This window comes from Nonomuraea sp. C10 (assembly GCF_008017515.1).
Taxonomy (GTDB): domain Bacteria; phylum Actinomycetota; class Actinomycetes; order Streptosporangiales; family Streptosporangiaceae; genus Nonomuraea; species Nonomuraea ferruginea.
Genome location: NZ_VPFF01000001.1, coordinates 3,790,611 through 3,845,137, shown reverse-complemented (window position 1 = coordinate 3,845,137; position 54,527 = coordinate 3,790,611). Strand labels below are relative to the sequence as shown.

At 73.5% G+C, this 54,527-nt stretch carries 56 protein-coding genes and 1 pseudogene (2 of these 57 cut by a window edge); 27 read left to right on the top strand and 30 right to left on the bottom strand.

The annotated features are described in order from the left end of the window. From FR742_RS17635 to FR742_RS17625, 3 genes are all read right to left on the bottom strand, one after another. On the bottom strand, positions 1 to 1,052 hold the 5' portion of the coding sequence (locus FR742_RS17635) for an RNA polymerase sigma factor (protein ID WP_148031954.1). The gene continues 271 nt to the left of window position 1, outside the view; the window shows 1,052 of its 1,323 coding nt (coding positions 1-1,052); the start codon lies at positions 1,050 to 1,052; the stop codon falls past the left edge of the window. A 179-nt stretch (positions 1,053 to 1,231) separates the two neighbouring features. Next, a complete protein-coding gene (locus tag FR742_RS17630; protein ID WP_148031953.1) occupies positions 1,232 to 1,525 on the bottom strand; it encodes a hypothetical protein in 294 nt (97 codons plus the stop codon). 43 nt (positions 1,526 to 1,568) lie between these two features. Next, positions 1,569 to 2,714, bottom strand: coding sequence for an AMP-binding protein (locus FR742_RS17625; protein ID WP_148031952.1), 1,146 nt, complete (start codon positions 2,712 to 2,714; stop codon positions 1,569 to 1,571). A gap of 81 nt (positions 2,715 to 2,795) precedes the next feature. On the opposite strand from FR742_RS17625, the gene FR742_RS17620 reads away from it, so the two are divergent. Together FR742_RS17620 and menD are read left to right on the top strand one after the other, a co-directional pair. After that, complete coding sequence (locus FR742_RS17620) at positions 2,796 to 3,689, top strand: o-succinylbenzoate synthase (RefSeq protein ID WP_261808863.1); 894 nt, start codon at positions 2,796 to 2,798, stop codon at positions 3,687 to 3,689. Continuing rightward, positions 3,686 to 5,344: a 2-succinyl-5-enolpyruvyl-6-hydroxy-3-cyclohexene-1-carboxylic-acid synthase gene (gene menD, locus FR742_RS17615; protein ID WP_148031950.1), complete on the top strand. Its 1,659-nt coding sequence runs from the start codon at positions 3,686 to 3,688 to the stop codon at positions 5,342 to 5,344. Before FR742_RS17620 ends, menD begins: the two co-directional genes overlap by 4 nt. Before the next feature lie 10 nt (positions 5,345 to 5,354). Here menD and FR742_RS17610 read toward each other — a convergent pair whose 3' ends face one another. After that, on the bottom strand, positions 5,355 to 5,687 hold the full coding sequence (locus FR742_RS17610) for an STAS domain-containing protein (RefSeq protein WP_187281190.1): 333 nt from the start codon (positions 5,685 to 5,687) through the stop codon (positions 5,355 to 5,357). Between the two features lie 218 nt (positions 5,688 to 5,905). Further along, positions 5,906 to 6,646, bottom strand: a complete 741-nt coding sequence (locus tag FR742_RS17605) for a GntR family transcriptional regulator (protein WP_148031948.1) — start codon at positions 6,644 to 6,646, stop codon at positions 5,906 to 5,908. A 128-nt stretch (positions 6,647 to 6,774) separates the two neighbouring features. Between FR742_RS17605 and FR742_RS17600 the strand changes: the two genes are divergently transcribed. Next, positions 6,775 to 7,554, top strand: coding sequence for an inositol monophosphatase family protein (locus FR742_RS17600; RefSeq protein ID WP_148031947.1), 780 nt, complete (start codon positions 6,775 to 6,777; stop codon positions 7,552 to 7,554). A gap of 17 nt (positions 7,555 to 7,571) precedes the next feature. Here the strand turns inward: FR742_RS17600 and FR742_RS17595 are convergent, their stop codons facing one another. Both FR742_RS17595 and FR742_RS17590 read right to left on the bottom strand, forming a co-directional pair. Next, entirely contained in the window at positions 7,572 to 8,261 is a 690-nt protein-coding gene (locus tag FR742_RS17595) for an HAD family hydrolase (RefSeq protein WP_148031946.1), read from the bottom strand. A gap of 12 nt (positions 8,262 to 8,273) precedes the next feature. Further along, positions 8,274 to 8,924, bottom strand: coding sequence for a GntR family transcriptional regulator (locus FR742_RS17590; protein WP_261808588.1), 651 nt, complete (start codon positions 8,922 to 8,924; stop codon positions 8,274 to 8,276). Positions 8,925 to 8,985: 61 nt separating this feature from the next. Here FR742_RS17590 and FR742_RS17585 point away from each other — a divergent pair, with 61 nt between their 5' ends. Together FR742_RS17585 and FR742_RS17580 are read left to right on the top strand one after the other, a co-directional pair. Next, entirely contained in the window at positions 8,986 to 10,173 is a 1,188-nt protein-coding gene (locus FR742_RS17585; protein ID WP_148031945.1) for a CaiB/BaiF CoA-transferase family protein, read from the top strand. Then, positions 10,170 to 10,985 (top strand): CoA ester lyase, encoded by an 816-nt coding sequence (locus FR742_RS17580; protein ID WP_148031944.1) that lies wholly within the window; start codon positions 10,170 to 10,172, stop codon positions 10,983 to 10,985. The genes FR742_RS17585 and FR742_RS17580 overlap by 4 nt, the downstream gene beginning before the upstream one ends. A gap of 12 nt (positions 10,986 to 10,997) precedes the next feature. On the opposite strand, the gene FR742_RS17575 is transcribed toward FR742_RS17580, so the two are convergent. Further along, a complete protein-coding gene (locus FR742_RS17575) occupies positions 10,998 to 11,639 on the bottom strand; it encodes a TetR/AcrR family transcriptional regulator (protein ID WP_261808587.1) in 642 nt (213 codons plus the stop codon). 117 nt (positions 11,640 to 11,756) lie between these two features. Here FR742_RS17575 and FR742_RS17570 point away from each other — a divergent pair, with 117 nt between their 5' ends. The 3 genes from FR742_RS17570 to FR742_RS17560 are packed head-to-tail and all read left to right on the top strand — an operon-like array spanning position 11,757 to position 14,520. Then, a complete protein-coding gene (locus FR742_RS17570) occupies positions 11,757 to 12,731 on the top strand; it encodes a sugar ABC transporter substrate-binding protein (RefSeq protein ID WP_148031943.1) in 975 nt (324 codons plus the stop codon). Continuing rightward, complete coding sequence (locus tag FR742_RS17565) at positions 12,728 to 13,768, top strand: ABC transporter permease (protein WP_148031942.1); 1,041 nt, start codon at positions 12,728 to 12,730, stop codon at positions 13,766 to 13,768. The genes FR742_RS17570 and FR742_RS17565 overlap by 4 nt, the downstream gene beginning before the upstream one ends. Beyond that, positions 13,765 to 14,520, top strand: coding sequence for an ATP-binding cassette domain-containing protein (locus FR742_RS17560; RefSeq protein ID WP_187281189.1), 756 nt, complete (start codon positions 13,765 to 13,767; stop codon positions 14,518 to 14,520). The genes FR742_RS17565 and FR742_RS17560 overlap by 4 nt, the downstream gene beginning before the upstream one ends. A gap of 3 nt (positions 14,521 to 14,523) precedes the next feature. Here the strand turns inward: FR742_RS17560 and FR742_RS17555 are convergent, their stop codons facing one another. Next, positions 14,524 to 15,654: an epoxide hydrolase family protein gene (locus tag FR742_RS17555; RefSeq protein ID WP_148031941.1), complete on the bottom strand. Its 1,131-nt coding sequence runs from the start codon at positions 15,652 to 15,654 to the stop codon at positions 14,524 to 14,526. An 84-nt stretch (positions 15,655 to 15,738) separates the two neighbouring features. Here FR742_RS17555 and FR742_RS17550 point away from each other — a divergent pair, with 84 nt between their 5' ends. Then, positions 15,739 to 16,353: a YigZ family protein gene (locus tag FR742_RS17550; protein ID WP_219544422.1), complete on the top strand. Its 615-nt coding sequence runs from the start codon at positions 15,739 to 15,741 to the stop codon at positions 16,351 to 16,353. Positions 16,354 to 16,362: 9 nt separating this feature from the next. On the opposite strand, the gene FR742_RS17545 is transcribed toward FR742_RS17550, so the two are convergent. Then, positions 16,363 to 17,592: an isochorismate synthase MenF gene (locus FR742_RS17545; protein ID WP_148031939.1), complete on the bottom strand. Its 1,230-nt coding sequence runs from the start codon at positions 17,590 to 17,592 to the stop codon at positions 16,363 to 16,365. Between the two features lie 160 nt (positions 17,593 to 17,752). Between FR742_RS17545 and FR742_RS17540 the strand changes: the two genes are divergently transcribed. Beyond that, the gene (locus FR742_RS17540) at positions 17,753 to 18,580 is read left to right on the top strand and encodes a GDSL-type esterase/lipase family protein (RefSeq protein ID WP_148031938.1); all 828 of its coding nucleotides are present in this window, start codon (positions 17,753 to 17,755) and stop codon (positions 18,578 to 18,580) included. 8 nt (positions 18,581 to 18,588) lie between these two features. Here FR742_RS17540 and FR742_RS17535 read toward each other — a convergent pair whose 3' ends face one another. After that, the gene (locus FR742_RS17535; RefSeq protein WP_148031937.1) at positions 18,589 to 19,305 is read right to left on the bottom strand and encodes an HNH endonuclease family protein; all 717 of its coding nucleotides are present in this window, start codon (positions 19,303 to 19,305) and stop codon (positions 18,589 to 18,591) included. A gap of 75 nt (positions 19,306 to 19,380) precedes the next feature. On the opposite strand from FR742_RS17535, the gene FR742_RS17530 reads away from it, so the two are divergent. Continuing rightward, positions 19,381 to 19,776, top strand: coding sequence for a CrcB family protein (locus FR742_RS17530; RefSeq protein WP_261808586.1), 396 nt, complete (start codon positions 19,381 to 19,383; stop codon positions 19,774 to 19,776). Next, a complete protein-coding gene (gene crcB, locus FR742_RS17525; protein WP_148031935.1) occupies positions 19,773 to 20,132 on the top strand; it encodes a fluoride efflux transporter CrcB in 360 nt (119 codons plus the stop codon). The genes FR742_RS17530 and crcB overlap by 4 nt, the downstream gene beginning before the upstream one ends. Positions 20,133 to 20,149: 17 nt before the next feature. On the opposite strand, the gene FR742_RS17520 is transcribed toward crcB, so the two are convergent. Continuing rightward, positions 20,150 to 23,011 carry a CHAT domain-containing protein gene (locus FR742_RS17520; RefSeq protein ID WP_187281188.1) on the bottom strand — a complete coding sequence of 954 codons (2,862 nt, stop codon included), beginning with the start codon at positions 23,009 to 23,011 and terminating at the stop codon, positions 20,150 to 20,152. A gap of 107 nt (positions 23,012 to 23,118) precedes the next feature. Between FR742_RS17520 and FR742_RS17515 the strand changes: the two genes are divergently transcribed. The 4 genes from FR742_RS17515 to FR742_RS17500 all read left to right on the top strand — a co-directional run bounded on the left by FR742_RS17515 (position 23,119) and on the right by FR742_RS17500 (position 26,763). Further along, positions 23,119 to 24,396: a S8/S53 family peptidase gene (locus FR742_RS17515; RefSeq protein ID WP_148031933.1), complete on the top strand. Its 1,278-nt coding sequence runs from the start codon at positions 23,119 to 23,121 to the stop codon at positions 24,394 to 24,396. Positions 24,397 to 24,726: 330 nt separating this feature from the next. After that, positions 24,727 to 25,386, top strand: a complete 660-nt coding sequence (locus FR742_RS17510) for an RNA polymerase sigma factor (RefSeq protein ID WP_148031932.1) — start codon at positions 24,727 to 24,729, stop codon at positions 25,384 to 25,386. Further along, positions 25,325 to 25,789 carry a hypothetical protein gene (locus FR742_RS17505; protein ID WP_148031931.1) on the top strand — a complete coding sequence of 155 codons (465 nt, stop codon included), beginning with the start codon at positions 25,325 to 25,327 and terminating at the stop codon, positions 25,787 to 25,789. Before FR742_RS17510 ends, FR742_RS17505 begins: the two co-directional genes overlap by 62 nt. A gap of 65 nt (positions 25,790 to 25,854) precedes the next feature. Further along, positions 25,855 to 26,763 (top strand): S1C family serine protease, encoded by a 909-nt coding sequence (locus tag FR742_RS17500; RefSeq protein ID WP_222708965.1) that lies wholly within the window; start codon positions 25,855 to 25,857, stop codon positions 26,761 to 26,763. Here FR742_RS17500 and FR742_RS17495 read toward each other — a convergent pair. Then, complete coding sequence (locus tag FR742_RS17495; RefSeq protein ID WP_148031929.1) at positions 26,723 to 28,009, bottom strand: glycosyltransferase family 4 protein; 1,287 nt, start codon at positions 28,007 to 28,009, stop codon at positions 26,723 to 26,725. The two genes, FR742_RS17500 and FR742_RS17495, sit on opposite strands and share 41 nt — an antisense overlap. A gap of 511 nt (positions 28,010 to 28,520) precedes the next feature. Beyond that, on the bottom strand, positions 28,521 to 29,543 hold the full coding sequence (locus FR742_RS17490; protein ID WP_148031928.1) for an Rv2578c family radical SAM protein: 1,023 nt from the start codon (positions 29,541 to 29,543) through the stop codon (positions 28,521 to 28,523). 133 nt (positions 29,544 to 29,676) lie between these two features. Between FR742_RS17490 and FR742_RS17485 the strand changes: the two genes are divergently transcribed. Beyond that, the gene (locus FR742_RS17485; RefSeq protein ID WP_148031927.1) at positions 29,677 to 29,943 is read left to right on the top strand and encodes a DUF3040 domain-containing protein; all 267 of its coding nucleotides are present in this window, start codon (positions 29,677 to 29,679) and stop codon (positions 29,941 to 29,943) included. Positions 29,944 to 29,982: 39 nt separating this feature from the next. Here the strand turns inward: FR742_RS17485 and FR742_RS17480 are convergent, their stop codons facing one another. The 5 genes from FR742_RS17480 to FR742_RS17460 all read right to left on the bottom strand — a co-directional run bounded on the left by FR742_RS17480 (position 29,983) and on the right by FR742_RS17460 (position 35,437). Next, positions 29,983 to 31,569, bottom strand: a complete 1,587-nt coding sequence (locus FR742_RS17480; protein ID WP_261808585.1) for a penicillin-binding transpeptidase domain-containing protein — start codon at positions 31,567 to 31,569, stop codon at positions 29,983 to 29,985. 75 nt (positions 31,570 to 31,644) lie between these two features. Beyond that, the gene (locus tag FR742_RS17475) at positions 31,645 to 32,346 is read right to left on the bottom strand and encodes a 1-acyl-sn-glycerol-3-phosphate acyltransferase (RefSeq protein ID WP_261808584.1); all 702 of its coding nucleotides are present in this window, start codon (positions 32,344 to 32,346) and stop codon (positions 31,645 to 31,647) included. Positions 32,347 to 32,559: 213 nt separating this feature from the next. Next, on the bottom strand, positions 32,560 to 33,156 hold the full coding sequence (locus tag FR742_RS17470) for a CoA pyrophosphatase (protein WP_148031925.1): 597 nt from the start codon (positions 33,154 to 33,156) through the stop codon (positions 32,560 to 32,562). Between the two features lie 12 nt (positions 33,157 to 33,168). Further along, on the bottom strand, positions 33,169 to 33,426 hold the full coding sequence (locus tag FR742_RS17465) for a hypothetical protein (protein WP_148031924.1): 258 nt from the start codon (positions 33,424 to 33,426) through the stop codon (positions 33,169 to 33,171). 31 nt (positions 33,427 to 33,457) lie between these two features. Then, complete coding sequence (locus FR742_RS17460) at positions 33,458 to 35,437, bottom strand: AAA family ATPase (protein WP_148031923.1); 1,980 nt, start codon at positions 35,435 to 35,437, stop codon at positions 33,458 to 33,460. A gap of 65 nt (positions 35,438 to 35,502) precedes the next feature. On the opposite strand from FR742_RS17460, the gene FR742_RS17455 reads away from it, so the two are divergent. Beyond that, positions 35,503 to 36,102 (top strand): TetR family transcriptional regulator, encoded by a 600-nt coding sequence (locus FR742_RS17455; protein ID WP_148031922.1) that lies wholly within the window; start codon positions 35,503 to 35,505, stop codon positions 36,100 to 36,102. A gap of 12 nt (positions 36,103 to 36,114) precedes the next feature. On the opposite strand, the gene FR742_RS17450 is transcribed toward FR742_RS17455, so the two are convergent. Beyond that, entirely contained in the window at positions 36,115 to 36,492 is a 378-nt protein-coding gene (locus FR742_RS17450; RefSeq protein ID WP_187281187.1) for a DUF4440 domain-containing protein, read from the bottom strand. Continuing rightward, entirely contained in the window at positions 36,474 to 37,355 is an 882-nt protein-coding gene (locus FR742_RS17445) for an SDR family oxidoreductase (protein ID WP_148031920.1), read from the bottom strand. The genes FR742_RS17450 and FR742_RS17445 overlap by 19 nt, the downstream gene beginning before the upstream one ends. 71 nt (positions 37,356 to 37,426) lie before the next feature. Here FR742_RS17445 and FR742_RS17440 point away from each other — a divergent pair, with 71 nt between their 5' ends. Beyond that, a complete protein-coding gene (locus tag FR742_RS17440; RefSeq protein ID WP_148031919.1) occupies positions 37,427 to 38,359 on the top strand; it encodes an AraC family transcriptional regulator in 933 nt (310 codons plus the stop codon). Here FR742_RS17440 and FR742_RS17435 read toward each other — a convergent pair. The 4 genes from FR742_RS17435 to FR742_RS17420 all read right to left on the bottom strand — a co-directional run bounded on the left by FR742_RS17435 (position 38,343) and on the right by FR742_RS17420 (position 42,595). Next, positions 38,343 to 39,440, bottom strand: coding sequence for a sorbosone dehydrogenase family protein (locus tag FR742_RS17435; RefSeq protein ID WP_148031918.1), 1,098 nt, complete (start codon positions 39,438 to 39,440; stop codon positions 38,343 to 38,345). The two genes, FR742_RS17440 and FR742_RS17435, sit on opposite strands and share 17 nt — an antisense overlap. A gap of 99 nt (positions 39,441 to 39,539) precedes the next feature. Continuing rightward, positions 39,540 to 40,334: an SDR family NAD(P)-dependent oxidoreductase gene (locus FR742_RS17430; RefSeq protein WP_148034628.1), complete on the bottom strand. Its 795-nt coding sequence runs from the start codon at positions 40,332 to 40,334 to the stop codon at positions 39,540 to 39,542. Positions 40,335 to 40,414: 80 nt separating this feature from the next. Next, positions 40,415 to 41,386 (bottom strand): tyrosine-type recombinase/integrase, encoded by a 972-nt coding sequence (locus tag FR742_RS17425; RefSeq protein WP_148031917.1) that lies wholly within the window; start codon positions 41,384 to 41,386, stop codon positions 40,415 to 40,417. 30 nt (positions 41,387 to 41,416) lie between these two features. Next, the gene (locus tag FR742_RS17420; protein ID WP_148031916.1) at positions 41,417 to 42,595 is read right to left on the bottom strand and encodes a cysteine desulfurase-like protein; all 1,179 of its coding nucleotides are present in this window, start codon (positions 42,593 to 42,595) and stop codon (positions 41,417 to 41,419) included. Between the two features lie 104 nt (positions 42,596 to 42,699). On the opposite strand from FR742_RS17420, the gene FR742_RS17415 reads away from it, so the two are divergent. After that, complete coding sequence (locus FR742_RS17415) at positions 42,700 to 44,130, top strand: wax ester/triacylglycerol synthase family O-acyltransferase (protein WP_148031915.1); 1,431 nt, start codon at positions 42,700 to 42,702, stop codon at positions 44,128 to 44,130. A gap of 37 nt (positions 44,131 to 44,167) precedes the next feature. On the opposite strand, the pseudogene FR742_RS17410 reads toward FR742_RS17415, so the two are convergent. Together FR742_RS17410 and FR742_RS17405 are read right to left on the bottom strand one after the other, a co-directional pair. After that, positions 44,168 to 45,106: pseudogene (locus FR742_RS17410) on the bottom strand (RNA polymerase sigma factor); the annotation flags it as partial. Positions 45,107 to 45,265: 159 nt separating this feature from the next. After that, a complete protein-coding gene (locus FR742_RS17405) occupies positions 45,266 to 46,015 on the bottom strand; it encodes a protein phosphatase 2C domain-containing protein (RefSeq protein ID WP_148031913.1) in 750 nt (249 codons plus the stop codon). Positions 46,016 to 46,172: 157 nt separating this feature from the next. Here FR742_RS17405 and FR742_RS17400 point away from each other — a divergent pair, with 157 nt between their 5' ends. After that, positions 46,173 to 46,934: a class I SAM-dependent methyltransferase gene (locus tag FR742_RS17400; RefSeq protein ID WP_261808583.1), complete on the top strand. Its 762-nt coding sequence runs from the start codon at positions 46,173 to 46,175 to the stop codon at positions 46,932 to 46,934. 45 nt (positions 46,935 to 46,979) lie between these two features. Further along, complete coding sequence (gene add, locus FR742_RS17395) at positions 46,980 to 47,927, top strand: adenosine deaminase (protein ID WP_148031911.1); 948 nt, start codon at positions 46,980 to 46,982, stop codon at positions 47,925 to 47,927. Between the two features lie 741 nt (positions 47,928 to 48,668). On the opposite strand, the gene FR742_RS17390 is transcribed toward add, so the two are convergent. Continuing rightward, positions 48,669 to 49,790, bottom strand: a complete 1,122-nt coding sequence (locus FR742_RS17390; RefSeq protein ID WP_148034627.1) for a winged helix DNA-binding domain-containing protein — start codon at positions 49,788 to 49,790, stop codon at positions 48,669 to 48,671. 84 nt (positions 49,791 to 49,874) lie between these two features. Here FR742_RS17390 and FR742_RS17385 point away from each other — a divergent pair, with 84 nt between their 5' ends. Genes FR742_RS17385 through FR742_RS17365 form a run of 5 tightly spaced genes read left to right on the top strand, consistent with a single transcriptional unit; the run spans position 49,875 to position 53,406 of the window. Beyond that, the gene (locus FR742_RS17385) at positions 49,875 to 50,432 is read left to right on the top strand and encodes a DUF6624 domain-containing protein (RefSeq protein WP_222708964.1); all 558 of its coding nucleotides are present in this window, start codon (positions 49,875 to 49,877) and stop codon (positions 50,430 to 50,432) included. A gap of 39 nt (positions 50,433 to 50,471) precedes the next feature. Then, on the top strand, positions 50,472 to 50,825 hold the full coding sequence (locus FR742_RS17380) for a YciI family protein (RefSeq protein ID WP_148031910.1): 354 nt from the start codon (positions 50,472 to 50,474) through the stop codon (positions 50,823 to 50,825). Next, a complete protein-coding gene (locus FR742_RS17375; protein WP_261808582.1) occupies positions 50,822 to 52,060 on the top strand; it encodes an RNA polymerase sigma factor in 1,239 nt (412 codons plus the stop codon). The genes FR742_RS17380 and FR742_RS17375 overlap by 4 nt, the downstream gene beginning before the upstream one ends. A gap of 43 nt (positions 52,061 to 52,103) precedes the next feature. Then, a complete protein-coding gene (locus FR742_RS17370) occupies positions 52,104 to 52,691 on the top strand; it encodes a helix-turn-helix domain-containing protein (RefSeq protein WP_187281186.1) in 588 nt (195 codons plus the stop codon). Between the two features lies 1 nt (position 52,692). Beyond that, a complete protein-coding gene (locus tag FR742_RS17365; RefSeq protein WP_148031909.1) occupies positions 52,693 to 53,406 on the top strand; it encodes an SRPBCC domain-containing protein in 714 nt (237 codons plus the stop codon). Here the strand turns inward: FR742_RS17365 and FR742_RS17360 are convergent. Together FR742_RS17360 and FR742_RS17355 are read right to left on the bottom strand one after the other, a co-directional pair. Further along, positions 53,397 to 54,053 (bottom strand): class I SAM-dependent methyltransferase, encoded by a 657-nt coding sequence (locus tag FR742_RS17360; protein ID WP_148031908.1) that lies wholly within the window; start codon positions 54,051 to 54,053, stop codon positions 53,397 to 53,399. The two genes, FR742_RS17365 and FR742_RS17360, sit on opposite strands and share 10 nt — an antisense overlap. A gap of 59 nt (positions 54,054 to 54,112) precedes the next feature. After that, positions 54,113 to 54,527, bottom strand: partial view of an ROK family transcriptional regulator gene (locus FR742_RS17355; RefSeq protein WP_222708963.1) — the end only. It continues 608 nt past the right edge of the window; 415 of the gene's 1,023 nt are visible here — the last part of the coding sequence; its start codon lies beyond the right edge, outside the window — the gene reads right to left on this strand; it ends in the stop codon at positions 54,113 to 54,115.

Genomic DNA, 54,527 nt, shown 5'->3' with positions numbered 1-54,527 from the left:
ATCAGGTCGCCGATCGTGGTCTCGCCGTCCTCGCCGATCGTCGCGTTGAGCGAGATCGGCTGGCGGCTGGTCCGCATCAGCTCCTCGATCTGGTCGGGCGTCCTGTCCAACTCCACCGCCAGCTCCTCCGGCGTGGGCTCGCGGCCCATCCGCTGGTGCATCTCACGCTCGACGCGCGACAGCTTGGAGAGCATCTCCAGCACGTGCACCGGCAGCCGGATGGTGCGGGCCGAGTCGGCGAAGCCGCGCTGGATCGCCTGGCGGATCCACCACATGGCGTAGGTGGAGAACTTGAAGCCCTTGGTGTAGTCGAACTTCTCCACGGCCCTGATCAGGCCGAGGTTGCCCTCCTGGACGACGTCCAGCAGCGACATGCCGCGGTCGGTGTACTTCTTGGCCACCGAGACCACCAGCCGGAGGTTGGCCTCCAGCATGTGGTCCTTGGCCGCCTTGCCGTCCTCCGCCACGAGGAGCAGCTCCTCGCGGTCCTCGGGGGACAGGTCCGGCTCGCTCTCCAGCTTGTGCTCCGCGTACAGGCCGGCCTCGATCCGGCGGGCCAGGTCGACCTCCTCGGCGGCGGTGAGCAGGGTGCGGCGGCCGATGGACTTCAGGTAGGTGTGCACCGAGTCGCCCATGGCGGACTGGTGGTCGTCGAGGTCGAGCGCCTCGGTCTCCAGCTCGGCCTCCTCCGGCTCCAGCGCGGCGTCGTCGGGACCCTCCGCGTCGATCTCCGTCTTCACCTCGGCGGCCTTTGCCTCCGGGGCCTTGGAGTCGGTAGTCTTTGAGCGCGAAGCCTTCCTGGTGGAGCGCTTGGCCTCAGGCTTGTTCGCAGGCCGTCCTGCGGCCTTCTTCGGGGTGGCCGGCTCGTTCTCGGCGGCCAGGTTCACCCCTGACTCGGTGAGCTCGCGCAAGATCGAGCGGCCCTCGGCCGGGGTGATGCCGGCCTGGGCGAAAGCGTCGCGCAGCTCCGCGAGAGAGAGGCGGCCCTGGGCTCGCCCTCGGTCAATCAGTTGCTCGAGGGTGGCGGCTGGGGCCACAGCGGTTCGGGGCATGAGGACACCTCCTCCATAACGGAGTGGAAGCGAAATGTAGGCGGGTGTGGTGGCGCGGCCCCGGCTCCGGCCGCTCTACTCACCAGTATCAATAACGCCATGCGGCGCGATTTGTTCCCGTGACGCGAAAAAGGGCGGGCCGCCCGGCCGGCGGCGCGCCCTCATGGGTCCTGATCGCGCTATTCGCCGATCTCGAACTCCCCGACCTCCGGCATGGGCATCGGCTGGGCGTCTTCCAGGCGCTCGTCGGTCCAGTATTGGAGGACGTCCTCCGGGTCGGGGTTGACCCCGGTGGACACCACGATGTCGGTCGGCTCGGAAGGGGGCGGGCTGACCTGCTCGACGACGGCCCTGGTCGACTGCCTGACCTGGTCGAGCCTGCCCGCCGAGGCGGCCGCCGCGACCCAGACGCCGCCGGCGACGACGACGCCCACCACTGCCGCGGACGCCCACGTCTTGCGGGACTGGTTCATCAAGGCTCCCTCCTTCTCCCCACTATGACGCATCCGCACTTCATCAGGTTCCGGACTTCAGCCGCAACAGATCAGGTTTGCCGTTGGGCAGCAGCGGAAGCCGGGGCAACACGCGCAGGTCGCGCGGCGCGGCGTACGGCGGCAGCCGGTCGTCGCAGTAGGCGCGCAACTGCTCGAGTGTGGGCGGATTCACAGGGTCGGCGGGCACCACGGCGGCCACGACCACCTCGCCCCACTCGGGATCCGGCCTGCCGACCACCGCCACGTCCGCGATCGCGGGATGGCCGCCCAGCACGGTGGCCACGGCGCCCGCCACCACCTTCTCGCCGCCGGTGTTGATGACGTCGTCGGCCCGGCCCAGCACCCGCAGCCGGCCGCCGGACAGCTCGCCCAGGTCGGAGGTGACGAACCAGCCGCCGTCGAACGGGCCGGGCTCGCCGGAGCGGTAGCCGGAGAACAGCACGGGCCCCGACACCAGGATGCGCCCGTCCTCGCCGATCTTCAGATCTACATTGTAAAGGGGACGGCCGTCGTACACGCAGCCGCCGCTCGTCTCGCTCATCCCGTACGTGGTCACGATCGAGGCGCCGAGATCGCGGGCCTCGTCGAGCAGGCCGGGACGCGGCGCCGCGCCCCCCAGCAGGATGGTGCGGAACCCGGACAGGTCGGCTCCTAGCTCGACCAGCCGGTGCAGCTGGGTGGGCACCAGCGACACGTGGTCGGCGCCCGCGCCGAGCACGGCCCGCGGGTCGAAGCGCTCGTGCATGATCGGCTCGCTCCCGGCGAGCAGCGAACGCACCAGCACCTGCAGCCCCGACACGTGCGAAGCGGGCAGGCAGCACAGCCACCGCTCGCCCTTGGCCGCCCCCAGCCGCCGCAGGGAGGACGCCGCCGAGGCGCGCAGCGCCGTCGCCGACAGCATGACGCCCTTGGGCGTGCCCGTGCTGCCGCTGGTCGCGATGACCACCGCCACGTCAGGCGGCACCCCGTGCCCGCCGTCGCGCGGCTCGCCGTCGACGTGCGTGGGCCGCAGCGCGGCGATGGCGGCGCCGGCCTGCCCGGGTGTGAGCGGCAGCACCGCGGGGCCCTCGCCTGACAGCGCGTCGCGGACCGCCGCGTACAGCTCGGGGCCTGCGGGCCGTACGACCGCGTTCAGCGGACGGTCCGGATGCGACGGGTTTCTCCACATGCTCGTAAGGTTAGTGACGTCAGAACGGGCAAGGCGGCAGGGAGGGTCGTGACGCGTTCCCCCGTGGTGTTCCGGATTCCGATGCGCACCAGGTTCCGTGGTCAGACCGTCAGGGAAGGGGTCCTGTTGCGAGGGCCCGCCGGATGGGGCGAGTTCTCGCCGTTCCCCGAGTACGGGCCGCGCGAGTGCGCCCGCTGGCTGGCCTGCGCGCGCGAGGCCGCGTTCGAGGGCTGGCCCGAGCCGGTGCGCGACACGGTCCCGGTCAACACCACCGTGCCCGCCGTCGGCCCCGAGCAGGCGCACGCGATGGTGCGGCGCTCCGGATGCGGCACGGCCAAGGTCAAGGTGGCCGAGCCGGGCCAGCGCTTCGCCGACGACCTGGCCAGGGTGGAGGCGGTGCGCGACGCGCTCGGCCCGTCCGGCAGGCTCCGCGTGGACGTCAACGCCGCCTGGGACGTCTCCCAGGCGGTGCGCCGGCTCAAGGAGCTGAACCGGTTCGACCTGGAGTACGCCGAGCAGCCCTGCGCCACCCTGGACGAGCTCGCCGCCGTGCGGCGGGCCTGCGACGTGCCGATCGCGGCCGACGAGTCCATCCGCCGCGCCGAGGACCCGCTCCGGGTCAGGGCGGCGGGGGCGGCCGACATCGCGGTGGTGAAGGTCCAGCCGCTGGGCGGGGTGCGTGCGGCGCTGCGCGTGGTGGAGGCGTGCGGGCTGCCCGCCGTCGTGTCGAGCGCCGTGGAGACGTCCGTGGGGCTGGCCGCCGGCCTGGCGCTGGCCGCCGCGCTGCCCGAGCTGCCGTACGCGTGCGGGCTCGGCACGATGTCCCTGCTGGAGGGCGACGTGGTGGCCGATTCGCTGGTCCCGGAGGGCGGCGTGCTCACCGTGCGCCGTCCGGACGTGGACCCCGGGCGGCTGTCGGCATTCGAGATCGATTCTCCGCCGTGGCTGCGGCGGATGCAGGAGGCGTCACTGTGAACCCCGCCACCGCGCTGGCCACGGTCCTGGTCGACGAGCTGGTGCGCTGCGGCCTCACCGACGTCGTGATCGCGCCGGGCTCCCGGTCGGCGCCGCTGGCGCTGGCCGCGCACGCCGAGTCGAGGCTGCGCCTGCACGTCCGCGTCGACGAGCGGTCGGCGTCCTTCCTGGCGCTCGGCCTGGCCAAGCGGACCGACCGGCCGGTGGCGGTGATCTGCTCGTCGGGCACGGCCGCGGCCAACTTCCACCCGGCGGTGATCGAGGCCGCCGAGTCCGGCGTGCCGCTGCTCGTGCTGACCGCCGACCGGCCGCCGGAGCTGCGCGGCACCGGCGCCAACCAGACGATCGACCAGCTCAAGCTGTACGGCACCGCCACGCGCTGGTTCGCCGAGCTGGGCGTGCCCGAGGACCGGCCCGGCCAGGTGGCCTACTGGCGGTCGCTGGCCTGCCGCGCCTACCAGCGCGCGCTCGGCCCCGGCGACCCCGGCCCGGTCCACCTCAACCTGCCGTTCAGGGAGCCGCTGCTGCCCGACGGCGACACCTCCTGGTGCGAGCCGCTCGGCGGCGACGCGAACGGCCCGTGGGTGCGGGTCCGCGTCGCGCCGCCGCCGGTCGCCCTGCACCTCCCGCCGACCAGGCGCGGGGTCCTGGTGGTCGGCGACGGCGCGCCCAACGTGCGCCGGTACGTCGCCGCGGCGGGGATGGCCGGCTGGCCGGTGCTGTCGGAGCCGCAGGGCGGCGGCCGCTACGGCGACCACGCCGTGTCCACCTACCACTTCCTGCTCGGCATGCCGGAGTTCGCCGACGCCCACCCGCCGGACGTGGTGGTCACGCTGGGCAGGCCGGGCCTGTCGCGCCCGCTGCTGTCGTGGCTGACGCGCGCCCCGGAGCACATCGTGGTCGCCCCCGACCTCGACCGCTGGCCCGACCCGACCCGCTCGGCCACCCAGGTGGCCCAGGCGGTGGAGATCCCGGTGGCCTCCGGCGACGACGCCTGGCTGCACGCCTGGCGGCGGGCCGACCAGGCGGCCAGGGCGGCGATGGACGAGGTGCTCGACTCCTCCGGGCTGAGCGAGCCGAGGCTGGCCCGCGACCTGGTCGACGCGCTGCCGAACGGGGCGCTGCTGTTCTGCGGGTCGTCGATGCCGATCCGCGACCTGGACCAGGCGATGCGGCCGCGGCGCGGCATCAGGGTGATGGCCAGCCGGGGCGCGTCCGGCATCGACGGGCTGGTGTCGACGGCGATGGGGGCGGCGCTCGGCCACAACGGGCCCTCCTACGGCCTCATCGGCGACCTGTCGTTTCTGCACGACCAGAACGGCCTGGTGCTCGGCCCCCGCGAGCCGCGCCCGGACCTGTGCCTGGTGGTGGTCAACAACGACGGGGGAGGCATCTTCTCGATGCTGCCGCAGGCTGCCGTGCGCGACCCGTTCGAGCGCGTCTTCGGCACCCCGCACGGGGTGGACCTCGGCTACGTCACGGCCGCGACCCGCACCCCTCACACCCTCGTGGAGGACGTCTCCGAGCTGCCGAAGGCGCTGCGGGGGGAGGGGCCGCGGGTGGTGGAGGTGCGCACGGACCGCGAGTCGAACGCGCTCGTCCACGCGCGGCTGAAGGACGCCGCGCAGGAGGCGGTGCGCGCCGCGCTCGCCTGAGCGCGCGCCGTCAGTTCCGCTCCGCGCCGGCGGTGCCGAAGAGCTCGTCCAGACCGGTGACGCGCATGAGCCCGGACGTCCTGGGCGACACGCCCGTCAGCGTGAGCCCGGCCTCGCACTGGCGTGCGCGCCGCTGGACGGCGACGAGCACGCCCAGGCCCGCCGCGTCGATGAAGGCCAGCCCGCCCAGGTCCAGGACGATCTCCGCGGGGCGCGCGATCGTGTCCAGCAGCTCCAGCACGTGGGCGCGGAGCAGCTCCCTGGAGGCGATGTCCAGCTCCCCGCCGACCGATACGGTCACGACGTCGTCGCGCACGCTCGTCGTCAGGTGGAATGCGTGCATGGGACCCCTCGCGGTGAACGTCGTCGCGCGACGCCAGGGGGGTCCCGCCGCCGTCCCGGGGGACTCGCCGGTGTGAGGGGCCGGCGGGCTGCGGGCCGGACGGCGCATGTGCGTCGCCGTACGCTGTCACGCTGGATGCTAGCGGGGGGTCGGCGTGTTTCGCCGGAAGAACCCGATTCCCTGCGGGTAATCGGCATAGATCCCGAAACCGTACGAGGTCAGCGCTCTATGAGCGTGACCTCCAGCGAATAGTGGGAGGCGCGGTAGACGTGGGAGCCGTGCTCGACGGCGCGGCCCTGGTCGTCGTAGGTGGTGCGGACCATGGTCAGCAGCGGGGCGCCGCGCCGCTCCGCGAGCAGCCGCGCCTCGGCCTGGCTGGCGGCCCGCGCGCCGATGCGCTGGTTGGCCACCCGCATCCGCACGCCCGCCCCGCGCAGCAGCTCGTACAGGCCCCGGCTCTGCAGGCCTTCGGGGGTCAGCGGGGCGAGCCCGATCGGGAGCCAGTTGTGCAGCAGCGCCAGCGGCTCACCGGCGGCGAACCGCAGCCGCTCCAGGTAGAGCACCTCGGTGGCCGGCTCGACGCCGAGGATGCCGGCGACCTCCTCCTCGACCAGGCGGGGCTCCAGCCGCAGCACCTGGGTGGCCGGCTCCTGACCGGAGCGGCGCAGGTCGTCGTAGAGGCTGGTCAGCTCCACCGACCGCTTGACCTGGCCGTGGACCACCTGGGTGCCGACGCCGCGCTTGCGGACGAGCAGCCCTTTGTCCACGAGATACTGGATCGCCTGGCGGATCGTGGGCCGCGACAGGCCGAGCTTGTCGGCCAGCAGGATCTCGTTGTCCAGCCGGGAGCCGGGGGCCAGGTCACCCCGCCGGATGGCCTCGGCGATCTGCTCGGCCACCTGGAAGTAGAGCGGCACGGGGCTGGATCGATCCAGGTCGATCGCCAGGTTCGCGGTCATGCTGATCAGGTTATCCGAGGTAAGAATGTCCTGACAAATATCTCTTCCCCTGAGTGCGAGGGCGGTTCGGGCCGGGTGACCCCGACCTGCCATGGTTGTCGGTGATGACTGTTTCTCTTGGGGGGATCATGGACACGACCACACTGCTGGAGACCGCCGCCGAGGCCGCCAGGGCCGTGGGGCCGCGGCTGCGGGAGGCGTTCCGTTCGAGGCCCGAGGTGGCCGTGAAGCGCGACTTCCACGACCCGGTGACCGAGCACGACAAGGCGGCCGAGGAGACCATCCGGGGCGTGATCGAGGGCCGTTTCCCCGGCAGCGCGATCGTGGGGGAGGAGGGCGGCACGACCGGCTCCGGCGAGCTGGTCTGGTATGTCGACCCCATCGACGGCACCGCCAACTTCGCGGCCGGCCTGCCGTTCTTCTGCGTGTCGATCGCCGCCGCCGTCGGGGGCGAGCTGGTGGCCGGAGTGGTGTACGACCCCGTACGCGAGGACGAGTTCACCGCCACGACCGATGGCGCCTGGTGCAACGGGGCGCCGATCCGCAGCGCGGGCGCGGCGCGCGACCGCGAGGCGATGCTGCTGTGCAGCTACCCCTCGCCGCTGGACCTGGAGGTCGACGGCGAGGAGGGGCTGCGCCGCTACGGGCGGCTGGTGGACGCCTTCGCGGCCGTGCGCAGGCCCGGCAGCGCCGCGCTCAACCTGGCCCACGTCGCGGCCGGCTGGGCGGACGCGGTCTACGGCACCCGCGCCCAGCCGTGGGACGTGGCGGCGGGCGCCCTCCTGGTCCACCGGGCAGGCGGCGTCTACCTGGGCGACCCCCTGGCCCCCGGCGACTACCTCGCGCACGTGGGCGGCTTCGACCTCGCCTCGTCCGCCCTCGCGGAGGTGGCCGTGGAGAAGCGGTAGGCGCATCGTGCCCGGTGTCAGGGGGCGTGCACCAGGGGCGGGAGGTCGGCCAGGGTCGTGATGCGGGGGAAGCCGTCGGGGGGCGGGGAGACGCCGAGGCGGTCGAGCCAGACCGAGCGCATGCCCGTCACCGCCGGCCCCGTCACGTCCTTGGCGATGTCGTCGCCGACCAGCAGGACCTCCTCGGGCGGCAGCCCGAGCGCGGCGGCGGCCGCCGTGTAGCAGGCCGCCGCCGGCTTGTAGCAGCCGCCCAGCACCTCGCCTGTCAGCACCGGGCCGGCCAGCCCGTCCAGGCCGATCGCGCGCACCTTCTCCTCCTGGATCTCCTGGGCGCCGTTGGTCAGCACCCCGAGCCGGAACCCGCCGAGCGCAGCCAGCGCCCGCGCCGCGTCGGGGAAGGCCACCCAGCCGCGCCGGTAGTGCTCGGCGAACCCGGCGAAGGCCGCGTCGAGGTCGGCGGGCATCTCGATGGCGAGCTCGGCGCAGAGCGCGCGGACGCGGCGCCGCCGCTGCTCCTGCCAGGAGCACTCACCCGCGTGCCAGGCCGCCAGGTGGGGCTCCTCCAGCGCCGCCCAGAGCGCGGGCGCGTCGCCGAGCCTGGGGTGGCCGGGAGCCCGCTCCGCCACCCAGGCGCCGATCGCCGTGTCGGCCGCGGCGCGGTGGTCGAGGAGGGTGCCGTCCAGGTCGAACAGAATGCCGTTGATCACGTTTCCATCCTGTCAGGCGTTCCTGCGGTACTCGCCGGCCTCGCGGACATGGCCGGCCATGACGCGCTCGGCCGCCTCGCCGTCGCCCCGCTCCAGCGCCGCCAGCACGCCGGCGTGCGCGTCGAGGTGCCGCCGCGCCTGTCCGGGGTCGAGCCACTGGGAGGCGGCGGCCGGGACGGGGAAGCTGTTGCGCACCGCCCTGGCCTGCTGGCCGAGGAACGCCGGGCCGCCGATGTCGGTGATGCGCAGGTGGAAGTCCCTGCTCCGCTCGCCCAGCCGGTCGTGGCGGCCCGCCTCCGCGTCACGGGCCATCGACGCGTGCAGATCACGCAGCGAGGCCAGCTCGCCCGCGGTGATCCGGGCCGCCGCCAGCCGCGCGCCCAGGCCCTCGACCACCGCGCGCAGCCCGTAGAACTCCTCCAGAGCGTCGTCGCCCAGCTCGACCACCGTCGCGCCGTGGTGCGCCTCGTAGCTGATCAGGCGGTCCTTCTCCAGCCTGCGCAGCGCCTCCCGTACCGGAGTGACGGAGACGCCGAGCCGGCGGGCGACCGCGCCGGCGCGCAGCGCGGTGCCGCCGGGGATGCGGGCGGTGCGGATCTCCTCCAGCAGCACGCTGTAGACGTAGTCGGCCTTGCTCATCGGCGGCCGATGGTCGGCGGTCATGGGTCAAGTGTCTCTTGAATCCCGGTTGACCTATGACATATTCCTTATAAGTTACATAACCATGACAAGCCTCGCGGGTCTGCGGGTCATCGACGCCGCCACGCTGTTCGCCGGGCCCACCGCCGCGATGATGCTGGGCGACTTCGGCGCCGACGTGATCAAGATCGAGCATCCGAGGCGCGGCGACCCGGCGCGCGGTCACGGGGCCGCGGCCGACGGGGTGGGGCTGTGGTGGAAGACGCTCTCGCGCAACAAGCGCGCCGCCGCCGTCGACCTGTCGCGGGCCGAGGGGCAGGAGATCCTGCGCCGCCTCGCCGACGGCTGCGACGTGCTCGTGGAGAACTTCAGGCCCGGCACGCTGGAGCGGTGGGGGCTCGGGCCCGAGGTGCTGCTGGAGCGCAACCCCCGGCTGATCGTGGCGCGGATGACCGGGTTCGGGCAGTTCGGGCCGATGGCCGCGCGGCCCGGGTTCGGCACCCTGGCCGAGGCCATGAGCGGGTTCGCGGCGATGACCGGGGAGCCCGACGGGCCGCCGACGCTGCCGCCGCTCGCGCTCGCCGACGGCATCGCGGGCCTCGCCATGGCGTACGCGATCATGGTGGCGTTGCGTGCCCGTGAGCACACCGGGCGCGGCCAGGTCGTCGACCTGGCCATCATCGAGCCCATCCTCGCCCTGCTCGGCCCGCAGATGACCGCCTACAAGGCGCTCGGCGTGGTGCCGAGGCGCACCGGCAACCGGTCCTCCAGCAACGCGCCGCGCAACACCTACCGCACCCGAGATGGCCGCTGGCTGGCCATCTCCACCAGCGCCCAGCCGATCGCCGAGCGGGTGATGACCCTGGTCGGGCGGCCTGACCTGGTCGAGCAGCCCTGGTTCGCCAGCGGCGCCGGGCGCGTCGCGCACGTCGAGGAGCTGGACGAGGCCGTCGCCTCCTGGATCGCCGCCCGCGACGCCGCCGAGGTCGTCGCCCGCTTCGAGGAGGCGCAGGCCGCGGTCGCGCCCGTCTACGACGTCGCCGACATCGCCGAGGACCCGCAGTACGCGGCCCTGGACACGTTCGTCGAGGTGCCCGACGAGGAGCTGGGCTCGGTGACCGTGCAGAACGTGCTGTTCCGGCTGTCCGCCACGCCGGGCGAGGTGCGCTGGCCGGGCCGCGGTCTCGGGCGCGACACCGACGCCGTGCTCGGCGAGCTCGCGTACCCGGCCGGGGAGATCGCCCGGCTGCGCGAGGCCGGGGTGATCGCGTGAGGATCCCCGTCACCTGGCTGTACGTGCCGGGCGACCGGCCCGAGCGGTTCGCCAAGGCGGCCGACTCCGGCGCCGACGTGGTCATCATCGACCTGGAGGACGCGGTCGCGCCCGCCCGCAAGGACGAGGCCCGCGCGAACGCGGCCGGCTACCTGCGCTCCCGCCCTCCTGGAGGGCCGCCGGTGCACGTGCGGGTCAACGACCTGACCACCCAGCGCGGGCTGGACGACCTGGACGAGCTGGGCCGGTCGGCCGACGCCGTGCGGCTGCCCAAGGTGGAGTCGGCGACCGCGCTCGACCTGGTGGAGCGGCTGGGCGTGCGGGCGTACGCGCTGCTGGAGTCGGCGGCCGGGATCCTGGAGGCGCGGGCCGTCGCCGCCCACCCGTGCGTCGACGGCATCGCGCTCGGCGAGCAGGACCTGGCGGCCGAGCTGGCCATCACGGGCGGGCCGGCGCTGGACCACCTCCGGCTGCGGGCGGTGCTGGCCGCCGCCGCGGCGGGGTTGCCGCCGGTGCCCATGGCGGTCTATCCGGACGTACGGGACGAGGCCGGGCTGGCCGCGTCGTGCGCGGAGGGGCGGGCGCTCGGCATGTTCGGGCGTACGGCCATCCACCCGCGGCAGATCCCGGTGATCAGGGCCGCCTTCCGGCCGACGCCGGAGGAGACGGCGCGGGCCGCCGAGATCGTGCAGGCGGCCGACGCCGCGGGCGCGGGCGCTTTCGCCCTGCCGGACGGCCGCTTCGTCGACGCGCCGATCGTGGCCCGCGCCCGCCGGACCCTAATCCTCTCCACCCAGCTCGCCGACTCCTGACGGCCCGGGACGTCAGGAGTCGGGGATCCAGCGTCGTCCGAGCTCCTCGTCGTCGGGGGCGGGGCCGGGGAGCGCGCGGCGGGCCGGGGGGAGACGGAGCGAGTCGATGACGAGCGCCAGGTAGCGGTGGCGGAGCTCGGCGGTGCGCCGCTCGTCGCCGAGCTTGACCGAGGCGAGCTGCTCGAACAGGAGCGCGATGTCGGCGGGCGTCACGTCGGGCCGGAGCACCCCGGCCTCGACGGCCCGCCGGTGCGCCTCCACCGCCAGCCGGGAGGCCCGCGCCGAGTCGGCGAAGAGCTCCTCCGTCGGCTGGAACGTCCCCGCGAGCCTGATCGTCAGCGAGCTGCTGTCGGCGTCCACGATGCCGCGCAGGTACGCCGCGAACACCTCCCACGGGTCGCCCTCGTCGTCGTCCACCGCCCGCTGCGCCACCTCGATGTACCGCTTGAGCCCGTCGCCGCAGAGCTTCTGCAGCAGCGCCTCCTTGCTGGGGTAACGCCGGTAGAGAGCGCTGATGCCGACGCCGGCGCGCTCGGCCACGGCGGCGATGGGGGCGTTGGGGTCGGCGGTGAAGACGGCGCGGGCGGCCGCGAGGATCAGCTCGTCGTTCCTCGCGGCCTGGGCCTTGCGGCCGCTCATGGGTGCGGTGGTCATGCCTCCGAGCTTATCGGAACGTAGAATTCCGTTCTAGCTCAGTTAGTCCGCATGTCTATACATAGAGTTGATATTGGGGTAGAACCGGGGGCGAGCCCAACGCTCTGGAGGTGTTCCATGAGACGAACCCCTGTCGTGCTGGCCCTGGTGAGCGCTCTGGCGCTGACCGCCTGCTCCGCGCCGGCCGAGCAGAATACGCAGAACGAACCCGGCTCGGCGCTCCCCGCCGGCGGTGGCGGCACCTACGCGGTGATCACCCATGGCGCCCCCGGAGACTCCTTCTGGGACGTGGTCAAGAACGGAGCCGAGGCCGCCGGGCAGGAGTACGGCGTGACCGTCACGTACCAGGGCGACGGTGACCCCGCCAAGCAGTCGCAGCTCATCGACCAGGCGGTGTCCGGCAAGGCGGACGGCATCGTGGTGTCCATGGCCAACCCCGACGCGCTGCGCGAGGCCGTGGGCAAGGCGGTGGCCGCGAAGATCCCGGTGGTGACGATCAACTCGGGGGCGGACTCGTCCAAGGAGTTCGGCGCGGTCACGCACGTCGGCCAGTCGGAGGACGTGGCCGGGCGAGGCGCGGGCGAGCAGCTCAAGGGCGCCGGGGTGACCAAGTTGCTGTGCGTGATCCACGAGGCCGGCAACATCGGGCTCGACCAGCGCTGCAAGGGCGCCGAGGAGACGCTCGGCGGCACGGTCGAGCGGCTCCAGGTGGACGTGAGCAACCTGGCCGACGTCACCTCGAAGGTCACCGCCAAGCTCCAGTCGGACCAGGCGGTCAACGGCGTGCTCGCGCTCAACCCGGCCGTCGCGGTGGCCGCCAGGGACGCGATCAAGGACTCGGGCTCGCAGGCCAAGCTCGCCACCTTCGACCTGTCGGCCGACGTGGTCGCCGCCATCCAGGCCGACGAGATCATGTTCGCCGTGGACCAGCAGCAGTACCTGCAGGGCTACCTCCCGATCACCTTCCTCCACCTGTACAAGAACAACCTGAACACCGTGGGCGGCGGCCTGCCGGTGAACACCGGGCCCGGGTTCGTCACCAAGGAGAACGCCGAGCAGGTGGCCAAGCTCGCGGAGGCGGGCACGCGATGACGGCCACCGCGGGCCGCGCGGACGAGCGCGTCGCCGAGGTCGGGCCGCTGCGCCGCCTGCTGATCCGGCCAGAGCTGGGCGCGGTCGTCGGGGCGGTCGTGGTGTTCGCGTTCTTCGCGAGCCAGTCGGCGGTGTTCCGGTCCCTGCCCGGCATCGCCAACTGGCTCGACCCGGCGGCCACGCTCGGCATCATGGCGGTGGCGATCGCGCTGCTGATGATCGGCGGCGAGTTCGACCTGTCGGCGGGCGTGATGACCGGCACGACCGGGCTCATCCTGGTCACGCTCGCCACGCGCTACGGCATGAACGTCTGGGCGGCCATGCTCGTCGGCCTGGTCGTGGCGCTGGCCGTCGGCCTGTTCAACGGGCTGATCGTGACCAGGACCAGGCTGCCGAGCTTCATCGTGACGCTCGGCACGTTCCTCATGCTGCAGGGCGTGAACCTGGGCGTCACCAAGGCGCTCACCGGCACCGTGCAGGTCAGCGGCCTGCGCACGGCCTGGGGGTTCGACAGCGCGCACATGGTCTTCGCGGGCACGATCCAGATCGGCGGCGCCTCGTTCCGGGTGGCGATCCTGTGGTGGCTGCTGGTCACCGCGGTCGCCACCTGGGTGCTCATGCGCTCCCGGCAGGGCAACTGGATCTTCGCGGTGGGCGGTGGCGAGCAGGCCGCCCGCGCGGTCGGGGTGCCGGCCGCCCGTACGAAGATCGCGCTGTTCATGACGACGGCGTTCGCGGCCTGGCTGGTCGGCTCGATCCTGGCGCTGCGCTACACGTCCGTGCAGGCCAACGTCGGCATCGGGCAGGAGTTCATCTACATCATCGCGGCGGTGATCGGCGGCTGCCTGCTCACGGGCGGGTACGGGTCCGCGATCGGGGCGGCGATAGGGGCCGTGATCTTCGGCATGGCCGACAAGGGCATCGTCTTCCTGGGCTGGGACGCCGACTGGTTCATGTTCTTCCTGGGCGCGATGCTGCTGCTCGCCACGCTCGCCAACCGCCTGGTCCGCCGCTACGCCGAGGAGGTGAAGCATTGATCCTCCAGACGAAGGGCATCGGCAAGTCGTTCGGCTCGGTGCTGGCGCTGCGCGAGGTGTCGATGTCGGTGGAGGCCGGCCACGTCACCTGCGTGCTCGGCGACAACGGCGCCGGCAAGTCCACGCTCATCAAGATCCTCGCCGGGGTCCACCAGCACGACGCCGGGTCGCTGCTGGTGGACGGCGCCGAGACCCGGTTCGGCAGCCCCCGCGACGCGCTCGACCGCGGCATCGCCACCGTCTACCAGGACCTGGCGATGATCCCGCTGATGTCGGTGTGGCGGAACTTCTTCCTCGGCTCCGAGCCCCGCAAGGGCCTGGGCTTCGACGTGGCCAAGGCCAGGCGGGTGGCGCGGGACGAGCTGCGGGCGATGGGGATCGACGTCCGGGACGTGGACCAGCCGGTCGGCACCCTGTCCGGCGGCGAGCGGCAGTCGGTGGCGATCGCGCGCGCCGTGTACTTCGGCGCGCGCGTGCTCATCCTCGACGAGCCGACCTCCGCCCTCGGCGTGAAGCAGGCCGGGGTGGTGCTGCGCTACATCGCCAGGGCCCGTGACCGCGGGCTGGGGGTGGTGTTCATCACCCACAACCCGCACCACGCCTACCCCGTGGGGGACCGGTTCCTCCTGCTCAACCGGGGGACGAGCCTGGGGGAGTTCGCCAAGGCGGACATCACCAGGGAGAAGCTGACCTCGCTGATGGCCGGGGAGGCGGAGCTGAAGGAACTGGCCCACGAACTCGAACGCGACTGAAATCTACATCGTAAAGGCGCCCGGCCGGCGCAACGTGGCGAAGAACTCCCGCACGTCGGCGACGAAGACGTCCGGCCGCTCCAGAGCGGCGAAGGTGCCGCCGCGGTCGTGCTCGACCCACCCGACGATGGCGTTGTCGCGCTCGGCGAAGCGGCGGATCGGCCGCAGGATGTCCTTCGGGAAGACGGAGACGGAGGTCGGCACGGTGGCCGGCTTGAGCTCCCACTCCACGGAGGTGTCCTGCTCGGTGTCGGGCGTCTCGACGAACGAGCGGGCGGCCGAGCCGGCGGTGTTGGTCAGCCAGTAGAGCGTCGTGGTGGTGAGCAGGTGGCCGGGGTCGATCCCGCCGTCGCTCCACTCGTGGTAGACGCCGGCGAACCAGGCGAGCAGGGCGACGGGGGAGTCGGCCATGCCGTAGGCGAAGGTCTGCGGCCTGGCCGACTGGATGAGCTTGTAACCGTACTGCTCGCTCATGTAGCGCTCGCGGAAGGCGAGCCGCTCCCGCTCGGCGGCGGTGAGGTCGTCCAGCTCGCCGGGGGCGCCGATCGGGAAGCAGATGATGCCGTTGCCGTGCATGCCGACGACCCGTTCGGGGGCCAGGACGCCGGTCTCGCGGGAGATCCAGGTGCCCCAGTCGCCGCCCTGGACGCCGAAGCGCTCGTAGCCGAGGCGGGTCATGAGTTCCAGCCAGGCGCGGGCGACGCGGGTGGAGCCCCAGCCCAGCTCGGTGGTGGGCCCGGACAGGCCGTAGCCGGGCAGGGACGGGATGACGAGGTGGAAGTCGCGGCTGAGCGGCTCGATGACGTCGAGGTACTCGAACGGTGAGCTGGGCCAGCCGTGGGTGACGAGCAGCGGGAGCGCGCCGGGGTCGGCGCTTCGCACGTGGAGGAAGTGGATCCGCTGGCCGTCGATCTCGGTGACGAACTGGTCGTGGCGGTTGAGCTCCGCGCAGGCGGCCGCCCAGTCGTGGTGGCGCCAGCGGGTGACGAGGTCCTTCAGGTGGGCGAGCGGGACGCCGAGGCGCCAGCCCTGCCCGGGCACCTCGTCGGGCCAGCGCACCCGGTCGAGGCGGGCGTGCAGGTCGTCGAGGTCGGCCTGCGGGGTTTCCAGACGGTACGGGCGGATGTCGGTCAAGCGTGAGCCTCCAGTCAATCCAGTACGCTGTACCGTACACCATACGGTTCAAGGATGGCAACCGCGGGCCCTAGCCTGGGAGGCGTGTCCTCGTACCTCACCCTGAAAAGCCCCATCGAGCACGAGACCGAGGCCAGGCGCTCGCGCTTCATCTGCGCGATCGCCCCGGCCGGGACGACGGCGCGGGCGGCGGAGTTCATCGCCGAGCGGCGGCGGCTGCATCCGTCGGCCACCCACAACTGCACGGCGTACGTGGTCGGGCAGGAGCGCAAGGGAGACGACGACGGCGAGCCCGGCGGCACGGCCGGCACACCGATGGTGCAGGCGCTGGTGGGACGCGGGTTCGACCGCGTGGTCGCGGTGGTCACGCGCTATTTCGGCGGCACGCTGCTGGGCGCGGGCGGGCTGGTGCGCGCGTACGGGTCGGCGGTGACCGAGACGCTCGACCGGGCCGAGCCGGTGCGGATGGTGCCGGCCAGGCTGATGCTGGTGTCGGTGGCGCACGACCAGGCGGGCCGGGTGGAGAACGACCTGCGGGCCTCACGTCATCCGGTGCGCGAGGTGACCTACGGGCAGGCGGTGGAGTTCGCGGTGGCCGTGGGCGAGGACGAGGTGGCGGGGTTCACCGACTGGCTGGCGACGCTGACGGCGGGGCGGGCGCGCGTGACGCCCGGCGAGCCGGTGCACCTGCCGGGCTGAGCGGCGAGGTCAGCCTTCGAGGGCGTACTGCATGACGCGGAACTTGGCCTGGGCCTCGGCCAGCTCGGCCGCCGGGTCGGAGTCGCCCATGATGCCGCCGCCGGCGAACAGGCGGGCGCGGCGGCCCTCGACGATGCCGGAGCGCAGCGCGATGCCCCACTCGCCGTCGCCGTGGGCGTCGATCCAGCCGACAGGGCCCGCGTAACCGGCCCGGTCCATGCCCTCCAGCTCGCGGATGACCTCGATGGCCGTGGCGGTCGGGGTGCCGCCGACGGCCGCCGTCGGGTGCATGGCGGCCACCACGTCCAGCACGGAGGCGCCGTCGGCCAGCCGGCCCGTCACGTGGCTGGCCAGGTGTTGCACGTTGGGCAGGACGAGCAGCTCCGGCTCGTCGGGCGTGCGCAGCGAGGAGCAGAGCGGAGCGAGCGCCTGGCGGACCGAGGAGATCGCGCATTCGTGCTCGTGGCGGTCCTTGGTGGAGGCGAGCAGCGCCTCGCCGCGGGCCAGGTCGTCGGCCGGGCCGGTGCCGCGCGGCGTGGTGCCGGCCAGCACCAGGGACTCGATCTCCTGGCCGGTGCGCCGGATCAGCAGCTCGGGGGTGGCGCCGACCAGCCCGGCCACCGAGAACGCGTAGCACTCGGGGTAGCGGCGGGCCAGGCGCAGCAGCAGGAGCCGGATGTCGATCGGCTGCTCGGCGGTGGCCAGCAGGTCGCGGGCGAGCACGACCTTCTCCAGCTCGCCCTGGCGGATGCGGCGGGCGGCGCGGGCCACCACGTGCTCCCACTCGGGGGCGGTGAGGCTGCCGTCGCCGTAGCTGATCCGGCCCGGGTCGGCGAGCGGGGTGAACGTCTCCAGGTGCTGGTCGCCGATCGTGGTCAGCCAGGCCCGCCCGTCCTTGCGGGCCAGCACCGCCTGGGGGACGACCAGGGTGGAGCCGGGAGAGTTCTCGTCAAAGGTGAAGGTGCCGAAGGCGACCGGGCCGCTGCCGGGGGAGCGCACCGAGTCGTCGACGAGCGCGCCGTCGAAGACGGTCGCCAGCCACTCGCGCGCCCAGGCGAACCGGCCGGGACCCGGCGGGACGTCGGCGCGCGCCGCCTCACCCCAGCCGACGAGCCCTTCGCCGTGCCTGATCCACGCGTAGGGCGCCGTCATGGGCAGGCTGACGATCAGGTTACCGGGGTCGCGTACAGGGGTCGTGCGAACCGGTAGCGGGCGGGTTGTTCCGAGCGCGACACTCACTTGAGACACTCTATGCGGGAACTGAACGTGTTCGACTTGGACCCCCGTGAACGGCCGGTTACGGTCCCTTCGTCAAGCGCCGATAGCGAGTTGGTCCTGACATGGCAGGCGTGACCCCCAGGTGATGGACGCGTGGTGATCATCTGCCTACCGTGAGTGCATGATCATCAAGGTGGTGCCGGTGCTGGCGGTGGCGGGGGTGCTGGCGGCGTCGGGTGTGGCTCGTGCGACGACGCCCGGGGAGCCCGTGCCGCGGGTGATGGCGGCGCTCGGCGACTCGATCTCGTCCGGTTACAACAGTTGCGGGTTCTTCATCTCATGCCGGTCCCGGTCCTGGTCGTCCGGCCGGAACGCCGCCGTGGACAGCCACTACGGGCGGCTGGCGGCGCTCGGCCCGGGTCTCGCGCCGAAGAACTACGCGGTGCCCGGCTCCACCAGCGCCGACCTCCTTGGGCAGGTGCGCAAGGCGGTGGCGGCGCGGGCCGACTACGTGACCGTGCTGATCGGGGCGCAGGACGCGTGCACCGCCTCGGAGCGGCAGATGACGCCGGTGGCGGTCTACCGTCAGCGGCTGGAGCAGGCGCTCAACGAGCTGCGGGCGGGCGTGCCGGGGGTGCGGGTGCTGATCGCGAGCATCCCCGACGTGCACCGGCTGTGGCGGGTGGCCAAGGACCAGGCCGTGGCGCGCGGGGTGTGGCGGGTCGGGCGGATCTGCCCGTCGATGCTGGCCAGGCCCACCTCCACCGCGAAGGCCGACGTGCTGCGGCGGACCCACGTGCGCGAACGGGTCATCGACTACAACCGGGAGGCCGCCGAGGTGTGCGCCGCGCGCCTGTGGTGCCGCACCGACCGGGGCGCGGTGTTCTCCTACCCGTTCACGCTCAAGCAGGTGAGCCGGTGGGACTACTTCCACCCCAACGTGGCCGGTCAGAAGGTGCTGGCCGAGCTCACCTTCGGCAACGGCTTCACCTGGGCCGACCCCCGATAACGGCCCCCTCAACGACACTGGGCGAGCATCGCCTTCTTGTCGGCGCGGGTGACGGGCACGGCGTACTTGACGGCCACCTGGGCGAAGCGCGTCACGTAAGCGCAGCGCACGCGGCGCTGCGGCGGCAGCCAGCTCGCCGGTCCTGAGGCGTCCTTCTGCTCGTTGGCGGTGCCCTTGACCGGCAGCAGGTTGAGCGGGTCGTTGGCGAAGTCGACGCGCTTGCCTCCGCCCCACCGTGAGGCGCCCATCCGCCAGGCGTAGGCGAGCGGCACCACGTGGTCGACCTGGACCGCGCCCGCGTCCCTCTTGGACCAGCCGATACGCTGGCCGGTGTACGGGTCGTCCAGGTCCATGGCGATCACCTCGCAGGTGGACCCCTCGCGGTAGCGGACGTTGCGGCCGTCGCGGGCCAGCAGGTCGTCGCGGGTGCGGCAGCCGTTGCGCGCGTAGGGCACGCCGGTGGCGGTGTCGGCCCAGTTCTCGCCGTAGCGCCCGCGGTGGTAGCCGGTGCTGGGGCCGCGGCCCTTGACCTTCAGCCTGGCGATGATGGCGCGGGCGCGGTCCTTGTCCTGGTGGGAGGTGATGGGCGCGAGGCCGGGTAGAGTTCCGCTGGTGTTGCCGAGCGGGCTGGCCGCGGTGGCGGGGGCCGTGGTGTCCGTGCCGTTGGCGAGGGCGACGACGATGACCGCTCCGGCGAAGATGGCGACGGCGTCCTTGAGACTCAAACAGGGCTCCGTGGTGCTGCGTCGGACTTCTCTGGAGAGGTTCCCACGCCGGCGCGTTCCGACACGGTGAGGAGTGTGAGGCTGTTGGGCAAGGAGTATGTCGCTGCGATCGCGGCGGGCGGCGCGACCGGGGCGCTGGCGCGCCTCGCCGTCGAAGAGCTGCTGCCCGCGGCGCCGGGCGGGTTCCCGTGGGCGACGTTCGGAGTGAACGCGGCCGGGTGCGCGCTGATCGGGGTGCTCATGGTGGTGGTCTCGGAGGGACGGGTCGCGCATCGGCTGGCGCGGCCGTTCCTCGGGACCGGGGTGCTGGGCGGGTTCACCACGTTCTCCACGTACGCGGTGCAGGCGCACGGCCTGCTGGCGGCCGGGACGACGGCGGTGGCGGCGGCCTATCTTGCGGGGACGATGGTGGCCGCCGTGGCGGCGACCTGGGCGGGCATGAGGATCACGCGGGCGCTGGTGCGGCGATGACGGCTCTGCTGGTGGTGCTCGGCGCCGCCGTGGGCGCGCCGCTGCGCTACGCGGTCGATCAGGCGGTACGGGCGAGGCAGGGCTCGATGTTCCCCTGGGGGACCTTGCTGGTCAACGTGGCCGGGTCGGCGCTGCTGGGGTTCCTGGCGGCGCTGCCGGTGGGTCCCGGCTGGACGGCGCTGCTGGGCACCGGGTTCTGCGGGGCGCTGACCACGTACTCGACGCTGGGCTACGAGACCGTGCGGCTGGCCGAGCGGGGTGCGGGGCGGCACGCGGTGGCCAACGCGGTGGCGAGCGTGGCCCTGGGGCTGGCGGCGGCGGCGGGCGGCGTGCTGCTCGCCCGCACCCTGGGCTGAGCGGCGCGCCGGGCGGGTCAGCAGGCGCCGAGGGCGACGAAGGACCAGCCGGTGGCGGTGGCGACCGGGTCGGTGGCCGCCGCGCGGCGGGCCTCGCACAGCGCGGCCGGCAGGCAGGCGCCCCGCGAGAGCCGGCGGTGCAGCTCCACCATGAGCGGCACCGCGGCGTTGTCGTTGACCAGGACCACGCTGGCGACGATGCCGGTCGTGCCGAGCTGGATGAGGGAGCTGGCCAGGCCGAGCAGCTCGTCGGCGCCGGTGGGCGCGGTCAGCCCGGAGTCGCAGCTCGACAGCACCACCTGGCGGGGCGCGCGCCGCAGCCGCTCCAGGTCGTAGACGGTCAGCGGCCCGTCGTCCACCCTCAGGGCGGAGAAGAGCGGGCTGTCGGCGCGGAAGGTGCCGTGCGCGGCCACGTGGGCCAGCCGGGCGCCGTCCATCGCGCGCAGGATCCCGGCCACGGTGGCCGTTCCGTCGCCGAGCACGACCCGGCCGGGGTACTCGGGGGCGATGTGGCGTATCTCGGCGCCGTCTGAGCGCAGGCCGGGACCGCGTACCAGCACCACCCGGCCGGTGGAGGGCGAGCCGGCGCGGCGGGCGCGCAGCCAGGTGCCCGCCGAGGGGGCGACGCTCACCGTGCGCTCGCGCAGGGCCGGCAGCAGGGCCCAGGGCACCGCGTGCAGCCGACCCGGCGGGACGATCACCACCTCGCCGTCGCCGAGGTGGTGCGCGGCGTCGCCGAGCAGCGCCTCCTGCAGCGCGCGGCCGCTCTTCTCCACCTGGGCGAGCAGGGCGGCCGGGCTGAGCGTGGATCGGCCGTGCGCCAGCCTGGACAGGCCGAAGCGGGCGAGGTCGATGTGGCGCGCGGCCTCCTCGGTGTCCCCCGCGGGGAAGCGGCGCACCGTGCCGGAGCCGCAGACCAGCACGTGCAGCCGGCCGTCCACGTCGACCAGCTCCAGCAGACGGTCCGCGCCCAGCTCGGCGAGCAACGCCGGCACGTCGCAGCCGGTCGTGGCGTCCGCGTCCTGGCCGGGGGCGTGCAGGGCGCGGGAGCGCGCGGCGCGCTCCAGCCGCAGCTGCTCGGCCGCGAGGTGCGCGGTGGGCAGCCCTTGGGCGCGGGCCTGCGCCAGCCGGTCGGTGACGGCGCGGATCGCGGCCAGGTCGGCCTGCAGGCGCTCGTCGTCGGGCGGTCGTACGGAGGGGACGGCGAGCGCGGTGGCCCGCCAGCGTTCGCTCCAGGCCAGCAGCAGGCGGGGACGGTCCAGCCGCAGGGCGTGGCGCTGGCCGAGCGCGGCCAGCTCGGCGCCGTGGGCGCTGGCCTGGGCGCGCAGCTCGCTGGAGCCGAGCGTGGCCCGGTGCTGGTCGAGCACGTCCAGGCCGCGTCTGCAGGCCCGCATCAGCCGGGCCGGGTCGTGCTCGGCCTCGGCGCGCAGCGCCTCGGCCAGCCAGGCGACGGCCCGCGACAGCGCCGGGCCGTGGCGGCGCCCGCGCGCGGCGGCGGCCAGATGCGTGCGCGCCACGGCGGTGCGCCCTAACGCGAGCGCCAGCCGCCCGGCGATCAGATGAGCCAGCGGCACATCGGGCGAGGACAACGCGGCCAGCTCACGAGCGCACCGCGCGGCCTCCCGCAACAACTCCACCCCGTCCCCCCCGCCTCCGCGTCGCGGGTCTGTGACGGCTGGGTGGTGATCGGTCGCGCGGTGGGTGTCCGCGCTCGCTGGGTGGTGATCTGCCGTGCGGTGCGGGTCCGCGCCGGCCGCGCGTTGCAGCTCTGTGTCAGCTACGCGTTGCGGGTTCGTGCCGGCTCCGCGTCGCGGCTCCGCGTCGGCCGCGTGGTGCCGCTCCGTACTGGCGGCTGACCGTCGGGGGTCGGCGGTGGGGGGTGTCGCGGCTACCTGGGCGCGTAGTTTGACCAGGCGGGCGTGTGCGCGCCACCAGCGGCGGCGTTGGTGGTCGAAGAGGTCCGCGGCGCGGGTGGCGTGGCGCAGCGCGGCGTCGCTCTGTCCGGCGGCCAGCGCGCAGCCCGCGGCGGCCAGCTCCAGTTCGGCCTTCTTGGTGGCCTGGCCGTGGCTGCGTTCGAGCTGGTCCAGCGCGGTGTGCGCCTCGTCCAGCGCGTCCCGGGGCAGGCCGGCGGCGAGCAGGGCCGCGCAGCGCTGGACGGACAGCGTGGGGTCGGGGAGTCCGAGCTTGCCGAACCGTTCGGCGGCCTGGTCGAAGCAGTGGAGCGCGGCGGGCAGGTCGCCGATGCGCAGCGCGAGCACGCCGCGGTGCACGATCGCGTCGGCCGACTCCAGCTCCTGGCCGTTCGCGTTGAACAGCTCCTCCGCCCTGCTCAGGTCGGTGGCGGCCCTGCTCAGGCCGCCGAGCGCGAGGTCGCAGGTGGCGCGCTCGGTGCGGGCCCGCGCCTCCCAGATCGGGTCGCCGGCCGCCCGCAGCGCGGTGACGGCGCTGTTCAGGTCGGCCAGGGCGTCGCGGTGGTGGCCCAGGGTGGCCAGCACGCCGCCCCGGCGCAGCAGGATGCGCCCGCGCAGATGGCCGGTGGACTGGCGGACGGCCGCGTTGAGGGTGTTGCGCGCGGCGGTCGTACGGCCCGCGAAGGCGAGCGCGACGCCCAGCGTCGCCCGCACGTCGGCCTCCCGCTCGGCCGACCCGGACCGGCGGGCCAGCCGGCGGGCCGTCTCCAGCTCCCGCACCGCCGCCTCGATGTCGCCGAACTCGCGCAGCACGATCCCGACGGCCTGGCGGGCGAAGGACGCCTCCAGGGGCGGCGGCCCGGTGGCGAGCAGGTCACGGGCCTTGCCGAGAGCCTCGTGCGGGCGCGACAGGGCCAGCGGCGGCAGACCGGCCGCGTCCGTTCGGGGGAGTTCGGAATCCGCCGGCATTCTTCGACTCTGGAGGATCACGTGTATCACCCGCAAGCCCGCGCCGATATAGGAGGGGGAAACCGACCGCCAGAGCCACCTATGCGACGCCTGGGGAGAGGCCATACATGGACGCGGTGTTCGACGCTCAGTTCCGGATCATCAAGGACGCCTTCGCCTCACGGGGGATCGAGGTGACGGTGGCCTACACGCCGGCCGGGGAGGTCGACTACCTCTATGAGGCGGGCCGTCTGCTGGCACGACGCGGGGACGTCGGACGGATCGCCGAGGCGCTGCCGCCCGGGCTGAGGCAGCTCGACCGGCGCGGCCGGGGCGAGCTGTCGGTGCTGTCGCTGGAGGGGATCGAGGGCGGCACGATGACCGTACCCGAGGCGCTGGCCCGCATCGAGCAGCGGCTCGGCACCGGCGCGCGCCCGCTCGACCGGCGGCCCGGCCACGCGGGCGAGGCCACGCGGGAGCGCGCGCCCATCGCCTCGCCGGTGCACGTCATGCACATCTCCCGGCTGTGCCCCGGCACCGAGCCCGAGGTGCCGCCGGGTGATCCGGGGGTGCCGTGGCCGCCGCCGTGCGAGGCCGGCGAGGAGGTGCGGGAGGTGACCATCGGCGTGTGCGACACCGGCTGGCTGCAGCTCGACCCGGCCGTGTACCCCTGGCTGGGCGGCGTCAGCGGCGACCCCGAGCCGCTGGGCCCGCCCTCGCCGATCAGCGGGCTGCCGATCATCTCCGCCTTCCGCGGGCACGGCACGTTCGTGGCCGGGGTGGCCAAGTGCCAGGCGCCCACGGCGCGCGTGTCCGTCGCCGACCACTTCTCCACCTCCGGCGCCGAGCTGGAGGACGTGATGGTCGGCAAGCTGGAGGACCTGGTGGCCCAGTCGCCGGCGCCCGACGTGATCAACCTCTCGGCCGGCACGTACACCCGCGACAACTGGTCGTCGATCGGGTTCGAGCTGTTCCAGCAGGACCATCCGGACGTCGTGCTGGTCGCCGCGGCCGGCAACGACGCCACCGACCGGCCGTTCTACCCGGCCGCCTACGACTGGGCCGTGTCGGTCGGCGCGCTCGGACCCGACCAGACGCACCGCGCCTGGTTCAGCAACTACGGTCCGTGGGTGGACGTGTACGCGCTCGGCGAGGGGCACGTCAACGCCTACGCCACCGGGGAGTACACCTACCAGGAGCCGCCGAAGCGGCCGGCCGTGCAGAACTTCGCCGGCATGGCCCGCTGGGACGGCACCTCGTTCGCGGCGCCGCTGGTCGCGGGGCTGATCGCGGACCGGATGGCGCGTACGGGGGAGTCGGCGCAGGACGCCAGGGCGGCCGTGCTCGCCTCGGCGCAGGATCTGCAGGGAGTGGGCAGGGCGTTGTTCCCGTGCGGGCAGGCCTGATGGCGCGCTCCGGCCCGCGGATCACCGGTCGCGGGGCCCCTGTGCCCGCGCCGGTGCTCCCGGTGTCCGCCCCTCGCCTGGCGGGCGGGTGCTTACGCCTGTAGGAGTCCGGTGGTCCCGATTTGATACGGGTGATTTTTCTCCAGGAGCGGCCGGTGTATCAGAGCGCGGTCCGGCCGCTCCGTCAGGGTGACCGCCGTCACCGAGTAGCGAAGAGACGTCATGCCCCTTTACTGCTCGCATCGTCCGTTGCAGCGTCACGCCTGGACGCACCGCGCATTCGCGTTCACCCTGACGGGGTGGGCCGGGCCCGGAAAGGAGCACACGGACATGCGAGACGATCCATCGGTCGTCGCCCTGGTGATGAGGGCGAGGGCCGGTGAGAAGGACGCGTGGGACGAGATCGTCGAACGTTACGCGCCCCTGGTCTGGTCGATCTGCAAGGCTTTCCGGCTGAGCCGGGCCGACGCCGACGACGTGGGCCAGACGGTGTGGCTGTCACTGGTCGAACAGCTACCGAGGCTGCGTGAGCCCGCGGCGCTGCCCGGCTGGCTGGCCACCGCCACCCGGCGCGAGTGCCTCAGGCTCGCTCACGGCGCCGAACGGCAGCAGCGGCTCAGCCAGCAGGTCGACCAGGAGGCGCTGGTGGACGAGCGGGCGGCGGCGCTGGATCAGGATCTGCTCGACGCGGAGCGGAACGCGGCGCTCATGGCCGGTTTCCGGCAGCTCGAAGCGCGCTGCAGGGAGCTGCTGGCCATGCTGATGCGGGTGCCGCCCGCTTCGTACGCGGAGATCAGCGACAAGCTGTCGATGCCCGTCGGCGCGATCGGGCCGACGCGGGCGCGGTGCCTGGCCAAGCTGCGCCGCTCTCCGGCGGTGGCCGCCCTGATCAGGTCCGAACGTGAGACGCAGGAAGAGGGCGAGAGGCATGGCCACGCCGTGGTGGAAGGACGAAGACAGGTTGCTCGCCGCGCTCAGACGGGCCGATGAGGCGGCCCGGGAGGTGCCGCCCGAGTTCGTGGCGGCCGGAAAGGCGATCTTCACCTGGCACGACGTCGACGCCGAACTGGCGTCGCTGACCTACGACTCGGCGGCGGAGCGGGAGGAGCTGTCGCCGACGCGGGGCGCGGAGCACGTGCCGCTGCGGGCGCTCATCTTCGCCACCGGCGAGGTCACGATCGAGCTGGAGGTCGGCAGGGAGGCGCTGATGGGGCAGGTGGTCCCGGCCCGGCCGGGCACCGCCTACACGCACCTGGTCACCGGCGCGGTGGTGGAGTCGGCGATCGACGAGTCGGGCTGCTTCGTGTTCAGGCCCGCGCCGTCGCAGGCGTTCCGGCTGCAGTGCAGCCCCAGCAGCGGCACCAACGTGGTGACCGACTGGATCGCCCTTTGAGCGTAGCTTGACGTGATGGGTAATGATGTAATCACATCGCCGGCCGTCATGTCGGGAGGCTCCCCGTGGACTCCTACTCGCAGATCGTCTCCTCCGTGGCAGCCGAGCTGCTGCCCAAGGTCGCCAGTGTCCGCGCCGGGCGGGGGAGCGGCTCCGCCGTGGTGTTCACCCGCGACGGGTTCCTGCTGACGAACGCGCACGTGGTCGGCTCCGCCCGGTCCGGCACCGTGGCCTACGCCGACGGCAGTTCCGGCCCGTTCACCGTGATCGGCCGCGACCCGCTGTCCGACCTGGCCGTGATCCGCTCCGGGGTGCCCGCTCCCGAGCCCGCCGAGCTCGGTCAGGCCGACGAGCTCGTCGTCGGCCAGCTCGTGGTCGCCGTCGGCAACCCGCTCGGGCTCACCGGATCGGTGACGGCGGGCGTGGTGTCGGGGCTGGGCCGGTCGCTGCCCGCCCGCAGCGGCTCGGCCGTACGGCTCATCGAGGACGTGATCCAGACCGACGCGGCGCTCAACCCCGGCAACTCCGGCGGCGCGCTGGCCGACTCCCGGGCGCGGGTGGTCGGCGTGAACACCGCCGTGGCCGGCGTGGGCGTGGGGCTGGCCATGCCGGTCAACGCCACCACGCGGGCCATCGTCGCCGCGCTCATCCGCGACGGGCGGGTGCGGCGGGCGTTCCTGGGGCTGGTCACCTCGCCGGCGCCGCTGCCGGAGGCGCTGCGGCGGCGCACCGGCCAGGACGGCGCGCTGCGCGTGGTGGAGGTGATCGCCGGCTCGCCCGCCGGCCGGGCCGGGCTGCGCGCCGGCGATCTGGTGCTCAGCGCGGGCCGCAACCCGGTGGGCGACGCGCAGAGCCTGCAGCGGCTGATGTTCGCCGACGCGATCGGGCGGCCGCTGCCGATCACCGTCTACCGCAACGGCGCGCTGGTCGACGTCATCGCCGAACCGGTGGAGCTGTCGGGGCCGGAAGCCTGACGCGGGTGCGCCGGGCCAGCAGGTCGTCCATCAGCTCCTCCCACTGGGCGCCGATGGCGGCGATGTCGTAGCGCTTGGCGGTCTCCAGGCCGCCGGCGGCCAGGTGGCGGCGGAGCGGCTCGTCCTCGATCACCCGCATGATGGCGGCCGCCAGGTTGTCTTCGGTGCGAGGCTTGACCAGCAGCCCGTCGACCCCGTCGGTGATCATCTCCTTGGGGCCGTGCGGGCTGTTGAACGAGACGATCGCGACCCCCTTGGCCATCGCCTCCAGGATCGTCAGCGAGAAGCCCTCGTGGCGGGAGCTCATCACGTGGATGGACGCCTTCTCCAGCTCGGCGCCGATGTCGGCGGTCTTGCCGGGCAGCTCCACCTTGCCCTCCAGGCCGGCCTCGGCGATCTGCTCGCGCAGGTTGTCCTCCTGCGGGCCGGCGCCGAAGATGCGCAGCGTCCAGTCGGGGTGCGCGGCCGCCACCTGTTCCCAGGCCTTGATCAGCCGGTGGAACCCCTTCAGCTTGGTCATCCTGCCCATCGCGACCGCCACCTTGGCGTCGCCCTTGGCGAGGTCGCCGTTCATCGGCGGGACCGCGTTCGGGATGCGCACCAGCTTCTTCGGCGGCTTGGGCAGCGCGGCCCGGTAGTCGCTCAGATCGGCCTTGGTGAGCGTGACGAGCGCGTCCAGGCGGCGGTAGCGCCACTTGATCAGCTCCTGCAGCCCTTGGTCCTTGACCTTGAGCGCCACGTGCTCCTGCCCGATCGTGATCACGCTGGGCTGAGCTAACTGGGCCACCGCCAGGTTGAGCCCCGGCCTGGTCGCCATGAGCACGCCCGTGCCGACCGAGCGGATGAACCGGGCCAGCTTCAGGTCCGTCCACAGGGTGAACCGGTGGTAGGCGGTCTCGTCCTGCGGGATCAGCCTGCTCGGCAGCTTCGACAGCATGGCCCGCACCGGGTCGGAGCCGGGCGTCAGCCGGTCGTCCAGATAGCGCACCCGCACCCGCGGGTCCAGCGGGAAGAACGGCTCCTCGTCCTCCCGCAGGATCGACACGATCTCCACGTCGTGCCGTTCGGCCAGCTGGCCGGCGAGGTTGAAGACGGTCCTGATGGTGCCGCCCATGCCGTTGGCGTGGAGCAGGAGGATCTTGATCTCCCGCGTCGACGGCGGGGGCGCCTTGCGCGCCCTGCGCCGGTTGTAACCCCTGTACACCCGGGCCGCCGCTGACTTGCCCTTACGCGCCCATGTCCGCACCTGGAACGTCCCCCCGCCGGTTGACAACGTGATGGATCGGCGAGGCCGGCGGTAGGAGTCGCCCCCCGTCGGCCCTTACCGAGTTCGAGTGGTTTGCGCCGTTCATCCCCGTGGCGCTATCCACTTCTATGATCTTTAGACGCCATATGGCGGGATAACGTTGCTTGCGAAGTCAGCACTTTTCAGACGAACCTGACAGGGCAGCCGGGATGTGGACGGCCCGGCTGCCTCGCCAGTGCCCAGTCGTTACGCCTCTTCAGGCTTCGCGGCCTCCTTCTTCATCTCCTTGTCCTGCCGGTTCGCCTTGAGGGCCTGCTTCTTCGCCTTGCCGGACTTCGCGCTGGGTTTCTTCTTCATGTCAGACATGGTGTCCCCCCTGTACGGACAGTGCGCCTCATATAACGCACTAACCCCGTAATACCCCTACTCCACCAAAACGCGACATACCATCAATTTGGTACGAGTCCAGAACGCGAAAAGCTCAGGCCCCACCCATCCCGCTGCCCAGGGGTCACAGCAGAGTGAGCTGCTGGGGAGAAGGCGGTGGCGGCGGCGGGAGGCGGCGGGCCCTGGCCGGAGTGGCGCGGCCGATGCCGAAGCGGGTGGCGAGCTCCCTGATCTGGGTCGTGACGCGCTCCTGGTAGGCCCTCGGCGCGTAGGCGCCGCGACCGTACAGCTCCAGATAGCGCGGCACGAGGCGCGGGTGCTCGCGGGAGAGCCAGGCCAGCCACCACTGCCGGGCGCCGGGGCGCAGGTGCAGCACGATGGGGGTGAGATGGGTGGCGCCGGCGGCGGCGATCTCCCTGACCGTCCGCTCCAGCTGGGCGGGGGAGTCGGTGAGGTAGGGCAGCACCGGGGCCATCAGGACACCGCAGCCGATGCCGTGGGCGTTGAGCGTCGCGCACGCCTCCAGGCGGCGGCGCGGGTCGGGGGTGCCCGGCTCGACCGAGCGCCACACGTCGGGGTCGAGGAAGCCGACCGAGAAGCTCGCGCCCACGTCGGCGCGGTCGGCCGCCTCGGTGAGCAGGTCGAGGTCGCGCAGGATCAGCGTGCCCTTGGTGAGGACCGAGAACGGGTTGGCCGCGTCGCGCAGCGCCGCCAGGATGCCGCGCATCAGCTCGTAGCGGCCCTCGGCGCGCTGGTAGCAGTCGACGTTGGTGCCCATCGCGATGTGCTGCCCGCGCCAGCGCGGCGCGGCGAGCTCCTTGCGGACCAGCTCGGCGGCGTTGACCTTCACCACGATCTTCGAGTCGAAGTCGGCCCCCGCGTCGAGGTCGAGATACTCGTGGGTCTTGCGCGCGAAGCAGTAGACGCACCGGTGGCCGCAACCGCGGTAAGGGTTGATCGTGTAGTCGAACGGCACCCGGCTGGCCGCCGGCACCCGGTTGATGATCGAACGCGCCTGGATCTCGTAGAAGGTCATGCCCCGGAAGCCGGGGGTGTCGAAGGTGCGGGCCACCGCGCCGCGGGCGAACAGCGGCGCGGCCGGATCGTCCGGCCCGGCGTCGGTCAGACGCAGGTTGTCCCAGCGCATGCCATGATTAGAACAGAGGTTCGACAGTGATCGCAAACCAAAAGAGATCGCAATTGGCAGGTCGGCCCACGGCTAATGATCTTCATGGTTGGGCAGGAATGCGGCACAGAGCTTGCGTTCCGGAGGTGCACCCATGGCCTGGTCGCAGGACGAAGAGCGGATGCTGGCCCAGATCGAGCAGCACCTCGTCGACGACGATCCGCGACTCGTCGCACGGCTGGAGTCGTTCAACGAGCGCGCGCGCCGCAGTGAGGAGAGGTCGGCGGGCGGGCACGCGCCCAGCCGCTCGACCGTCATCATCGTGATCAGCTGGTTCCTGATCGCCACGCTCGTCGCCACGCTCCTGATCCTCGTCCTGCGTGAGGAGGCCTCGGCCGCCCTCGCCCTGACCGCCGCCTGACCCCATCCGCCCCGCGGGCCTCGCCTGAATGGGCCGGGGTCAGCGGGAGGACGGCAGGGCGCGCAGGAAGTCGGCGGCCACCGGCGCGGCGACCTTGCCGCCGCCGCCACCGCCCTCGACCACCACCGCGAACGCCACGTCGTCCCTGAACCCGATGAACCACGCGTGGGAGTCGAGCTCGGGCCCCGTGCCGTACTCGGCGGTCCCCGTCTTGCCGTGGGTGCCGGCGGGCAGGCCGGCGGCCTTGGCGGTGCCCTTGGTGACGACGGCCGCCATCATCGCGTGCAGGTCATCCGTCACCCCGTCGGGCAGCGGGCGGGGCTTGACCTTCTGCTCCGCCTCCGGCACCAGCGTGGGCGGCCGCCAGGTGCCGTCGGCGAGAGCCGCGGCCACGGACGCCATCGACAGCGGGCTGGCGGTGATGCGGCCCTGGCCGAAGGACTCGGCCGCCAGCTCGGCGTCGGACTCGGCCCTGGGGAAGCTGGGCTCGGTGGCGGGCAGGCCGATGGCCGGCGCCGTGTTGAAGCCGACCAGCTCGGCGGTCTTCAGCAGCTTGTCGGCGCCGAGCCGCTGCTTGGCCAGCGGCGCGAACGAGGTGTTGCACGAGTAGGCGAACGAGTCGGAGAACGACACCTTGCCGTACGCGGCCTCCTCGGAGTTGCGGATGCGCAGCCCGCCCACGGTCACGTACTTCGGGCAGGTCACGGTGTCGCCCGGCTTCAGCCCCGCGGCCAGCAGCCCGGCCGCGGTGACCGCCTTGAACGTCGAGCCCGGCGGGTAGCGGCCGTCGATGGCCCGGTTGAACCCGCCCCGGTTGTTGACCACGCCCAGGATCTCTCCCGTGCCGGGCCTGATCGCCACCAGCGAGGCGGGCTTGTCGAGGTCCTTGACCGCCGTGACGGCGGCGTCCTGCACCTGGGGGTCGAGCGAGGTGGTCAGGGACTCGCCGTCCTCGCCCTCGATCGTCTCCAGGGTGGTCTCGCCCGCCCTGATCTCGGTCGTCGGCGTGCCGGCGAGCCGCTTCTCGAACGTCTGCTGCAGCCCGCCCCGCCCGACCGCCTGCCCGGTCTTGTAGGCGGAGCCGAGCCGCCGCACGTCGTCCTTCGTGGCCTTGTCGAGGAAGCCGACGAGCTGCTGGACCGAGCCGCCGACCTCGCCGGTGTCGATGCGGTTGCCGTCGGCGTCGACGATCTTGGCCCGCTCGGGCCACTTCGCCTGGAGCGTGAACTCCGCCTCCGAGGTCAGCTTCGGATGCACCGCGGCGGGGGCCCAGTCGACCTTCCAGTGGCGGTCGGCCACCTTGAGCGCGAGCTCTCCCTCGTACGTCCAGTCGCCGAGGTTCTTCAGCCGGTGGGTGGCGGTGTAGGGGACGGTGGCGCGCTCGTCGCTCTCGCGCGGCTGCCCCAGCGTCACCTTGGTGGACTCGACGCCGAGTCCCTCGCGGAGCCGGCCGTAGAGGCCGAGCTCGCGCGGCACGGCCAGCTCGGCGCTCATCCGCGCCTGGTCGCCGGACTGCCACGCGGCGGCGAAGCGCTGCGCCGTCTCGGCGGGTGTGCCGCGGGTGTGCAGCACGTAGTAGGCGCCACCGGCGGCGGCCCCCACCGCCACCACGGTGGCGACGGACACGATCACGATGGTGCGCGGACGCGCCACTGTCAGCCCCCTGACCGTCGACAGGGGACCGAGCTTAGCGGGGCGGCATCACGACGTGCCATGGGACGGCTTGTGACCGGACGCGTACTCCGGGACGTACTCCTGCCCGGAAAGCCGCTGGATGGCGGCCATGACCTCGTCGGTCACGCGGCGCCGCTCCCGGGCGTCGCGATGGTCGCCGTCGAACCGCAGCGGCTCGCCGATCCGGATGCCGACGGTGGCCGGGCGGGGCACCCTGGCGCCGAACGGCATCACCTTGTCGGTGCCGCTGAGCGCCACGGGAAGCACGGGGGCGCCGGTCTTGAGCGCCAGCCAGGCGACGCCGACCTTGCCGCGGTAGAGGCGGCCGTCGGGGGAGCGGGTGCCCTCCGGGTGGATGCCGAACAGCTCGCCGCGCTCCAGCAGCCCGGCGGCGGCGTCGAGCATCTCCTGCGCGGCCCTGGCGCTCTCACGGTCGGTCGGCAGGCTGCCGCCCAGCCGCATGAACCAGCTGGAGACGGGGTTGCCGGAGAAGTACTCGTTCTTCGCGGCGAACGTGACGTGCCGGGGGAGCAGGGCGGGCAGCAGGAACGAGTCGATCACCGACAGATGGTTGGCCGCCAGGATGGCCGGGCCGGTCCGCGGCACGTGCGCCGCGCCCGACAGGTGCGGCCTGCACATGGCGTGGGTGAGCGGCACCGCGGCGAACTTGACCACGTGATAAAGCAACTTGGCGCTCCAGGAGGCGATCGTGTCGGTCCGGCCACTCACCCTAAACGCGTCGTGCCCCGTCCGGGGACGGGGCACGAGGACGCGTTAAGGCCGATGTGGCGGTCGCCTCCTCGGCGAGATGCACAACACGGCTCCAGCCGAACGGTATTCCGTGAAGGCGGTAATTTGCGGCCCGGGGGACACAGACCACATCGGCCATTCGATGCTAACGGACATCCGGCTGGAGGTATTCCATCCGGGCCCAAGATTCGGTCACGTTCTGGTCCAGTGCGGTTGCGCCACGTCGAACACCCGCTGCTCACGGCCACGGAGCGCGACCTCCGCGAACTGCCACAAAATCGCCCCCGTCGGCGCGTGGATCACGATCGACGGCCCCAGCGGCAGCTGCAGCAGCTCGCCCCGCCAGCGCGGCACCCCTGGCGCGAGCAGCCACTCCAGCGGCACGTCGTGCACCGACGCCACCTCGCGCGGATCGGCGACCGGCCGCTGCGAGCCGCCGAAGGCCACCACCGGCGTGATGACGAACCCGGAGTCGGTCACGAAGTCGTCGAGCAGCCCCGCCACGGTCACGCCGCCGACCGAGGTCTCCTCCTCCAGCTCCCGCAGCGCCGCCTCGACGGGCGTCTCGCCGTCGTCCAGCCGCCCGCCGGGCAGCGCCCACTGCCCCGGGTTCCGGCCGTGCGGCGCCCGCCTGATCACGATCGTGTACGGGTCGCGCCGCTCGTCCTCCAGCACGCACACGGTCACGGCGGCCCGGCGGATCCCGTCGGCGGGCGGCACCTCCCGCCGGTCGAAGGCCCGCAGCCGGGCGGTGACCAGAGCCCGGAGCTCGTCGATGGGCGGCAGCATCCGCTCAGGATCTCACGCCGCCAGCAGGGCGCCCAGCGCGGTGCCCGCGGCCATGGCGGCGGCCGCGCCGACCGCCGCCCACCTGCCGAGCGCCTCGCCGCGGGCGTGACCGGCGATGCCCAGCAGGATCCCCGCCAGGCCGAACGCGATCGGCAGGTAGAGCAGGGCGACGGCGGCACAGGCGAACCCGGCGGCCGACAGCACCTCGGCCGCGGGACCGCGCAGCTCACCCGGGCGCGGCTCATCGGGGTGCGGGTCTGGCGAGGTCATCGCGGCCTCTCTTGGGGGGCAGGTCAGCCCATCACATACCCGCGCCGCCTCCGAGGTCCAGCTCCACCGGCAACGGCCCCGCGTGCACGATGTCCAGCCGGGACACCGCCCTGGTCAGCGCCACGTACAGGAGGTTCGGGCCGCGCTCGCCCGAGCGGGCGATGTCACCGGGCTCGCACACCACCGCGTGGTCGAACTCCAGCCCCTTCGCCAGCGAGGCGGGCAGGACGGCGAGCCGCTCGTCCGGCTCCAGCCCGGCCGCCCGCAGCGCCTCCTCCAGCGCCCCGGCGGCCGGATCGGCGGCGATCACCCCCACCGACCCCTCGAACCCCAGCGCCTCGCGCACCGCCGCCACCAGGCCGGCGGCCAGGTCGCCGGCGGCGCGCACGCGCAGTCTGCCGCCGGCGCGGTGCGCGCGGGTGACGGGCACGTCCGCCTTGAGCGTCCCCAGCAGCCGGTTGGCGACCTCGACCACCTCCGCGGGCACCCGGAAACCCGCCGTCAGCGCGACCACCCGCGCCTCCGGCTTGCCCAGCAGGGCCATGCGCTCAGGCCAGGAGGCCGCCGCCCACGGCGTGGTGCCCTGCGCCAGGTCGCCCAGGACCGTCAGCGAACCGTGCTCGCTACGCCGCGCCACCGCCCGGCACTGCATCGGGGACAGGTCCTGCGCCTCGTCCACGATCACGTGCCCGTAGCCGCGCGGCCGCTCGATCAGCCCCGCGAGCTCGTCCAGCAGCACCAGGTCGGCCGCGGACCACCGGGCGCCCCTGAACCCGCGCGGCGGCCTGGCCCACACGATCGCCTCGCGCTCGGCGCCGGTGAGCGACGGGGCGGGGGCCCGGCCGGACAGGACCTCGTACAGCACCTCCTCCGGCCGGACGGCCGGCCACACCGCGTCCAGGAACGGCGTGACCGCCCGGCCGACGCCGCGCAGCCACGCCGCCGTCGCGGACCGCCCGCGCGCCTCGGCCTGCCTCCGCACGAGCTCGACGACCCGGGCGCGCACCCGCTCGCGCGCCGTCGCGTACGGGAGCCCGTCACGGCGGGTGCCGTCGACCACGCGGCGCAGCTCGTCCTCGCCCACCCGCCAGCGGGCCGAGCCGTCGGGCACCGCCAGCGGCTCGACCGGCTTGCGGATCCGCCCGTACAGCGCCTCGCGCAGCACCCGCGCCATCCGCGCGTCGTGCTTGACCGCGGCCGCGTCCGGGGTGTCCTCGGCGCGCACGGGCACGGTGGCGAGCAGCTCGTCCAGGGTCGTCTGCTCGACGTCCACCTCGCCCAGCGCGGGCAGCACGGCCGAGACGTAGCCGAGGAACGCCCGGTTCGGCCCCAGCACCAGCACGCCGCCGCGGCGCAGCCGCCGCCGGTGCGCGTACAGCAGGTAGGCCGCCCGGTGCAGGCCGACCGCGGTCTTGCCGGTGCCGGGCGCGCCCTGTACGCAGATCGACTCCTCCAGGCCCGCCCGTACGAGGTCGTCCTGCTCGGGCTGGATGGTGGCGACGATGTCGCGCATCGGGCCGACCCGCGGGCGCTCGATCTCGGCGGCCAGGATGCGCCCGGCCCGCTCCTCCTCGCCCCGGCTGAGCCGCTCGTCCTCGTACCCGGTCAGGACGGTCCCGGCCCAGCCGAACCGGCGGCGCACCGCCACCCCCAGCGGGTCGCGGGCGCCCGCCCGGTAGAACGCCCGCGACACCGGCGCCCGCCAGTCGATCACCAGCGGCGGGCCGCCGCGCTCGCCGCCGACGTGCCGCCGGCCGATGTGGTACGTGCGGCCCGCGTGGTCCGCCGAGCCCGCGCCGAAGTCGAGCCTGCCGAAGAACGGCGGCCCGTCCGGCTCCTCGCCGAGCTCCTCGGCCAGGCTCTTGAGGTGGCGGCCCAGCCGTTCTGCGCTGTAGCGGTCGCCGGCCACGGTCTCGCCGACGATCACGTTCTCCCTGGCGGCGTCCAGCATCCCGCGCAGCCCCGCCCGGCACCGCTCGGCGTGGCGTCTCTCCTCGTCGAGCGCCGTCATCGCACCTCCTAAGCGTTAACTCGGTTAAGATATTGACCAGGTTAACGCTTTGCTAGAGTGTGCTCATGACGGGACTGCGCGAGCTCCAGCGGCGGCGGGTGCGGGAGACGATCTCCGCCGCGGCCATCCGGCTCTTCCTGGAGCGCGGCTTCGACGAGGTGCCGGTCACCGAGGTCGCCGCCGCCGCCCAGGTGTCCAAGCCGACGCTGTTCAAGTACTTCCCGACGAAGGAGGACCTGGTCCTGCACCGGATCGCCGACCACCAGGGCGAGGGCGCCCGCGTGGTGCGCGCCCGGGCGCCCGGTGAGGGGCCGCTGGAGGCGCTGCGCCGCCACTTCCTCGACGGCCTCGCCCGCCGCGACCCGGTCACCGGGCTCAACGACGACCCGGAGGTCATGGGGTTCCACCGGATGGTGTTCACCACGCCCGGCCTGGCCGCCCGCCTGTCCCACCACACGGCCCAGGACGAGGCGGCGCTGGCCGAGGCGCTCGCGGAGACCGTCGACGAGCTGACCGCGTCGCTGGTGGCCGGCCAGGTCCTGACCGTCCACCGCATCCTCGCCCGCCGCAACTGGCAGGCCCTGTCTCTCGGCGTCCCCCTGGCCGAGCAGGAGCCGGAGGCCGTCCGCGCCGCCCGGCACGCCTACACCCTGCTGCGCCTGTGACCCGGGCGCCGGTCAGCCGATCCACGTCTCGTGCAGACGCAGCCACACGGGCGCGCCGTCGTCCGCCCGGAGCACGGCGGACGACCGCCGGCCCCGCCCGCCCTGCCATTCCTCGTACGAGGCCACGACCAGAGATCCTTCACCGGTCACCACACGGATGTCGCGGATCTCGATGACCAGCCCCGGTACGGTCCCGTACGCGGCCTCGACCTCGGCCAGCACCCGATCGCGCGCCAGCGCCCGGCCGTCCGGCGTCACCATCGTGAAGGCGGGCCCGTGCGCGCCGGCGAACCGGGCGAACTCGTCCCGCGCCGCCGTCCCCGCCAGCCACCGCTCGATGACCTGGTGATGGCGGACGATCTCGGCCGCGATCACAGGGCCGCCGCCCACGCCGCCGGGGTCATGAGCGTGACGCCGAGCGACGGCCCCGGCCCGAACAGAGCCGCCGGGGCCGAGGAGGCGATCCACCGGTACGTCGCGGCCACCTCCGCCGCCGTCGCCGCGCCCACCGCCCGCGCCAGGCCCGCCTCGAACACGGCCACGTCCTGCTCCTCGTACCGGAGCCCGAACGCCGCCGCCAGCTCCGGCCCGGTCACCGCGGCGGGGCCGCCCGCGTCCACCACGCTCCCCGCGAGCCCGTCCCCGGTGAGCGCCGCGACCGTGAGCGCGCCCAGGCCGGCATGCCCCAGCCAGGCGACGGGCAGATCAGCGGGCAGCGGGTAACGCAGCACCCCGTCCCCCGGGTGGTTCTCCGGGACCGGAGCACCCAGCACCCCGTCTCCCGGGTGGTTCTCCGGGAACGGAGCACCCAGCACTCCGGGCGCCAGCAGGTTCTCCAGGTAAAGCGCCGGGCGGAGCACCACGACCGGCAGCCCGGACTCCCGCAGCGCCCGCACCGCCGCCCGCCGCGTGTCGAACGCCGCCACCCTGGTCTCGCCGTCCGGCAGCCGGTTGCCGGTGTTGAACACCAGCCGCCGGACCCCGGCCGCCCGCGCCCCCTCGATCACGTTGCGCGTGAACGCCGCGACCGTCTCCGCCTCGAACACCAACGGCAGCACCACCGACGCGTGCGTCACGCCGGTGAACGCCGCCTTCACCCGCCCGGCGTCACTCAGGTCGCCGTGGAACGGCGTCACCCCCTCCGGGACCTTCCCCGTACGCGTGAACCCGCGCACCTCGTACCCGCTCTCCGCCAGCCTGCGCGCGACCGCGCCGCCTTGGGCGCCCGCGGCGCCGAACACCAGGAATCTCATGCCCGCAAGTCAACGGCAGTCGCCCCGATACGCTCCATAAAGCATCATCTCCCGATATTTAAGGAACGTCCGTGGAAGACGACCTGCTGAGCGAGCTGCTCGCCCCGCTGCGCCTGCGCGGCGTCTTCCACAGCCGCTGGACCGCCCGCGCCCCGTGGGGCGTGGCGGGCGAGCGGGAGGACTGCGCGCTGCTGCACTACGTCCAGGAAGGCGCCTGCCTGGTCGAACTGCCGGAGCGGACGGTGCGCCTCGAAGCGGGCGACCTGGCCGTGTTCCCGCACGGCACCGCCCACACGCTCGCCGACGCCCCAGGCCGCGCGACGATCCCCCTGGCCCGGCTGCTCCCCGCGCGGGAACCCGGCGCCATCGGCACCGTCCGCATCGACGGGCCGGGGCCGGCCACCACCCTGCTCTGCGGCGGCCTGCACTACGACGCCTCCGCCGCCGCCCCGCTGTACCGGTCGCTGCCGCCGGTGCTCGTGCTGCCGTCGGCCGCGGTGGCCGGCCAGCCCCTGCTCGGCGACACGCTCACCCACCTGGCAGGGGAGTGCGACCAGGCGGAGCCGGGACTCGCGCTGGTGGCGCTGCGCGGCTTCGAGCTGGCGTACGTGCTGGCCCTGCGCGCCGCCCTGACCTCACTCGGCGACGTACCGGTGCTGCCGGCCCTGCGCCACCCGGCCATCGCGCCCGCCCTGCTGGCCGTGCACACCCGGTTCGCCGAGCCGTGGACGCTCGCCGGGCTGGCGGCGGAGGCGGGGCTGTCCAGATCGGCGTTCGCGGCCACGTTCCGCGAGCTGATGGGGGAGCCGCCGATGCGGCACCTGACGGCCCGCCGCATGCAGGAGGCCGCGCGCCTCCTCGCCACCACGTCCCTTTCCCACGAGACCATCGCCCGGCGCGTGGGTTACGGGTCCGCGGTCGGCTTCCACCTGGCCTTCAAGCAGTGGTACGCGAGCACCCCCGGCGCGTTCAGGCGGGAGCGCGGCGTCAGCCGGCGGGGATGAGCTCGACCCGGATGATCCGATCGTCTCCCGGGCGCGGATCCGTCCCGCCCCAGGTCGCCCGGTCGGTGTTGGAGGTCACGATCCACAGCGCCCCGTCGGGGGCGACCTCGACCGTGCGGATGCGGCCGTACTCGCCCGCGTAGTGCCCGATCGGTTCGCCGGCGGCCTTGCCCCCGTCGACGGGCAGCTGCCACAGCCGCTGCCCGCCCAGCGCCCCCATCCAGAGGGAGCCGTGCGCGTAGGCGACGCCCGACGGCGACGCCTCGTCGGGGTGGAGCGTGAAGATCGGCGGCTCGCCGGTGTCGCCCTCGACGCCCTCGGTCTCGGGCCACCCGTAGTCCAGCCCCGGCCGCAGCACGTTGACCTCGTCCCAGGTGCGGTGGCCGAGCTCGGAGGCGTAGGCCGTCCCGCCGGGGCCGAAGGCGATGCCCTGGACGTTGCGGTGCCCCGAGGAGTAGATCGCGGTCCCGGACGGGTTGTCGCCGGGGATCGAACCGTCGAGCCCGACGCGGAGGATCTTGCCGTTCAGCGACGCGTCGTCGGCGGCCTTCTCCGGGTCGAACGCGTCACCGGTGCCGATCCACAGGTGGCCGTCCGGGCCGATCCTCAGCCGGCCGCCGTGGTGGCGGTCCGCGGTGCCGATGCCGTCGAGGACGACGCGGTCCCGCCGCAGCGATCGGAAGTCCTCGCCGACCTCCAGCGCGACGACGCGGTTGGCCCGGACCCCGGAGACGTACACGAAGATCGTCCGGTCGTGCGCGAAACCGGGTGACACCGCCAGGCCGAGCAGGCCGCCCTCGGCACTGGCCGCCACGTCGGGCACCACACCGACCACGGCGGCGGAGCCGCCTGCGGCGGGGACGCGCAGGATCCGTCCCGTCAGCCGTTCGGAGACCAGGGCGGATGCGTCAGGGAGGAAGGCCAGGCCCCAGGGAGCGCTCAGGCCGGTGACGAGCTCGGTCCGCTCGCCCGGCCACGCGACCGCCGGCTCCGACCGCGCCGGGGCCGGGGCGCACCCGGTCAGCCCGATCACGGTCGCGACGGCCGCCATGAGGACCGGGATCTTCAGTTTCGCGTCCATGACTCCTCCGCGGCGTTGATATCAGCGATAGCATCGCACAGTTTCCGCCGATACGGAACAGTGCTAACAATTTATCGATATCGCCGATTCGCAGAGGGGTCAGGGAATGATGGAGTCGACGTAGCCGCCGTCCACCCGGACCGCCGCCCCCGTGGTGGCCGAGGCCAGGGGAGAGGCCAGGTAGGCCACCAGGTTGGCGATCTCCTCGGGCTCGATCAGCCTCTGGAGCAGCGACAGCGGCCGGTGCTCGCGCATGAACGCGCGCTGCGCCTCCTCCCAGGGCAACGACCGGTCCACGAGCTGGTAGACGAACTCCTCGACGCCACCGGTGCGGGTCGGGCCGGCGATGACCGCGTTCACGGTGACGCCGCTGCCCGCGGCGTGCTTGGCGAAGCCGCGGGAGACCGCGAGCAGCGCGGTCTTGCTCGCGCCGTAGTGGATCATCTCCTCGGGGATCACGATCGCCGAGTCGCTGGCGATGTTGAGCACCCGGCCCCAGCCGCGCTCGGCCATCCCCGGCAGGTAATGGCGGATGAGCCGCACGCCGGCCAGGACGTTGACCTCCCAGTAGCGGCGCCACTCGGCGTCGGTGATCTCCAGGGCCGGCGTGGCGCCGAAGACACCGAGGTTGTTGACCAGGATGTCGGCCGAAGGCACGACCCCGGTGACCGCCGCCGTGCCCTCCTCGGTCGCCAGGTCGCCCGGCGCGGCGAAGAACCGGCCGGCGCCCGCGTCCGCGGCCAGGGCCGCGACGGCGTCGCCGACGGCCTCGGCACGGCGGCCGTTGATCCCGACGCGGGCTCCGGCGTCGGCGAGCCGGCGCGCGATCGCCGCCCCGATGCCCTGCGTGGAGCCGGTCACGAGCGCGGTCCTGCCGGTGAGGTCGAGCGTGATCATGCCGTTCACGCTATACCCGCGGGCCCCGGACGAGCCGGATCCCCGCAGGCCGGGAGGGTCCGCGCCCGGTCCGGCCGTCAGGCCAGCGGGCGCGGGGGCGGCAGGCGGAGGCGGTCGACCGCGTCGCGGCGGGTCTTCTCGGGACGGCGGTCGTAACGGGCCGTGGTCGCCGGCGACGAGTGGCCCACCAGCGCCTGCGCCGTGGCCAGGTCCACGCCCGCGTCCAGGAGCTCGCCGATGAACGTGCGCCGGAAGTCGTGCGCGGTCCGGGGGGAGGCGCCCGCCGAGGCCAGCCGCCGGGCCAGGATGTCGGCGACGCCCTGGCCGGTCAGCGGCACCGGGCGGCCGTCGCGGCACCGCAGCCGGCCCGCCTTGCTGATCGGGCTGAACAACGCGCCCGCCGCGCGTCCCCGTACCGCCAGCCAGCGCTCCACCAGCCCGAGCGCGTCCGGCGTGAGGTAGACGAGGCGCTCCTTGTCGCGCTTGCCGCGCACCCGCAGCGACCGCGCGCCCGGGTCGTAGTCGGCGAGCGCCAGCCCGCAGACCTCGGCCCGGCGGCAGCCCGTCGAGTAGAGCACCGCGATCAGCGCCGCGTCGCGCTTCCCAGCCGCCGAGTCGTCACAGGCCGACAGCGCCGCGCCCACCACCTCCGGCGGCACGTGCTGCCCCACCGGCAGCCGGGTCTGCCGCACCGGCGCCAGGTCGGCGGCCCGCGCGTAGTCCTCCGCGCCGGTCTGCCCGAGCCGCCACGCCTCCTTCAGCACCCGCCGCAGCGCGACCAGATGCTTGTTGACGTACGCGGCCGACCAGCCCCGCTCGACCAGCATCGTGCGGATGCGCACCGTGTGCTCGTAGCGCAGCAGGTGCCACGGCTGGCCCGCCCCGGTCGCGTTCTCGTCGCCGGTGAGCAGCCGGGCCAGCCGGTCGAGGCAGCCGCGCATCGTCCGGCGCGACTCGGAGCTGGTCAGCGAGTCGAGATAGACGTGGTACGGGTCGCGGGCGGGCTCGACGTTCGGCGCCGCCACCTCGGGCACGGCGGGCAGGCTCACCCGCCCGATCTTAGTGGCGGCGCCGTCCGTTCACAGGAGCGCGTCGAGCAGGCGGTCCACGTCCGACCGGTCGTTGTAGTGCACCAGGCCCGCCCGCACCGCGCTGCCCGCGTCGCGGATGCCCAGCACGGCCGTCAGCTCCCAGGCGTAGTTGTGGCCGTTCCACACGTTCACCCGGCGCGCCGCCAGGTGCTCGGCCACCTCGCGCGGCGTCTTGCCCGCGACCGTGAAGTAGGCGGTGGCGGTGCGCCGGGCCGGCTTGCCGTACACCGTGACGTGCGGCATCGACTCCAGGCCCGCCAGCAGGTGGCCGAACAGCTCCAGCTCGTGCTCCTCCGCCGCGGCCATCGAAGCCAGCAGCCGCTCGCGCCGCGTCCCCGTGCCCGGCGCCATCGCCGCCAGGTGGTCCACGGCCGCGGTCACCCCGGCCAGGTCGGCGAAGGCGGCCGTGCCCCACTCGAACCGTTCGGGCACCTCGTCGGACGAGGACGCCAGCTTGTCCGGCCGGACCGTCTCCAGCAGCGCCGGGTCGGCGATCACCGCGCCGATGTGCGGCCCCGACCACTTGTAGGCGCTCGTGGCGTAGAAGTCGGCGCCCAGCGCCTTCATGTCCACCGGCCCGTGCGCGGTCGCGTGCACCCCGTCCACGTACGTGAGCGCGCCCGCCTCGTGCGCCAGCGCGCAGATCGCGGCCACGTCGGGGCGGGTGCCGAGCACGTTGCTCGCCGCCGTCACCGCCACCAGCCGGGTGCGCGGCCCGATCAGGTCCGCGTACTGCTCCACCGGCAGCTCCCCGGTGACCGGGTCCACCTCCGCCCACCGCACCGTCGCCCCGGTGTGCACCCACGGCCGCACGTTGGCGTCGTGGTCGAGCCGCGACAGCACCACCTCGTCGCCCGGCCCCCACTCCTTGGCCAGCGCTCCGGCCAGCCGGTACGTGAGCGTCGTCATGTTCGGCCCCAGGACGACCCCGTCAGGGTGGCCGCCCACCAGGTCGGCCACCGCCGCCCGGCAGCCCGCCACGATCGCGTCCGACCGGTGGCTTGCCGGGAACGCGCCGCCCACGTTGCCGATGCCCTGACGGTAGGCGCCGGCGATGGCGTCGATGACCGGCTGCGGCACCTGCGTGCCCGCCGCGCCGTCGAGGTAGGCGTACCCGTCGGCCAGCGCCGGATAGGCCGCGCGCACTGATGCGAGAGGAAAAGTCATGATGCCATCATGCTCTCGCGCGAAGCCGTCAACCGAGCCACCCACGGGATCCCGGCTTGCCCGCGGCGGGACATAGATGGTTGGGTCAGGGCAGAGGTGAACCCATGCCACAGCTTTCCGCCCTGGACGCGCAGTTTCTCCACTTCGAGACCGCGACCAACGTGGCCAACATCGCCGGACTGGCCATCCTGGACGGCGAGCTCAACCGTGCCGACCTGCAGGACCTGCTGCAGGCGCGGCTCCCGTACGTGCCCGCGCTGCGCCGCAAGCTGGCCCCGGTGCCGCTCGGCCTGGACCACCCGTACTGGGAGCAGGAGGACGATCTCGACCTCGACTACCACGTACGCGAGATCGGCCTGCCGCCGGGCGGCGACGACCGGCAGCTCGCCGAGCAGGTGTCGAGGCTGCACGCGCGCGCTCTGGACCGGTCGCGGCCGTTGTGGGAGATCTACCTGATCCACGGGCTGGCCGGCGGCCGCACCAGCCTCTACACGAAGATCCACCACGCGGCCGTCGACGGCGTCGGCGGCGCGGACGTGCTGGCCGCGCTGCTCGACCTGGCGCCCACACCCGCGCCGCCGCCCCCGCACGCGCCCGAGCGGGACGAGCCGCCGCCCGGGGCCGCCGAGATGCTGCTGCGCGGCCTGGCCAGGATGGCGCTGAACCCGGCGCACGCGGTGCGGTTCATCGCGCAGGCGGTGCCGCACATGGACGAGATCCCGGTCCTGTCCTCCCTCCCCGGCAGCCACACGCTGTCCGGGCTGGCCCGCAAGGCCGCCGGGGTGGGACAGGTGCCCGACCTGCCGGCGGCGCCGGCGCCCTGGACGCCGTTCAGCGGTCCCGTCTCCCAGCATCGGCGCTTCGCGTTCGTGTCGCTGCCGCTGGCCGAGATCAAGGCGGTGCGCAAGCGGTTCGAGGTGACGGTCAACGACGTGGTCATGGCCGTGTGCGCGGGCGCGCTGCGCCGCTGGATGGCCGCGCACGGCGGGGCGCCCGACCGGCCGCTGGTGGCCGGGGTGCCGTTCTCGCTCCGCGAGCTCGGCGACGAGCAGGCGGGCAACCAGGTCACGCTCGTGCCCGCCCCGCTGGCCGCGCACGTGGACGACCCGGTGGAGCGGCTGCGTGACGTGCGCGACGTGATGTGCCGGATCAAGGACCGGTTCGGGCTGGCGCCCGCGCGGTGGCTGCGCGAGTTCAGCGAGTCGATGCCGGCCGCCCTCATGGGGCTGGCCTCCCGGTCGGCGTTCGGGCTGCTCGGCCAGACGGCGCCGCCGATCAACGTGATGGTCTCGAACGTGCCGGGCCCGCAGTTCCCGCTGTACGTGAGCGGCGCGCGGCTGCTCTCCTTCTACCCGGTCTCGGTGATCACCGACATGAGCGGCGGGGTCAACATCACCGCCTTCTCCTACGACGGGTCGGTCGACTTCGGCGTGGTCACCGACCGGGTGATGGTGCCGGACGCGTGGGAGCTCACCGGTTACCTGCGCGACTCCCTCGACGAGCTGCTCGACGCGGAGGCGTCCTTCAAGCGATGAGGCGCACCCGGCGGCCCGGTCAGGGCCGCCGGGCGGGTCAGCCCAGGTAGTCGCGCAGGGCCATGGCCCGCGACGGGTGACGCAGCTTGGACATGGTCTTGGCCTCGATCTGGCGGATGCGCTCGCGCGTCACCCCGTAGACGCGGCCGATCTCGTCGAGCGTCATCGGGCTGCCGTTGACCAGCCCGTACCGCATCGAGATCACGCCCGCCTCGCGCTCCGACAGCTCGTCCAGCAGCGCGCGCAGCTGGTGTTGCAGCAGCGTGAAGGAGACCGCGTCGGCGGGGGAGACCGCCTCGGTGTCCTCGATCAGGTCGCCGAACTGGCTGTCGCCGTCGTCGCCCAGCGGCGTGTCGAGGGAGATCGGCTCGCGGCCGTAGCTCTGCACCTCGACCACCCGGCCCGGGGTCAGCTCCGTCTCCTCGGCGATCTCCTCGGGGGTGGGCTCACGGCCGAGTTCGCTCTGCAGCCGGCGCTGCGCCCGCGCCACCTTGTTGATCAGCTCCACCATGTGGACCGGGATGCGGATCGTGCGCGCCTGGTCGGCCATGGCGCGGGTGATCGCCTGCTTGATCCACCAGGTGGCGTAGGTGGAGAACTTGTAGCCGAGCCGGTAGTCGAACTTCTCGATCGTCCGGATCAGACCGAGGTTGCCCTCCTGGATGAGGTCGAGGAAGAGCATGCCGCGGCCCGTGTAGCGCTTGGCGATCGACACCACGAGCCTCAGGTTGGCCTCCAGCATGCGCCGCTTGGCGAGCTCGCCGTCGTCGGCGATCCACGTCAGGTCGGCGCGGAGCTCGTCGTCGAGGTCGGGCTCGGTGTCGAGCCGCTCCCTGGCGAACAGGCCGGCCTCGATCCGCTTGGCCAGCTCGATCTCCTGCTCGGCGTTGAGCAGGGGCACCCGCCCGATCTCCTTCAGATACGTCTTGACGGAGTCGGCGCCCACGGTCGCGACAGCATCGGCTGCGCTGTCGTCCAGTTCGATAACCTCTGCGGTCCGGGTCACGACACTCTCCTCGCTCGGCGGTGGACGGTTGGGCGGCGGTCGCGGGGTGCGGGCATCGGCTCCCTGGCTGATGAAGACGGAAATCTCCACTCCAAGCTACCCAACGCCCTGGAATGGTTGTGACTGCCATCACCCGGGCGGAAAGGACACCCAGGCGGCGGTCGCGTCGTCGTGGAGCTTGCCGTGCGGCACGCCTCTGGCCCGCTCCTGCTCGCGAGTCTCGGCCAGCAGCTTCTCCGGCTCGGCGGCGCCGGCCACCAGGCTCTCCCAGGCTCGCCCGTACCAGTCGGCCAGTCTCGTCGCGCCGTCGGTGAACAGCGCCGCCCCGCGCAGCTCGGCCACCGGCACCGCGCCCGCCAGCGCCTGCCCGGCGGCCTCCGGGCAGGCGCCCGCCACCCAGAAGCCGCCCGGCCGGTTGCGCAGCGAGGTCACCAGCTCCAGCGAGTACGGGCGCCCGCCCGGCAGGTGGTCGAGCCGGTCGTCGCGGACGACGGTCACCGAGCCGTCGCGCCGCCACAGCGCCACCGCCGAGTCGCACAGCACGAGGTACTCCAGCCGGTCGCCGCGACGCCGGGCGAGCGCCGCCGTGGCCGACGGCGAATGGGGGTTGCCCAGGTCGCAGGAGCCGCCGTGGGCCTTCATGGTGGCGGTGATCGCCGCCGCCAGCACCTCCGGCAGCGGTCCGCCGCCCTCGATGCCCGCCGCGAGCGCGCCGGCGAGGGTGCGCACCAGCCACGGCACCCCGTGGCGGCACCCGGGCTCCACCCCCGGCGCCGGCGTCGCGCCGTCGAGCACCACCACCCACGACGGGCCTGCCAGCACGTAGTCCTCGTTCGCCCGGCCAGGGGCGGCGGCGCTCGCGTAACTGACGCGCAGCATCGAACTCCTCATGGATGACCATCAGATCGGCGGGTACCGGCCAGGAAAAGCCATGCGGAGATCAAGATTTCCGTGTCGCCGGATCACAAACTCCCGACGCTGTTTTACATTCCCAGCACCAGGCCCACGTCCACACACCCGTTCGGTGGTGACCCTTGTGACACGCACCCGTTCGAGCCTCGTCCACCAGGCAGGTTACGCGCTCAAGAATCCGCGGAAGATCATGCCGCACCTGCGGAGACTGAGCCGTGACACCTGGCTGCGGCTGCGCACCCGCGACCACGTCTCCTACTACCGCGCCGTCATGAAGGACGACGCCGCGCGCAGCCCCGAGGGCGCCGTCGGGTCCCACTCCCACCGGCGCTGGCTGGCGATGGGCCAGATGCAGTTCGACTACCTGGTCGAGCACGGGCTCAAACCGGAGTGCCGGATGCTGGAGATCGGCTGCGGCAACCTGCGCGCCGGCCGGCTGTTCGTCGACTACCTGGACACCGGCAACTACTACGGCCTCGACATCTCGCCCGACATCCTCATGGCCGCCCAGGACACCCTGGTCGCGCACGGGCTGCGCGACAAGCTGCCCCACCTCACCCCGGTCCGCGACCTGCGCTTCGCCTTCCTGCCCGACGAGCACTTCGACGTCGTGCACGCCCACAGCGTCTTCTCCCACTCGCCGATCGAGGTGATCGACGAGTGCTTCGCGCACGTCGGGCGGGTCATGAAGCCGCACGCCTGGTTCGACTTCACCTTCGACCGCACCGAGGGCAAGGAGCACCACGTGCTGCGGGAGGACTTCTACTACCGCACCGAGACGCTCGTCGCGCTGGCCGCCCGCCACGGGCTCGACGCCGTCTTCATGGAGGACTGGGAGCAGCTCCCGCACAAGCAGTCGAAGATCCGCGTCACCCGGCGGTCCTGAAATATCGGAATGCGTCGGGGACCGGCGGGTCCCTAGAGTGCCCGGGTGAGAGACATCCGGGCGCTGCCCAAGGCCCATCTGCACGTCCACCTTGAAAGCACCGTACGGCCTGAGACCATCCGCGAGCTGGGCGGCACGCCGCCCGGAGACACGCCGTTCCGGAGCTTCCGCGAGTTCGCCGACCGGCGGGCGCGGGTGCGCGAGCTGCTGCGCACCCCCGGCGACTTCCGGCGGATCGCGGTGGAGTTCTGCGCCGACGAGGCCGCCCAGGGCGTGCGCTACGCCGAGGTGACCTTCACCGCGGCCTCCCACGGCGAGCGGGTGGGCGCGCCGGAGATGCCGCTGGAGGCGGTGCTCGACGGGCTGGCCGAGGGGCGGCGGTACGGGATCGAGTGCCGCCTGCTCCTCGACCACTCCCGCCGCCGCCCGGTCGAGCGCATGTGGCGGACGTTGAAGCTCGCGCAGCGGTACGAGGATGTGGTGGGCATCGGGCTGGCCGGCGACGAGAGCTACCCGCTGGCCCCGTTCGCCGGGGTGTGCGACGCGGCCAGGGACGCGGGGCTGCGCCTGGTGCACCACGCGGGCGAGTTCGGCGGGCCCGGCAGCATCCGGGAGGCGCTCACCCTCGGCCACGCCGGGCGGATCGGGCACGGCATCCGCGTGCTGGAGGATCCGGAGCTGGTGCGGGAGGTGCGCGGGCGGGGGATCGCGCTGGAGGTGTGCCCGACGTCGAACGTGCTGCTCGGGCTGGTGCCGTCGCTGGCGGCGCATCCGCTGCCGCTGCTGCGCGAGGCGGGGCTGGTGGTGACGCTCAACACCGACGGGGAGACGTCACTGGCGGACGAGTACGCCCGCGTGCGCGACACGTTCCGGTGGCCGGACGCCGAGCTGGCGGCGCTGGCCAGGGCGGGTGTCGTGGCGTCGTTCGCCGGGCCGGAGCTGAAGGCGGAGATGCTGGAGGGCATCGACGCGTGGCTGGGCGGTGGTGCCTGATCGGTGGGGGATGCGGGGGGATCTGCGGGGGACCGGCTTGTAAGCGGTCGCGCGGGCGGCGGACTCCGCCGAGGTGCTGCCATCCCTGCCGCAGGCTCTCGTGGCCGGCGGGCTGCACCGGTCCTTCCCCCTGATCATCACCGGGCTGGTGGACGGCCTCCCAGGCGGCCGAAGGCCGGAAGACGGCTCCCCATGCCCTCCGCGACGTCGCCCCCCACTTGTGTGAGACGGGCGCGCGGCTTGGGTCCGGTTCGAACGAGTGCGACCCGTGACGCTGCAGTTCCGCGGTGGATCGGCATCCACGCAGGTAGATCGTCGACCGGCAACCGGATAGGCGGGCCGGCAAGCCGCATCCGGCCAGGCGGACGGGCGATTCACATTCGGCCGGTTGGATCGGGAACCCGCATTCGGACAGGCGGTTCGGCGATCCGCGTGCGGCCAGGTGAATCGCGGGGCGGAAACCGGGCGGGCGGACGGCCGGCCGGAATCCGGGCAGGCGGGTTAAGGTGCGGTGGGGCCGGCGGCATCCGGGCGCGGCCGTGCCTGACCGCCGCCCGGCCACGGCCGGGACCGGCCGGCGTCCGGGGACGACAGGAACCGACCGGCGCGCGCATCGCCGCGCGGCGGGACGGGTCTGAGACGGCGACTCGCCATACATGGTGCAACTCCTCGCACGAGTCTTCTCCTCAGACCTACCGCCTGGCCAGTGGGCGCAAGCCCAAATTCTCACCAAGTCTCGGCCTAGGCGTGAGCTCCCACGCCGACGGGGCCGACCGTCAGCCGCGGTGTCCCCTCCAGGATGCCGCCGATCCGCGCCACCTGCTCGTCCAGCTCACGTAGCGCGGCGGCGGACAGCTCGGCCAGCGGTTCCACGGTGACGTCGATCCGCTTGCCCGAGCGCCGCTGGTGCCACACCCCGGCGACCTGCCCGTCCACGAGCAGCACGGGGTAGTTGCCCGCCTGCCCGCCCGCCAGCGCCCGCCGCGCGGCGGCTCCCTCGTACAGCAGCTCGCGCGGCCGGCCCGCGACCACGTACGCGTCGAAGTACGGCAGCAGCCGGACCCCGCGCGGCGGCTCGTCCGGCACCCCGGTGTCGCCCGCGAGCACCCACGCCGGCCGGCCGTCCAGCCGCACCTCCTCCAGCTCGACCAGCTCGAACGCCGCCACGGCCCACCGCTTCGGCCCGCCCGCCCACTGGGCGAAGTGCTCAGGCGTGGCCGGCCCGTACGCGGTCAGGTAGGCCCTGACCAGCTCGGCCCGCCCGTCCACCGGCCGGAGCTCGCCCGGCGGCGCGGTGTAGGTCACCTTCCGGCCCCTGACCGGCCCGAACACGAACGCGCCGCGGTGCGCCGCCAGCGCCATCGCCTGCCGCCAGCGCGGCCACATGGTCTGGAACGCCGGCATCACGAGGTCGCCCGCCCACGGCCCGGCCACCTCGATCACCGCCTCGCTCAGCTCGTCGATCGTCAGCGTCCGCCCCGCCACCACCTCCCGGATGGCGGCCACCACCCGCTCGGTCTGCTCCGCCGTCATCCGCACCCCTTCGGAGAACGCGTTCGTCCCGGCCGGGATGGAGGACATCGCCCCCACCCACAGGGGCAGGTCCCGCGTGGGCAGCAGGTGCACGGTGCCGCGCGGCCCGTGCGTCTTGACCAGGCTGCGCGCGCCCCACAGCGCCTCGCGCACGTCGGCTCGCGTGGCGTCATCCATGCGCAGCGCCACCGACACCTCGGCCGCCGACATCACCTGGGCGTGCGCCCCGCACATCGCCGCCACCACCCCGGCCGGCCGGCCGCCGCCCGCCGCCGTTCCGTCCAGCCCCGCCCGGGCCAGCCGCCGCGCGCTCACCTGGCTCCACGTCATCTCGATCACGCCTTCACCGTACGAGACGACGCGGAAAGCTCCGTTCCGCGTTGGTCGGCGATCAGCCGCGCGGTACGGTCGGGCATGCGGACGTTACTCACGTGCCTCATCACCGCCCTGCTGCTGACCACGGCCTGCGGAGACGCCGCCCCCGCCGACCCGCGGCTGCGCGCGGAGCTGCTGGAGATGCTGCGGCTGGACCAGGAGGTCAGGACCCCCGACGCCGATCAGGCCGACTGGGACCGGATCGAACGCGCCAACACCGAGCGCATGCGCCAGATCCTGGACGAACACGGCTGGCCCGGCTACGAGCTGGTGGGCGAGGACGGCGAGGACGCCGCCTGGGCGCTCGTCCAGCACGCCGACCGCGCCCTCGACCTGCAGCGCCGGGCTCTGGCCCTGCTGCACGAGGCGGTCGCGAAGGGCGACGCCTCCCCGGGCAACCTCGCCTACCTGGAGGACCGGGTGCGCGTCGCCGAGGGCAAGCCGCAGCGCTACGGCACCCAGTGGGAGCCGACCCAGGACGGCCAGTGGCGGCCGCGCACCCCCATCGAGGACGAGGCCGGGGTGGAGGAGCGCCGCGCCGAGGCCGGGCTGCAGCCGCTCGCCGAGTACCTGGAAGAGCTCAAGTCCTTGGAGTAGGGCGCCGCGTTAGGGTGTCAGCGTGCATGAGGAACGCCGATGAAGTACCTACTGCTGATCTACGGCAACCCCGCGTCCCAGGAGGCGATCGCCCGCGCGCGGGACCAGGTCATGGCCGAGGTCGACACGCTGATGAAGGAGCTGGCCGCGACCGGTGAGCTGGTCGGCGGCCAGGCCCTGGCCGGGCCCGCCGAGTCGAAGACGGTCGTGGTGCGCGACGGCGTGCCCGCGGTCACCGACGGGCCGTTCCTGGAGAGCAAGGAGTTCCTGGCCGGCTACCTCATCGTCGAGTGCGACAGCGTCGAGCGGGCCACCGACATCGCCGCCCGCTGGCCGGACGCCCGCCTGTGCGCGATGGAGGTGCGGCCGATCATCAACGAGGTCACCGCGTGAGCACGGCTGTGGCCGACGACCTGCTGCGCGAGCTCGTCCCCCAGGTTCTCGGCGTGCTCGTGCGCCGCCACGGGCAGTTCGACGCCTGCGAGGACGCCGTCCAGGAGGCGCTGATCGACGCGGCCGTGCAGTGGCCGGCGCAGGGCCTGCCGGACAACCCGCGCGCCTGGCTGCTCACCGTGGCCACCCGCCGGCTGACCGACCAGGTGCGCAGCGAGTCCGCCCGCCGCCGCAGGGAGGAGAACGCCGCCGCCCGCACGCCCGCCGACGAACTGGTCGCCCCGGCTCCCGGCGAGGAGCGGGCGCCCGGCGGCGACGACACGCTCACCCTGCTCTTCCTGTGCTGCCACCCGGCGCTGTCACAGCCCTCCCAGCTCGCGCTCACCCTGCGCGCCGTCGGCGGCCTGACCACCGCCGAGATCGCCGCCGCCTTCCTGGTGCCCGAGGCGACCATGGCGCAGCGCATCAGCCGGGCCAAACAGCGCATCAGGGCCGCCGGCGTGCCGTTCGCGCCGCCGCCCGAACCGGAGCGCGCGGGGCGGCTGCGCGTGGTCCTGCACGTGCTCTACCTGATCTTCAACGAGGGCTACGCCGCCACCTCGGGCCCCGACCTGCACCGGCCCGAGCTGACCGCCGAGGCGATCCGGCTGGCCAGGGAACTGCACCGGCTGCTGCCCGGCGACGGCGAGGTCACGGGCCTGCTGGCGCTCATGCTGCTGACCGAGGCGCGCCGCCCGGCCCGCACCGACGAGGCGGGCCGGCTCGTCCCCCTCGACGAGCAGGACCGCGCCCTGTGGGACCGCCGGCTCGTCGCCGAGGGCGTCGCGCTCGTCACCGGCGCGCTGGCCGGCGCGCCCCTCGGCCCCTACCAGGTGCAGGCCGCGATCGCGGCCGTGCACGACGAGGCGCCCGCTGCGGCCGACACCGACTGGCGGCAGATCCTGGCTCTGTACGGGGTGCTCGCGGAGCTGGACGACAATCCCGTCGTCGCGCTCAACCAGGCGGTCGCCGCGGCGATGGTGCACGGCCCGCGGACCGGGCTGGCGCGGCTCGACGAGCTGGCCCGTGACGGGCGGCTGGCGGGCCATCACCGGCTCCACTCCGTCCGCGCCCACCTGCTCGAACGCGCGGGTGAGCCGGAGGCGGCCGCGGACGCCTACCGTGAGGCCGCCCGCCGCACCACCAGCCTGCCCGAGCGCCGCTATCTGGAGGACAGGGCGGCCGCGGTGTGCTGACCCGATAGTTGACAATTATTTTTTTCGGTGCGATGTTGGGCCCATGTACGAAGTGACGGTGATCGAGGATCCCGCGGCGGCCGAGGCGTCGCTCGATCCCATGCGCTCCAGGCTGCTGGCCGAGCTGGTCGAGCCGGGCTCGGCGACCTCGCTCGCCGCCAAGGTCGGCCTGGCCAGGCAGAAGGTCAACTACCATCTGCGCACGCTGGAGAAGCACGGCCTGGTCGAGCTGGTCGAGGAACGCAAGAAGGGCAACGTGACCGAGCGGGTGATGCAGGCCAAGGCCGCGTCCTTCGTGATCTCCCCGGTGGCGCTGGCCGCCGTGCAGCCCGACCCCGAGCGCGCCCCCGACCGGCTGTCGGCCCGCTGGCTGCTGGCCGTGGCCGCCAAGCTGGTGCGCGACGTGGGCACGCTGATCACCGGCGCCGCCACGGCGGGCAAGCGGGTGGCCACGTTCGCCATCGACGGAGAGGTCCGCTTCGCCTCGGCCGCCGACCGGGCGGCGTTCGCCGAGGAGCTGGCCGACGCCGTCACCCATCTGGTGAGCAAGTATCACGACGAGCAGGCCGCGGGCGGTCGCGAGCACCGGCTCGTCGTCGCCGTGCACCCCGCGGTGAAGGAGGAGCGCTGAGGTGGGACGCGAGTTCGAGCTGCCCCAGGAGGCCGTCGTCGAGGCGACCCCGGAGGAGGTGTGGGCGGCCATCTCGACCGGGCCCGGCATCGACTCGTGGTACCTGGGCCGCAGCCAGGTGGCCGGCGGGGTGGTGCGCACCGCCTTCGGCGGCGGCGAGATGGAGCCGTCCAGGGTGACCGCGGCGGAGGAGCCGCGCCACTTCGCCCACACCAGCGACATCGCCGCGGACGGGCGCTTCGTCGCCTACGAGTTCCTCGTCGAGGGCCGCGGCCAGGGCAGCACCATGGTGCGCATGGTCACCAGCGGCTTCCTGCCCGGCGACGACTGGGCCGACGAGTTCGAGGCCATGTCCGGCGGCCTGTCCCTGTTCTTCGCCACGCTCGTCGAGTATCTGACGCACTTCCCCGGCCGCCACGCGACCCCGGTCGTGGAGTTCGGCCCGCCGGTGACCGACTGGCCGCGCGCCTGGGAGATCCTGTACGCGGAACTCGGGCACGCCACGCCGGGCGACAAGGTCAGACTGGACGCGGCCGGGGTGGAGGGCGTCGTCTACCACCGCGGCGACCAGACGCTGGGCATCCGCGCACCCGACGCGCTCTACCGGTTCATGCAGGGCTTCCACGGCCCGATGATCGCCTCCCACCACGTGTTCGGCGACGCCTCGGGCCAGGGCCCGGCCTGGCGGGCCTGGCTGGAACGGCTCTACGGCTGAGCCTTGCGGGCCCGTACCGCCAGCACCAGCGGGACGGGCCCGCCGCTCTCCTCGAACCGCTCCGGCGTCAGCCCCGCCGCCAGGAAGTCGTTGAGCAGGCCGGACAGCGGCCAGTGGCTGGCGCCCACCTTGGCGCGCACGCCCTTGTCGGTCCACGACTCCTTGGTCCAGTGGCTGTCGCGGTATCCGGGCCGGATCACCAGCGCTCCCGGGTCGCTGCGGTCGGCGAACCCGCCGCAGAAGCACGGATGCACCCCCACGTGCACGAACAGCCCGCCGGGACGCAGCACCCTGGCCGCCTCGCGCAGCACCTGGGGGTAGCGGGGCATGTCGGTGTGCACCATCACCGCGATCACGGCGGGCAGGCGGCCGTCCGCGAACGGCAGCCGCGCCGCGTCCGCCCGCAGCGTCGGCAGGCGGCCCCGGGCGTGGCGGAGCATCCGCTCCGACAGGTCCACCCCGAACGGCGCCCACCCCAGTTCGCGCACCACCCGGGCGTGCACGCCGGTGCCGCACCCGATCTCCAGGCACGGGCCCGCGCCCTCGCCCAGCAGCCCGCGCAGCACCCCCTCGATGCCCAGCGGGTCACCGGCGCCGAGGAACTCCTCTGCGTACCAGTCGGCGATCTCGTCGTAAGCGGCCTTCATCACCTCAGCGGATCACGCCGCCCGCTACCCGGCCAGGCTTTCCGCCGACGGCTCAGGACTCACGGCGCGCCGAAGATCGCGTCGCGGGCCGTCGTCAGGGCCGTCACCACCGCCCCCTTGACCACCGGGTCGCCCTCGACCTCCGTCACCCGAACCTCGGTCGGCACGGGCGCCACCGCCGCGAGCCCGTCCGCGACCCGGGAGGCCAGCTCCGCGCCGCCCTCGCGCCCGGTGTCGCCGGCCAGCACGACCAGGCCGGGGTCCAGCACCGCGACCCCGGGGAACGCCGCCAGCACCACCCGGCGGGCCAGCTCGCCGAGGTCCAGCCGGGAGACCTCCTGCCTGGTGAGCAGATCGCAGATCGACCCGGCCGAGGAGTCGAGGAAGCCGATCTCGCCCGCGCCGCCCGACGCCCCCTGCCGCGGCCTGCCGCCGAGCACGACGGCCGCGCCGATCCCCTCGTCGAGCCAGAGC

Bases quoted from the DNA above. Each gene is read 5' to 3' on its own strand.
- FR742_RS17570 (WP_148031943.1), top strand. From the start codon at position 11,757: ATGAGACGAACCCCTGTCGTGCTGGCCCTGGTGAGCGCTCTGGCGCTG.
- FR742_RS17405 (WP_148031913.1), bottom strand. From the start codon at position 46,015: ATGCTGCGCGTCAGTTACGCGAGCGCCGCCGCCCCTGGCCGGGCGAAC.
- FR742_RS17445 (WP_148031920.1), bottom strand. From the start codon at position 37,355: ATGAGATTCCTGGTGTTCGGCGCCGCGGGCGCCCAAGGCGGCGCGGTC.
- FR742_RS17590 (WP_261808588.1), bottom strand. From the start codon at position 8,924: ATGACCGCCGACCATCGGCCGCCGATGAGCAAGGCCGACTACGTCTAC.
- FR742_RS17540 (WP_148031938.1), top strand. From the start codon at position 17,753: ATGATCATCAAGGTGGTGCCGGTGCTGGCGGTGGCGGGGGTGCTGGCG.
- FR742_RS17585 (WP_148031945.1), top strand. From the start codon at position 8,986: ATGACAAGCCTCGCGGGTCTGCGGGTCATCGACGCCGCCACGCTGTTC.
- FR742_RS17470 (WP_148031925.1), bottom strand. From the start codon at position 33,156: ATGCTGCCGCCCATCGACGAGCTCCGGGCTCTGGTCACCGCCCGGCTG.
- FR742_RS17575 (WP_261808587.1), bottom strand. From the start codon at position 11,639: ATGACCACCGCACCCATGAGCGGCCGCAAGGCCCAGGCCGCGAGGAAC.
- FR742_RS17490 (WP_148031928.1), bottom strand. From the start codon at position 29,543: ATGCGCTGGGACAACCTGCGTCTGACCGACGCCGGGCCGGACGATCCG.
- FR742_RS17620 (WP_261808863.1), top strand. From the start codon at position 2,796: ATGCGCACCAGGTTCCGTGGTCAGACCGTCAGGGAAGGGGTCCTGTTG.
- FR742_RS17625 (WP_148031952.1), bottom strand. From the start codon at position 2,714: ATGTGGAGAAACCCGTCGCATCCGGACCGTCCGCTGAACGCGGTCGTA.
- FR742_RS17520 (WP_187281188.1), bottom strand. From the start codon at position 23,011: ATGCCGGCGGATTCCGAACTCCCCCGAACGGACGCGGCCGGTCTGCCG.
- FR742_RS17565 (WP_148031942.1), top strand. From the start codon at position 12,728: ATGACGGCCACCGCGGGCCGCGCGGACGAGCGCGTCGCCGAGGTCGGG.
- FR742_RS17515 (WP_148031933.1), top strand. From the start codon at position 23,119: ATGGACGCGGTGTTCGACGCTCAGTTCCGGATCATCAAGGACGCCTTC.
- FR742_RS17610 (WP_187281190.1), bottom strand. From the start codon at position 5,687: ATGCACGCATTCCACCTGACGACGAGCGTGCGCGACGACGTCGTGACC.
- FR742_RS17460 (WP_148031923.1), bottom strand. From the start codon at position 35,437: ATGACGGCGCTCGACGAGGAGAGACGCCACGCCGAGCGGTGCCGGGCG.
- FR742_RS17380 (WP_148031910.1), top strand. From the start codon at position 50,472: ATGAAGTACCTACTGCTGATCTACGGCAACCCCGCGTCCCAGGAGGCG.
- FR742_RS17370 (WP_187281186.1), top strand. From the start codon at position 52,104: ATGTACGAAGTGACGGTGATCGAGGATCCCGCGGCGGCCGAGGCGTCG.
- FR742_RS17455 (WP_148031922.1), top strand. From the start codon at position 35,503: ATGACGGGACTGCGCGAGCTCCAGCGGCGGCGGGTGCGGGAGACGATC.
- FR742_RS17385 (WP_222708964.1), top strand. From the start codon at position 49,875: ATGCGGACGTTACTCACGTGCCTCATCACCGCCCTGCTGCTGACCACG.
- FR742_RS17415 (WP_148031915.1), top strand. From the start codon at position 42,700: ATGCCACAGCTTTCCGCCCTGGACGCGCAGTTTCTCCACTTCGAGACC.
- FR742_RS17600 (WP_148031947.1), top strand. From the start codon at position 6,775: ATGGACACGACCACACTGCTGGAGACCGCCGCCGAGGCCGCCAGGGCC.
- FR742_RS17360 (WP_148031908.1), bottom strand. From the start codon at position 54,053: ATGAAGGCCGCTTACGACGAGATCGCCGACTGGTACGCAGAGGAGTTC.
- FR742_RS17435 (WP_148031918.1), bottom strand. From the start codon at position 39,440: ATGGACGCGAAACTGAAGATCCCGGTCCTCATGGCGGCCGTCGCGACC.
- FR742_RS17390 (WP_148034627.1), bottom strand. From the start codon at position 49,790: ATGACGTGGAGCCAGGTGAGCGCGCGGCGGCTGGCCCGGGCGGGGCTG.
- FR742_RS17505 (WP_148031931.1), top strand. From the start codon at position 25,325: ATGGCCACGCCGTGGTGGAAGGACGAAGACAGGTTGCTCGCCGCGCTC.
- FR742_RS17630 (WP_148031953.1), bottom strand. From the start codon at position 1,525: ATGAACCAGTCCCGCAAGACGTGGGCGTCCGCGGCAGTGGTGGGCGTC.
- FR742_RS17605 (WP_148031948.1), bottom strand. From the start codon at position 6,646: ATGACCGCGAACCTGGCGATCGACCTGGATCGATCCAGCCCCGTGCCG.
- FR742_RS17485 (WP_148031927.1), top strand. From the start codon at position 29,677: ATGGCCTGGTCGCAGGACGAAGAGCGGATGCTGGCCCAGATCGAGCAG.
- FR742_RS17465 (WP_148031924.1), bottom strand. From the start codon at position 33,426: ATGACCTCGCCAGACCCGCACCCCGATGAGCCGCGCCCGGGTGAGCTG.
- FR742_RS17420 (WP_148031916.1), bottom strand. From the start codon at position 42,595: ATGACTTTTCCTCTCGCATCAGTGCGCGCGGCCTATCCGGCGCTGGCC.
- crcB (WP_148031935.1), top strand. From the start codon at position 19,773: ATGACGGCTCTGCTGGTGGTGCTCGGCGCCGCCGTGGGCGCGCCGCTG.
- FR742_RS17510 (WP_148031932.1), top strand. From the start codon at position 24,727: ATGCGAGACGATCCATCGGTCGTCGCCCTGGTGATGAGGGCGAGGGCC.